Here is a 56,711-nt window from a genome sequence, read left to right as displayed (position 1 = left end):
AGAAGAATAATGTAATCAAACAAGGATACAGACCGCGGTCTGTATCCTTGTTTACGTTAACTGGATGATTTGTTCGCTTAACTGATGAATCTTTTTCCAATCCGGAGTGACGACGTCAGGGATCGAGAGCTGACCGTTTTCGACGTCGAGCTGCGTATCGAGCAAGTCAGTCTCGAAATAGGCGCTCGTTCCGGCCATGTCGGCCGGATAGGCGGCACCCGTCAACGAGGCGAATAAGAGCGTATGATAACGGCCGATCGATGATTCGTACATACCGCCGACCCAATACGGAGTACCGCTGTCACGGATTGCGAGCGCCTCGGTCAATCCCCCGACGCGGGCAGGTTTAATGTTGACGATGCGTCCGGCCTGAAGCCGATTCATCGTCTCGACGTCTTGCCGTGACGTGATGGACTCGTCAAGACAGATGGGCGTCTTGAGTTTTGATTGCAGGTCGGCCGAGTCGCCCCAGCAGTCGCTCGGATAAGGCTGTTCGATCATCAAGAGGCGATGGGCGTCGAGTTGTTCGAACCAGTCGAGCGGCTGCTCGTGCGCACTGCCGTTCAAGTCGATCATGAGCGGAGCGTCCGGGAAAAAAGTTCGTACTTCTGCGAGCGCCGTCAATAGCTCATGGGGCGATGCTTTCAACTTGATCCGTTCGAACCCGGAATCGAGCGCTTGTTCGATCGCGTTCAACGTTTCGGTGAGCAAGCCGATCCCAATCGTCCGCCCACAAGCGACGTGATGTCCGGCTTGCAAAAGTTGTTTTAGCGTCACGCCAGCACGGGCGGCCTCGATTTCCCAGAGTGCACTCTCCCACATCGCTTTTGCCATCGGATGTCCGATGATTGAACGGACATGGTCTGAAAATGTGGTCGCGCTGACCGTCTGTCCGTTCAGCAATCGATAGATCAGTTCAGACGTGTCGACGGTCGAGCGGACCGTCTCCGACGTATACCACGGCGTCTCAAAGGCGACACCTTCACCGTATCCGACTGCTCCATCGGTCGTTTCCAGACGGAGAATGACCGTCCGTCTCGTCGTCAAAACGGCATGGGCTGTTACAAGTGGATGTTTGAACGTAAGTGGAACGATGTAAAGATCAGCTCGTTGAATCATAATCGGTCTCCTTTAAGCGGTGCCTCATCAATTTTCCGTTGGCGTTTCGTGGGAGCTGAGTGACCGTGATCAATGCCTTTGGGTGCTTATACTTAGCAAGGTGGTCGTTTAAAATTTGCGTAAGTTCGTGAGGGTCGTACGTCCCGACGATATAGGCGATCGGGACGGCGCCCCATGTCGGGTCAGGCTTCCCGGTGACACCTGCGTCCTCGATACCGGGGCATCGCAACAGGACGCTCTCGATCTCCGCGGGATAGATGTTTTCTCCGCCCGAGATGATCAAGTCGCTCCGGCGATCCAAAACATATAAATAGCCGTCTTGGATCGTTCCGAGGTCGCCGGTTCGCCAGTACCTGTCCTCGGTCCAAGCGTTCGCTTCCGATTCGTTATAATAGCCGGGCGTGACGGTCGGGCCATTGACTTCAATCTCACCATCGCGACTGATACGGATGCGGGTCGGTGCGATCGCTTGACCGCTTGAACCGATGTGGTCAAGCGCTTCAGACGGTAACAGCGTCGCGACTTGAGAGCAAGTCTCCGTCATCCCGTACGTCTGCGCGATCGGCAAGTGGCGGCGGTCTGCTTCTTCGAGCAACGGCCGTGGCACCGGGCCGCCTCCGACGAGGATGACGCGGAGGTGGTGGCTCGTTAATCCGGCGTCGAGCAGTCGTCCGAGCATGACGGCGACGAGGGAAAGGTGAGTGATCTGTTCGGACGCGATCAATTGGATCGTACGCAAGACGTCAAACTTCGGTTCGACGTATAATGTCGAGCCGAACAAGGCGCAGCGGTACACTTGGGCGAGCCCGCTCATGTGGAACAGCGGTGTGACGACGAGCATGCGGTCGGTCGGCTCGTATCCGAGATGTTTTTTTGCGGCCTCGGCGCTCGCACAATGATTTCCGTACGTCTGTTTCACCGCTTTGGCGCGTCCGGTCGTGCCAGACGTAAACATGAGCGACATCACCTCGTCACGGCCCCAACGATGATGTCGGCGTAACGGCTCTTTATCGCGCACACTCACGTCAATTTGAGGGACGTTGAGGTCGATTTCCTGATCGACGAGTAAGATGTCGATGTGGGCCTTGTCGAGTTGAATCGCGAGTTCGCTTGTGGTCAAACGTGTATTCAATGGCACGAGTACTTTTCCGAGCAAATGGACGGCGTGGACTGCGATGATATAGTCTTTACTATTTGACGCATACAGTCCGATGTGACGAGCGTCCGGAACGGTCCGGCCTAAAAAGTGTGCCAAGCGCGAGCTCTCATCGATCAATTCGCCCCACGTCAGACGTTCCGTTGCGGTGACGAGGGCGATTGTGTCGACAGGATGTTGCTTCAAATCATAATCCATCACAATTACCTCCAAAAAGAGAGTAGCGAATTCGCTACTCTCTTACGATTTACGGGAAACGCGGGAATTGACCGAAGTCAGGGTCACGTTTTTCTTTGAAGGCGTCACGGCCTTCTTTTGCTTCATCTGTCGTGTAGTAAAGGAGCGTCGCATCACCGGCGAGCTGTTGGATCCCGGCCAAGCCGTCCGTATCAGCGTTCATCGCAGCTTTCAAGAAGCGGAGTGCTGTCGGCGAGTGTTGCAAGATCTCTTGGCACCATTGGACCGTCTCGGCTTCAAGCTGTTCGAGCGGGACGACCGTGTTGATGAGCCCCATGTCGAGCGCTTGTTGTGCGTCGTATTGACGGCACAAGTACCAAATCTCACGAGCCTTCTTATGTCCGACGATGCGGGCCAAGTAGCCTGAACCGTAACCGGCGTCGAACGATCCGACTTTCGGTCCAGTTTGACCGAAACGAGCGTTGTCGGCCGCAATCGTCAAGTCACAGACGAGGTGCAAGACGTGTCCGCCACCGATGGCGTATCCAGCGACCATGGCGATGACCGGTTTCGGGATGACTCGGATCAAGCGCTGAAGATCAAGGACGTTCAAGCGCGGGATATCATCGTCACCGACGTAGCCGCCGTGACCGCGAACTTTTTGGTCGCCACCTGAGCAGAAGGCTTGATCGCCTTCACCTGTCAAGATGATGACGCCGACTTCTTTATCGTCACGGGCGCGCGCGAACGCGTCAATCAATTCGTTGACCGTGAGCGGGCGGAACGCGTTCCGAACTTCCGGGCGGTTGATCGTGATTTTTGCGATCCCGTTCCACTTCTCATATTTAATGTCTTCATACGTCCGGACCGATGTCCAGTTTGCTACTGATTCCATTTAAATTCCCCCTAAAATCAATTTCTCTATCATTGTACCAAATTGTTGGGCGTTCTCGATATGGGGAGCATGGCCCGCATTCGAAATTTCGTGTATCCGAATGTCTGGACGACGTTCACGCATAGCGCGAGCAATCGTTTGAAACTTCACATCGTGGGCGCCGACGATCAAATCGGTTCGAGGCAGGCGGTCAAGATCCGTCCATAACGACGGCATACTGCCGGTCCCAATGGCGCGCAAACTGTTCGCGAGCGCCGACGAATCTTGAGCGAGCCGCTCATGTCGAAGTGATGCCCGCATCTCGTCCGTTTGGCGCCAAAGCGGGAGCATCTCCCATGCGGCGACGAACGCTTCGATTCCGTCCGTCTCGATCCGTCGCGCGAGCCGTTCATCGGCGTCGCGTCGCGCTCGTCGTTCTGAAGCGATAAGACCGGGCGTCGTACTAATCCCGATGAAGTGGTCCACGCGCTCGTCACAGGCTGCGAGTGTCATGCCGATGCGGCCGCCGAGCGAATAGCCGATGACCGTCCACGGTCTTTCGTCTGTGTCGAGCAGCGTCGATAAATCCTTCACTTGTTGGCTCATCTTCGCGCGGGCGACCGAGCAACTGCCGGTCTGTCCATGTTGAAGCAGGGACGGGGCGACGAGGCGCACCGGCAAGTCAGGGAAATGTGAGAGCCATCCTGCGTTGCTCGTGAAGCCGTGCAACAAGAGGACTGGTCTTCCGGACCCGTGCTCGAGCACTTCATACGACACGTCACGGACAGTGCGTCTCACGTCCCATTCTCCAAAGTGAGACGCGTGCAGATCGATTCCGTCCAGTTCCGGTGGGATAAGACGTTGTCGGCACGGTCGGACGGGAACTCAATCAACTGAATCCCGGCCTCGATCGCTGCAGTCACGTCTTCTGGACGTTCGAGCAGTTGATAGCTAAGCCCGTACGTGTCGGCGAAGCCACGGATGTTCAAGTCGAGCGGTGTACCGAACAAGTCTTCGAACATCTGTGGCTCGATTGATGCTTGCGGTAAGAAGGAGAAGATGCCGCCACCGTTGTTGTTGGCGACGATGATCGAGAACGAGCCAGGATGCGTTTTTAGTAACTGCAGGGCGTTGCTGTCGTGATAGAACGCCAAGTCACCGATCAGTAACGCGGCTCGTTCTGTGTCGTGGCAAGCACCGAGCGCGCTCGAGATGATTCCGTCGATCCCGTTCGCGCCTCGGTTGGCGAAGACGGATACGGCTTGTCCGGCGCCGAGCGTCGTGTCGACGTCACGGATCGGCATGCTGTTGCTGACGAACAAGCGGTCGATCTGAGCGTTCAAGACGTGGCGGGTCAAGGCGCTCTCACCGCTCAGACTTGGTTTGGCCGATTCGGCGACTTGTTCGAATAAGGAAAAGCGAGCCGAGTAGACGTCGTCAAACGGGACGTCGATGACCTCCAAATAATCATTCGCGTCGCCGTAGACGACAGTCGCACGACTCGATGGGTCGCGAAACGAGCCAGGCTGTTCAATCAAGATTTGGTGGGTCTGTTTGAGCCATTCATTCAACCGTTTCGATACAGGAGCCGCACCGAAGCGAACGACCGCATTCGGCGTCCATTCTGGGCTATGCTCACTTGCGAGCCACGTGTCATAATTCGTCAAAACGCCGTCAAAGCAACGCATGCCACTGAGCGGATCGGCGAACACCGGAATTCGGTGAGTGTTTGCTACGTTGGAGATGGTTTCGAGCCAAGACGTCGGCGTGCCAGGTCCGACGACGAAAGCGAGCCGTTCGACGGCCGTCTCTTGTTTGAAGCGAACCAAGTCGTCGGTGACGGGACGAATGTACGAGGTCTCGCTCCGTCTCGAAGTGGCGGTCAATTGTGACTTCAGACGTTCGATATCGGGCAGTAACGGTTCTCGGAACGGAATGTTAATATGGACCGGTCCGAGCGGGGCCTGCGCACTCAAGCGTACGAGACGTCCGACGGCTTGTTCCATATAGCGCAGACTCTCTGGCTCGGGCACCGGTAGATCGAGGCTCGTCTTCACATGTTCACCGTAGAGACGGACTTGATCGATTGCTTGCGGGGCCCCGACGTTACGCAACTCATGCGGCCGATCTGTCGTCAAGACGACGAGCGGGAGCTGGGAAATCGTTGCCTCGGCGATAGCTGAAAAATAGTTGGTAGCGGCTGTGCCGCTCGTACAAATTAATGCGACCGGCCGAACGTCTTCGCCAGCGCGGGTTAGTCCGAGCGCGAAGAAAGCGGCTGAACGCTCATCGACGACGACGTGATGGCGTATATTCGGGTGCAAATACGCGGCCATCGCCAGCGGTGTCGAACGCGAACCGGGACTGATGACGACGTCATAAATCCCAGTTTCGACGAGTCGATTCATCATATGGGATACCCAATTCGTTAACATATCGTTCATTCGTGATTGCCTCCTGAAATGACTTGGTCTAACCCGAGCGCTTGCTTGATCGGGCTCAATTTGACTTCTGTCTCGGCTAGCTCTGATTCGAGTTCAGACTCTTGGACGATTCCACAGCCTGCGTATAATGCCACGAACTGATGCTGGACAAGGGCCGAACGGATGGAGACGACAAATTCACCTTCTCCGTCGGTGTTCAACCAGCCGAACGGTGAGCCGTACCAGCCGCGATCGAACCGTTCGATGTCGCGCAGCAAGCGGACGGCCGTCCGCTTCGGAGAACCGCCGAGTGCGGGTGTCGGGTGCAACGACTCAATGATGGAGAGGAGAGACGCGTTCGTGTCCAAAGTCGCTTTGATCGGTGTGTGTAAATGAAATACCGAGCGGTTCTCTAAAATCGTCGGGGACGGTGCGACATGAATGGTCGCTGCATAAGGCGTGAGAGCGTTTTGAATGTCTTTGACGACGATTTGGTGCTCCTCTAAATTTTTACGGTCATGCAACAACTGCTGTTTCGCCGTCTCGGTTTCCGCGTCCGTATCCGGGCGTTTGATCGTGCCGGCGATGGCCGCGGTCTCGATATGCGGTCCTTGTTTACGGACGAGCCGCTCCGGTGTGGCCCCGAAAAATCCGATTTCCCGTTTCGGTTGATATAAGAACACGTAACTACCTTCTTGATGTTCAGACAAGTGCCGTAGCGTCTTCGCGAACGGGAACGCTTCATCTGACGTCTGGTAAATCTCTTCCCGGGCGATGACGAGTTTCTCGACTTTTTCTTCGGCGATATATCCTTTCGCCTGTTGAAAACTTGATTTAAAGTGATCGACGCCGTCTTTTACTTTCGAATACGTCGGTGTCGACTCATCGGGCGCGTGCAGGGCGTTGAACTGGGCCAATTGGTCGGCTAGTTGAATTAAATATTGTTCAACGGTCTGGTTTGAAGAAACAAGGGTCGACACCGTCAACGTGTGCTTGTCACCGGAACGACGGTATAAAAATTTAGGGACGACTAAAGCCGCCTCGCCGAATGAGTCCCACATGTTTTTTTGAGGTCGGACGAACGTATCGAACGAAAATCCTGAGAACGCATAGATGACGGCATCGACATCTCGGCGATGCAGGCTCCAGTCGTATTGCAGACGTTGGAACCGTTCGGGTCCGGACGCCGTCAAGACGAGCGCGTCGGCACAACCGAGCATTTCAAGTGAGCGATCGGGTGTCGAAAAATAATAGTGTGATGTTTCTGTATTTTGAATGATATGAAACGCGTCGAACGAAGGGATCTCCCACGTGTATGAGGCAAGGACAGGTCGTTGCCATGCGCGTGCGCGTTTATGCGCTTGTTCGATTCGTTGTTTAATGTGTGTTTGAGTATCTGGCATATAAGAAAAGCCTCCTCAATCCGATAGAATATTCATCTTTTAGTGTATCATGACTTAACGGCTGTACTGCCCGTCAAATGCTCGAGAAACATGACTTCAGACGATTGAGGGGCGGGCATTGACAGATTTTTTTGTGGAGACGTAAACTAACGAAGGGAGGGAAGTAGATGAAGAAGAGAGAGAAAGGTGCTTATTGGCGCATGATTCGTCCGCACACACTGACGGCGAGCTTTATTCCGGTGCTGTTAGGAACGTTTATCGTCGTCGGTCAAACCGATTTGAAATGGGGTCTGTTCTTGGCGATGCTCATCGCCTCGGTCTTGATTCAAATCGCGACGAATTTATTTAATGAATACTATGACTACAAACGCGGGCTCGACCACGAGGGCTCGATTGGAATTGGCGGCTCGATCGTGCGAGACGGGTTCACGCCGGGTCAAGTGCTCGGCATCGCGCTCGGGATGTATGGCGTCGCGGGAGTTCTCGGTCTATACATTGCCGCTTCGACGAGCTGGCATTTGCTTTGGATCGGAGCGTTGTCGATGGTGGTCGGCTATCTGTATACGGGTGGCCCGCTTCCGATCGCGTATACGCCGTTCGGTGAACTCGTCGCCGGATTGTTCATGGGCTACGTCATCATCGGGATTTCAGGGTATATCCAAATCGGCACGGTGACGACTGAGTTGTTGCTCGTGTCGTTCCCGATGGCGCTCTTGATCGGGGCGATTTTACTGGCCAACAATATTCGAGACTTGGATAACGACAAGGTGAACGGACGACGCACGATCGCGTGTCTCGTCGGACATCGCCGGGCCGTGCTCGTTTTGGCCGGATTCTTTATCGTAGCGCTGATTGGTATCCTCGTCGCCGTATTCGTTTACGGGGTCACGCCTTGGGTATTGCTTTCGTTAATGACCGTTCCGATCATGATTCGTGCGGTGAAGCGGTTCTGGGTGAAACGTGAGCCGGCCGACCTGATGCCGGCGATGGCGATGACGGCGAAGGTCAACACGTTGTTCGGGGCCTGGATGGTCATCGGATTGATCGTCGCACGCGTTATCGCATAAACATAGAGGAGGGGAACGATATGTCAGTCGTCAAAGACATGCTTGCGTTCAATGAACGGTTCGTGACAGAGAAGCAGTATGAGCAGTACGTGTCAGATAAATTTCCTGATAAGAAAATTGTCATTTTAACTTGTATGGACACACGGTTGACGTCGTTATTGCCACATGCGCTCGGTTTGAAGAACGGCGACGCGAAAATCATCAAAAACGCGGGCGCGGTATTGTCGCATCCGTTCGGATCGGTCATGCGCTCGATTCTCGTCGCCTTATACGCTCTCGGTGCGGAAGAGGTGATCGTTGTTGGACATTACGATTGCGGCATGGCCGCTATCGACCCGAACGCGGTCATCGGCGAGATGGAGCGGCGCGGAATTGATCCGCAGACGTTACAGACGCTCAAAGCCTCAGGCATGAACTTGGAGAAGTGGTTGCATGGCTTTGACTCGGTCGAGGCGAACGTCGTCAACTCGGTCAGTCTGATCAAAAACCATCCGCTCCTGCCGCCGGGTACGGACGTCCACGGATTTGTCATCGATCCAGGAACGGGGCGACTCGATGTCGTAGAGGCATAATCATCCATGCAAAAAGGCGAACTCTCTCAACGGAGTTCGCCTTTTGTCATCCGTACGTGTTGACCGGAATATCTTTGTAGTCATCTTCGTCCGAGTCTTTCGACTTGGATTTTTTGTTTTTCTTATAGTTTTTCTCATACTCCTGCTCGCTCGGGGTTTTGAAGAAGCGTTGCCACGTGGCGTTGATCTCAGAGCCGATCAAGATGATCATGCCGGTCAACTGCAGCCAAAGCAACGTGACGATGATGCCTCCGAGTGATCCGTACGTCGAATCGTAGTTACCGAAGTTCGAGACGTATAGGCTAAAACCGAGTGAGACGAGCTGCCAAGCGATGACGCCGAAGATGGCGCCGGGGACGGTGCTTTTCCAAAACACGTGTTGTTGCGGTGCAATCTTATAAAAGATCGACAGCGTCAAGATTAAGATGACCGTCGTCAGCACGTAACGGAACACGTTGATCAAGACGACTTCGGCACCGGAAATCGGGAGGTAGTCTGAAATGAATTCGATGATTTGTGAACCGAACACGTTCGAGATGATGAGTAGCAAGACGCCGACGCCGAGGAGGAACGTCAAGCCGAGGGCGATGCCTTTACTGACGAAGAAGTTGCGTTCGTTGTCCTCACCGTACGCGTGGATTGCCATATTGATCAATCGTTCGACTCCTTTAGAGGCCGACCAAATCGCTAAAATCGCACCAATCGAGAGCAGTCCGCCTCGTGGCTCGCCGATCGCCTCAAAGATCCCTGATAAAAAATCGGTCGCCGCCGAACCTGGCGCTAGGTTATTTAGCTGTTCTTGAAACGACGCTTGCGTGATATCGAAGAACGAGAGCAACGCTAAAATAAAAATGATTCCTGGGAAAATCGATAAGAACCAAAAAAAAGCGAGCGTTGCGCCGTAATCTTGAACGTCATGCTCTTTAAAACGACGAAACAACTCTTTCCCGAAGGAGAGCCAATTCTTTTTTTCTTTCACTTCTGTAGTATCCATGCACATATCCTCCTGAACGTTATCGTTAGAAACTATCTTTCCCGATTTGTCAGCAGGTTACACATTGATTCAGTCTTCGGCTAACGTTTTGTCAAAGAATCGTTCTGGATTGGTGGTGAGCAGCTCGGCTAAAGAAGGGGGTCTGACCGGCAGGCGGCTCAATGCGCTCCGCTTCACCCAAATCGGGGTGTACGAGCCGTTCGTTTGTTCAGCTTGGAACTCTTCGCCTGTACCAGTTCCGAATTCGCCACTTGTGACGCGGGCCCAAAAATAAGGATTCAATTCACCGTTGAAGGCGACGTAGGCGGCGACTCCTTCAAGCTCGACGTTGACGCCGAGTTCTTCATAAGCTTCACGGACGGCAGTTTCTTCAGCCGTATGGCCAAACTCGACACCGCCGCCAGGGAAGACGTAATAGAGTGCGTTTTCTTTTTCGCGTCGAATGAGCGCGACCTCGTCGTGTTCGTTCGTGAGGATGATGGCGCTGCGTAATTTTGTTCTGACCAATGGGATCGTTCCTTTCGGTAGCTTATAGTGAACAAAACGCATCGACTCACCGTCGATGCGCTTTGTTAATCTGTCGTCGTTTGTTCTAGCGATTTGTACATATCAGAAGTCAAACCGTTCTCGTGAGAACTGATGACTTTTGCGGCGACGCGCATGGCGAGGCGGAGCGCGTCTTCGATCGAATGATGTTTCATCAATTCAGAGATGACGGCCGAAAAGAATGAATCACCGGCGCCTGTTGAATCGGCAACTTTGACTTTCGTCGTCGGGACGTGTCCTTGCTCGTTCGTCCGGAGATCGACGTAGACGGCACCGAGCTCGCTCATCGTGACGATTGTGAGCGGCGCACCTTTCATCGCGAGCACTTCGGCGACGCGCAATGCGTCATCGACGGTGACGATTGACATATCAGACAGGATTTCGGCTTCTTCACGGCTACAGATGAAGCCGGTGAAGCCTTGAAGCAAGTGGCGATTTCGCTCGATGACGGATAAATGACCGCACACCCCGTAAAGCGGGAGCTTCATCTCGCGACAAAGTTCAATCGTCTCATTTAAGACGTTGACCGACAGATCGAGGTCGATGGCGACGGCTTCGCTTTCGGCGAACACCGTATCGATTCGGCGGAGGATACATTGTTCCATCATCGCTTCATCTGGTTGTTTCGAGATCGAGGTCTGGAGGTCGCCGTTATTGTCCATGACGGCGAGCCACATGCCCATACCGTTATCTTCAAGCAGGTCGACATGATCGACGTTGACGTTTAAGTCGCGAAGCTCTTGAAGGACACCCATCCCGATTTGGTCGTTTGTGACGGTTGACACGAACCGGACGTCGTTACCGAGGATGCCTAAGTTTTGCGCGACGTTACGGCCGGTTCCGCCGTTCGAGAACGCGATGTCTCCGACGTTTTTCGCATCTTTATGAAGCGGGGCGAACGATGTTCCTTTAATATCGACAAACACTTTGCCGATCACTGCAATCGTATTCATATGCTGTACCACCTTTAGCCAATCATCTATCTGTTATCGGTCTGTTAGACACACTGTTTCCATTATAGCGAAACCGTCATTCGCTTTCAATGACGGTTTCAAACGTTGTCGAAATTTGTCAGTCCCATGAAGAACTGAGCAAGCGCAGCCCGTTCAAAATAACGAGAATCGTTGACCCTTCATGACCGACGACGGCGAACGGCATGACGAGCAACTCGAAGATGTTCGTCGCGATCAAAACGAGGATGACGCCGAGGGCGAACACGACGTTCTGTAAGACGATCCGGTTCAATTTACGAGATTGCTCGATTGCTGAACTTAAGCGGACGAGGTCGTTTTTCATGAGGACGACGTCAGCCGTCTCGAGTGCGGCGTCGGTTCCTTCGCCCATGGCGATCCCGACATCTGCTGTCGCGAGGGCCGGAGCGTCGTTGATGCCGTCGCCAATCATCCCAATCGTGCCGTACTCTTGTTTTAACAGCTTGATTTGTTCAACTTTCTCTTCTGGGAGGCATTCGGCGATGTAGCGGGTCAAGCCCGCTTCCGTCGCGATGGCGCGTGCCGTTGCTTCATTGTCGCCTGTGATCATGATCGTCGCGATTCCGAGATGGTTCAAGCGCTCAATCGCTTGTTTGGCTTCCGGGCGTAACGTGTCACGCAGTGCGAATGCACCGATCGTCTGCTTATCGTCACTGACGAAGACGAGTGTGTGTCCGGCGGCTTTTAACCGTTCGACATCTTCGCGGTAGAAGTCACCGCTCCGGTCGGCGAACTTTTGTTTACCGACCCGGTAGGAAGTGCCGTCAATCGTCGCCTCGATGCCTGAACCGGTGATGTCTTTAAAGTGATCCATGTCTCCCGTGTGTTTGCCCGTGAACTTGACGAGCGCCTCGGCGAGCGGGTGCATCGAATGTTCTTCGATCAAACTGACGACGCGGTAAACGTCTTCTGCTGCCATGTCAGGATGAACCAACGCCGTTTGGACGACCGGCTTACCGATTGTGAGCGTCCCAGTCTTATCGAATGCGATTGCTTTGAGACGTCCCATGTTTTCGATGTGGACACCGCCTTTGAACAAAATCCCGTGTTTAGCGGACGAGGCGATGGCGGCAAGCGCGGCTGGTGTGATCGCTGCGACGAGGGCACATGGTGAGGCGACGACGAGCAGGATCATCCCGCGGTATATGCTCGTCTCGAGCGACCACGAAGTGAGGACGGGACCGAGCAAGATGATGGCCGTGACCGAGATGAGCACGATCTGGACGTATCGTCCCTCATAGCGGTCGATGAACTGGGCCGACGGCGATTTTTCTTCTTGGGCTTGCTGCACCATTTGAATGATTTTTTGGAACAACGTCTCGGTGGCGAGTTTCGTCACAGATAACGTGAGCACCCCGTTCAAGTTAACACTTGAACCGAACACTTCGTCGCCGACGGTCCGATCAACCGGAATCGATTCCCCGGTGATGGCTGCTTCTTCGATAGAGGCGGTCCCGCTCAAAATGCGCCCATCGACCGGGATGCGTTCACCCGGCCGGACGTAAATCCGGTCGCCGACTTTTAAATCGTCGATGTGCACGACTTCGAGACCGCCGGCCGCATCAAAACGGGTCGCTTGTTCCGGTTGGAGTTCCATTAACGATTCGAGAGCACGTTCGTTTTTGTTCAGCGTGTACGTCTCGAGCGCGCCGGATAAGGCGAAGATGAAGATGAGGATCGCGCCCTCCATCCAATAGCCGATCGAGGCGGCGCCGATCGCCGCGATGATCATGAGTAGCTCGACGTTCAATGAACGGGTTTCCCACGTATCGGTCAATCCTTCTTTGGCTTTGGCATAACCGCCGATCAAGAAGGCGCTCAAGTAGAGCGTGACGTATATCCAAGGGGTTCCGCCTTGTCTTTCTGTGAAATATGCGAGTACAATCAATACACCGCTGATGAGCGCCATGATGAGCTCGATATGTTCGAACCAATTTGCCCGTTTGAAGACGTGGCTTTTTTCTTGTGCAGTAGTTGCGTGTACGTTCATAGTAGGCACCTCTTTCCAATTGAGAATATATATCAGTTAAATGATAATGACTGAGGATGATTATCATTATCTTTCTTTGTTTAAAGGGCTTATCATCCATTTTTAAAATTTCCTTATTTATAATGATTATCATGTAAGTCTATTTTAACACCATTTATAACAACTCACAAACTAAAAGATTAAGGAGATTTCGTGTCATGCAAAATATATTTCAACGCTCTTGGAGCGTCACGCTGTTGGCGTTGTTCAACACGTTTTTATGGGGGAGTGCTTTCCCGTTCATTAAATTAAGTTATGAGGCGTTAGACATCGGAGCAGGCGAGTACGGCCAACAACTGTTCTTTGCTGGCGAACGGTTTTTACTGGCCGGTATTCTGTTGCTTGTGATCAGCCGGCTCGTCTTCAAGCGGCCGATTCGATTAAATCGGGAAAAGTTGAAGGCATACGCACATTTAGGGGCGTTCTTGACGTTTTTGCAATATCTGTTCTTCTATATCGGATTGTCCATCTCGACCGGGGTGCAAGGGTCGATCATCGCTGGCTCGACTTCGTTCTTTCAAATGGCGCTTGCCCACTTCCGTTATGAAGATGATCGGTTGAACCGGTTGAAAGGCATCGCGCTCACTCTCGGTTTCTCAGGGATCGTCATCGCGAACTGGCCGACAGCAAGCTCGGAAATTGGTTTTGGAATCGGTGAAATTCTTCTCATCTTGGCGATGGTGTCTGGCGCGTTCGGAAACTTGGTCGCGAAAGATTACTCGCGACACCACGACGTCGCTCCGATGACCGCTTGGGCGATGGTGATCGGTTCGCTCGGCCTGTTGATCGTCGGATTTATCCTTGACCCGGGAGGCGTGTTCTTGCCTTACACGGTGAAGACGCTATTGTTCCTGTTATACCTCGCATTGTTATCAGCGATTGGTTTCACGTTGTGGAACACGCTCATGAAGCACAACCCGGTGAGCCGGGTGTCGCTCTATATGTTCTTTGTTCCCTTGTTCGGCGTCCTGTTATCGAGTTTACTGCTCGGTGAGACGATTCCTTGGAACGCGCTCGTCGGGTTGCTATTCGTCATCGCCGGCATCTACTTGTCAACGTATTTTCAAGGTCGTCGTCGGCCGGGCGGCTCTGCCGCGAAATGAGTTCGAGGTACAGTTGACGAAAGTTTATTCTCATGGCAAAATATATTAAAAATTCTGAAAATTTTCAGTTATGAATCGGTCCTCGTTGTAAAGACTTGCGTACGACAAGTTAACAGAAGGGAGGGTTTGTGCCATGACGAGAAATTTGATTGTCCGAAACATACTCGTGTCGCGCCAGCCGCGAGATGAGTACGTCAAGTACGTGATGAAGTGCGTGAGTCGCGGATTGAAAGAACATCACGACCAAGTCGATGTGCGCGCCGTCAGGCAAGGCGACGACATCCAGACGAAGTGGCAAATCAATGACCGCGTCATCGAGGTGACGCTCAAGTCCGACGTATTGGCATCACTCGATACGGAGCCGTTCGCTCTTGATGAGGTGTTCATCCGAGCGTTCGAACGAAACGATGTCAGAGTCGGGCCACCAAACGAATGACAAACGAAAAGGATGAATCTCCGCGGAGATTCATCCTTTTCTTATGCTTCGATTGGTTTAGCTTTTGACGTGTATAGGCTGATCGACAGGATGCCGAGTATTAAGGCGTACATGAGGAAATATACTTCTTTAGGCAACGCGACCCAAAACGCACCGATCATCGGACCGCTGATCGACCCTACACTGAACGAGATGCTGTACAGCATGTTGCCGGTCGGCAAGAGTGAGCGGGGCAACACTTCCGTCATATGGGCGAGGCCGAGCGAATACGTGGAACCGAGTCCGGCACCGGCCAAGGCGAACAAGACGAGCAGCCACGCATAGTTGTCGACGGCTAGGTTCGCGAGGGCGAACAAGAGCGTACCGAGCGTCAAGACGATTTGAAGGATACGTTTCTTCCCGAAGTGGTCGGCGAGCCGTCCGAGCGGCAACTGTACGATGATGGACGCGACGATGAACGTCGTGATGAGCGTGCTCGTCTGTGCGAGCCCGATGTCGTTACGGACCGTGAAGATCGGCAGGTTCGCATTCAAGCTTGCTTCAAGAAAACCGTATGTGAACGCCGGGAGCAGCGTATACCCGGCGCCGATTAAGACGAGACGGATGCGTCCGGTCGAGTCCGTCTTCACTTTCTCCGCTTCGGGGTACTCGTTGTCGACCTTGAAGATAAGGAAGAGTGATCCGAGACAGAAGAAGATCAAGATGAGAAACGGGAGCCAAAAGTGAATATCGACGAGCGGTGCGATCAACGGACCGACCGCGAACCCGAGACTGAACGACATCCCGTAATACGCCATCGCCCGTCCGAGACTCCGTTTCTCACTCACGGACGTGACCCACACTTGCGAGCCGTAGTGAAGCGCCGAGTCTCCGAATCCGATGACGAAGCGCATGACGGCCCACATGAGCAGTGACGGCCAGAGCGGTAAAAAGAACGTGGCGAGCGCCGTCAATACGATGCCGAGGACGATCGTCGGGCGGAATCCGTATTTGCGAACGAACCGTTCGAGTAGCGGCGCCGAGACGATGACGCCCAAATAGAGCATCGTCGCGTTCAAGCCGTTCAGCCAGGCCGGGTTGCCGTCACGTTCGATTAATGTGGATAGTAAAGGGATGAGCGCCCCTTGAATCAAGCCCGAAATAAAAACGACGAGCAATAAGATCGAAAAACGAAACCGTTCCATAGTTCACCTCATATACAAAAATAAAAAGCTGAGAGGTCTCAGCTTTTTGGTTCATCAATCGGTTGAGGGGTATGATTTATTTGCAATAACTCATCGTCCCAACTGCCTTGACTGAACACTTCATCATGGTCTACTTTGTCCGAAACGAATGCGGCTGTCAATAAGATGCTGAGCACGCCTCCGAAAATGATGATTCCCATGACGGTAACGATGAACACATAGATCGCTGTCATCATCGAACACCTCGATTCGTTTTATATACTAAATATTTCCCGAATCGAAATAATTAAAACGACTGGGCGACACGTTGTCTAAAGTCGACCGTCGGATAGTACGCTTGTTTGACGAGTGCGTTCGGTCCGAGGCATTTGACGGCGGGGCAATGGCACGACAGTGTGGCGTTCAATGCGCTGTTCGTCCATTGATCGTACGCGTCTTGGAACGACGTATCGTACAATGTGCCGAGTGTGCCGAGTTCGTCGCCGAAGTCGGTGACGATGATCTGACCGTCAAAAATGTTCGTGTTCAACCGGGAGCGTCCGTCCGGGTCGTTGCGGACCGTAACGTTTTTCGCGGTCGAGAGTCGCCGCAGTAAGGCGCGGTCGGCTTCTGAGTCCGAGCAGGCGTAAAACGGCAACGTTCCAAACAGCATCCATACGTTTTCGTCCCGAATGTCGAGTACGTCATGGATAGCTTGACGGATCTCGTCGAGAGAGGCCGACTCGAGCGCGCTAGCGAAGTCTGCGGGGTACATTGGGTGCAATTCGTGGCGTTGACAACCGAGCGAGACGATTTCCTCGTGAATTTCTTTTAAATGCGGGATTGTCCGCTTGTTGATCATCGTCTCGGCCGATACGATGACCCCTTCGGCCGTGAGGGCACGGGCATTGTCCTTCATCGTCTGAAGCATTTTGAGGCGAGCGGATTCGCTCGGCTTGCGGTCCATCATCGCGAAACCGCCCTCTAAGAAATCGGCGTCCGTTCCCCAGTTATGAGAAATGTGCAAAACGTCGAGGTAAGGGGTAATAAGATGATAGCGAGATAGCGGCAACGTCAAGTTCGAGTTGATCTGTGTGCGGGCACCGCGTTCCTTAGCGTAGCGTAGAAGCGGGACGACATAGTTTCGAACTGACTTCATCGACAGCATCGGTTCACCGCCCGTGATCGAGAAGGCGCGCAAGTGCTCGATCTCGTCGAGGCGCGAGATCAACAGCTCGAGCGGGACCTCGGGTTCTTCCGTTTGATCGAGCATATAGCCGACCGCACAATGCTCGCAGCGCATATTGCATAGTTTCGTCGTCGTCACTTCGACGTTCGAGAGGATGAGTCGACCGAACTCGGTTTGATCGAGATACGCTTCCCACGGATCGAACGTCGTCGAGATGTTTTGCATGTGGATTCCACCTTTTCATCAAGTTACACGAAATAGTATGCTATAATAACAACTCTTTGTCACTAAGCGAAGGAGCGATCATGAGATGGGTAAATCACGAACAGATACGGCAGGGAAAATGAACGTGTTAAAATCGAGAACGGAGTTACTGTGCTTATCAGTCAACACGTTAGACGAATTCACGACGCCAGAGGATTTGCATCGATTGTTAGCTGATATTGATTCCTTACGTGCGAAAGTCGTACGTTACGCCAAAGATTTAGAACAAGTATCTCGAAAGGATGAAACACATTGAAATTGATCGTAGGAGAACGTGCAAGCACGAAAGCAGAACGGTTAGGCATTAACGGGGAGGGCATCGCGATGATCAATCGGATGGTCATCTTTATCCCAAACCTGTTACCAGGGGAACGAGCCGACATTGAAATCACGCGCATCGAACGAAACTATGCCGAGGCGCGGGTCACGAAGCGACACAACGACTCGCCGGACCGGGTCAAGCCGCCTTGTCCGATTTATGACGAATGTGGCGGTTGCCAGATTCAACATATGAGTTCGCGTCTGCAGATGGACTATAAAGAAGACATCGTCCGCAATGCGTTCCGTCAGAAGACGAAGTTGAACGTCGATAAGTCCGATATCCGTCCGACGAAAGGGATGGAAAACCCTTGGTACTATCGTAATAAGTCTCAATTCCCGTTGTCAGTTCAGCGCGGCGAGATCGTTTCAGGCCTCTACAAGCCGAATTCGAACGACCTCGTGCCGATCGAGTACTGCATGGTGCAACAACGTGATACGACGAACGTCAACAACGCCATCGTCCGTATTTTGAACGAGCTCGACATCCCGGTCTATGACGCGAGACGTGACGTCGGTTTTGCCCGGACGATCGTCGTCCGTTCAGGTTACAAGACGAACGACGTTCAAGTCGTTCTCGTCGTCGGGAGTGAGGACGTACCGAACTTGGATACGCTCAGCGACCGCATCATGGAATTGCCGAACGTCGTCTCGTTCCATATCAACATCAACTCGAACCGGTCGGGCGTCATCTTCGGTTACCGAACGGTCCACATCGCCGGTCAAGACAAGATGGACGAGCAGCTAGACGACGTGCATTACCACTTGTCGCCACGTGCTTTCTTCCAACTCAATCCGGCCCAAACCGAAGTCATGTACCGTGAAGTCGTCGAGGCGGCCGGTCTGACTGGCGAAGAACGCGTCATCGATGCGTACGCCGGTGTCGGTTCAATCGGACTTTGGCTCGCACCGCACGCGAAAGAGATTCGCGGGATGGAAGTCGTACCTGAAGCGGTTGAAGACGCAAATGCTCACATGCGTGAGAACGGCTACAATCATGCGACATACGTCGAGGGGCGCGCTGAACATTGGATTCCACGCTGGGTGAAAGACGGGTGGATTCCGGACGTCATCGTCGTCGACCCGCCGCGAACAGGTGTGGACCATCAGCTCCTAAACGCGATGATTTCTTCGAAAGCGAAACGGATCGTCTACGTGTCATGTAACCCGCAGACGCTCGTGCGCGACGCGGATCAACTCATGAAAGCCGATTATAAGGTCAACTACGTCCAACCGTACGATATGTTCCCGCAAACGGCTCACGTCGAATCGATTGTCGTCTTCGAGAAAAAGAAGAAGAAAAAATATTGACGGGACCGTGAAAACGCTTGTCAAGAAAACGTTTTCACGTTATAGTTCAGATGTCAGACTTCTTTTTAAATTCAAGAAGCGGAGGAACATTCAATGATTCCACATGAAAAAGTTCAAGAGCTCGTTCATAAGGCGATTGACGCGCGGTCGCGCGCATATACACCTTACTCGAAGTTCAACGTCGGTGCCGTCGTCATCGATGAGACGGGTAAGGAAATCTTAGGTTGTAACGTCGAGAACGCGTCGTACGGTTTGTCGATGTGTGCCGAGCGGACTGCCATCTTCAAGGCGGTATCGGAAGGCAGCAAGTCGATCGACACGGTCGTCGTCGTCGGAGACACGGAAGGCCCGATCTCGCCATGTGGCGCTTGTCGTCAAGTCATCGCCGAGTTTGCGAGTGACGACTTCACGTTAATCTTGGCCAACATGGCCGGTGAGACGAAAGTGATGACAAAAGAAGAGATGCTACCATACGGCTTCTCGCCAAAAGACCTAACATGAAAATAAGGATGCGGACAACTTTGTCCGCATCCTTATTTGTTGCCGTCATATTTTTTCTCGCTGACCGAATCGTCTTTTGAGTGGCGCTTTCGTTTCTCGTCTTTCACTTTTTGATTCAGCTCTTCGACCGGGATCGGGTCGACCGTCTCCATGCCTTCTTGGTCAAAGATGCTCTCTTTGTCTGTATCGACGGCGTCCGGATTATCGAACGGCCGTTTTGACGTATGCTCCTGCTTTTTCATCTCCATCGCCTCCTTCTTTGAGTGTTATTCCACTTCCTGATTTTGTGTAAACGCTTTAGAAAAGTGTTTCAAGTTTCGGGAACAGTGGAATTATCTGTGCATAGTGACTAAGGAGGGGTATTGGATGGATAAGAAAGTATTGATGGGGATCGTGCTCGGTGTGGCCGGTGCTGCACTCGTCGCGCCGAAAGTCGCGGCGCTGTTGACGCAAGACCAGGAGGATAACACGTGGAGCAAGATGGACAAGATGGAAAGTGTCGATTCCGATAAAGACGAGGCGGAAGCAGGGTTGACGCAACTCGACTCGAATCATCGGGCCGAATGGCAAGCGAACGGGTTCCCGCAGACACACGCCGAACGCGAGCGGCTCATGAACGAATCAGATGATGCCTATAAAGGCAAAGATATTTAAAAAGAGGCAGCCGCGGCTGCCTCTTTTATATGTCTTCATCGTCTGGCAAGAGTGGCAAAGCAAGCGACACGGTCGTGCCGCTGCCGACTTCGGACGTGAAATGCATCGAGCCGCCATGGCGTTCCATGATGTGCTTGGCGATGGCGAGTCCGAGTCCGGTACCGCCGTCTTCACGCGTCCGCGATTTGTTGACGCGATAGAAACGTTTCGTCAATTGATCGAGGTCTTCTTTCGGGATGCCCCGGCCTTCATCGCGAATCTCGGTGATGGCATAGTTCTCTTCCGCGAACGTCCTCACATGGATCGACCTGCCGGCTTCCGTGTAACGAAGGGCGTTATCGAGTAAGTTTCCGACGACTTGTTCGAGGCGATCGTGATCCCCGAGAATGATAAGGTCGAAGTCGAAATCCGCTTCGATGGTGACACCTTTCGCGCGCGCGATCGGTTCAAACCGGTATAACACGTCTTCGAGCACTTGTGAGTACACGACCGGTTCTTTCGTCATCGGATAAGAATCGCGTTCGAGCTGGGCGAGGTCGAGCAGATCGTTGACGAGTCGTTGCAACCGCTCCGTCTCGTTCTCGATGATGTCGTAATACTGGGCTTGCGTCTTCTCGTCGAGCGTCGGGTCTTGCAGCATCTCGGTATACCCGCGAATGTAAGATAGCGGGGTCCGGAGCTCATGGCTGACGTTCGCCAAAAATTCTTTGCGCTGCTCCTCGACGAGTCCGAGCGACTCGGCCATCCGGTTGAGCGTCTCGGCCAAGTCACCAATCTCGTCATCGGAATCGATCGGGATGCGGTGCGTGAAGTCACCTTTGGCATATACTTGCGACGCTCGTTTCATTTGGATGAGCGGTTGAATGATCGTGTCGATGATTTGCGTCCCGAAAATGAGCAAGTTGACAATCATCAAGATGAGCAAGAACGTGATCATCAGCCGGATCGGTTGGAACGGCTCACTGATTTTGCTCAGCTCCATATAGAGGATGAGGGCATTATCGAGTTCGCCGTCACGGATGAGCGGGAACGCGGACATGAGAATGTCGACATCCTCGGTCGGGTGCTTGCGCGTGACCGAGATGGCGTAGCCGTCTTGCAAACGAGCGAGATCTTGTTCGCGTAAAAACGTCTTCCCGGAGCCGAGACTATCTTCCCGTACGGACGAGAGGAACACTTTCGTTTCGGTCAGTTCGTTCGTGTACGTCATGCTGTCGGCGAACGCGTCGGAGAAGCCGTCCGCCTTATAGATGGTGACGAGTTTCTCTCCGCGGTTGATCAGCAGTTCTTCTTGCGTCTGAATGTAAAACTTGTCGTACAAGTAAAACGTCATGATGATGAACACGAACGCAGAGAAGAGGCTGGCCGTCCAGATGGTGATCCAAATCCGCTTCCGGATCGTGTATTGCTTCATACGTTTGCCTCGAACTTGTAGCCGATCCCCCAGACGGTCTGGATGTAGCCACCGGCTTCGCCGAGCTTGAGACGGAGCGTCTTAATGTGCGTGTCGACCGTCCGGAGGTTGCCGTGGTATTCGGTACCCCAAATTTGGTCGAGGAGCTGTTCCCGAGAGAACACTTTGTCTTCGTTCGTGATGAACAAATAGAGGAGATCGAACTCCTTACGCGTCAAGTTGACAGTTTTGCCTTTCACGCTTACGGCGCGGCCTTCGATATCGATCGATAAGACACCGGCGTCGAACGTGGCTTCTTGTTCTTTTGAGAAGTTGTGCGTGCGCCGAAGTGTCGCTTCGATTCGAGCGAGCAGTTCGCGCGGGCTGAACGGTTTTGTGATGTAGTCGTCCGCGCCGATCTTCAATCCGTGAATCCGGTCGAGTTCTTCAGACCGGGCCGTCAGCATGATGATCGGGACGTTCGAGAACTCACGGATGCGCATGCAGGCGGTCAGACCGTCGAGCTCGGGCATCATGACGTCGAGCAAGACGAGGTGGAACGACTGTTCTTTTAACAAGTCGATCGCCTCAAGGCCGTTCGTGGCGGTGACCGTCTCATAGCCTTCTTTTTCTAAATTGGAAACGAGCAAATCGCGCATCTGTTCCTCATCGTCGGTCACTAAGATTCGAAATACTGGTTCTATCATCTGGCATTCTCCTTTACAAACCGGTTAACGAAGGATGTGATAATTCCCTCATACTTCTATCATACCTATCTCTTCGAATTAGAACAGAATTATTCATTGTCGTAAAGTTGTCCTCAACAAATCCACACAAAAATGCCACAAAAAAGCCAATTCTTTGTCAGAATTGGCTTATGCTTCGAGTTGGGCTTCGTACGAATGATCGAACTCAGGCGCATGAAGTGAATGCAAGTACAGCTGGAAGCTCGACTTCGACACTTCATACAAAACGTATTCGACGTCACCGCTATTAATTTCTGCTAACAAATCGGGCCGGATCTCGTCGGCGCAAAACGCATAAGGAAGTTTTGCCGCCGCCGCGATCGAACGCTCATTCGCTTTGCGAATCTTTAAAAATACACTCTCAATATCAAGGTCGAAGAACAGCTCTGAGAAGAACGTTTCTTTCGCGACTTGATTGTAACCTTTCCCATGGTACGGTTTGCCAAGCCACGTACCGAGGAAGCCGTAACCGGTTTCCACGTCGAACAAGCTGATCGTCCCGATCGGGGTACCGAACTCGTTCGTAATTGTACGTGAGATGATGTTTCCTTGCTCTTCTAGCTCGATGATTTGCTTCGTGCTAAATAAAAACTCGTCAAAGTGGACCGTCTTTTGACGGACATATGGAAAGACATCTGGGTGTTGCATCAGTTCGAACAACTCCGCGCAGTCGGTAAGCTCACGAAATTTGAGCACCTTTACATTCCTCCTCCTAGTTCAGACCGCTGAAGAATAGTTGTAACGAAAGCATACTTCTGGCTACGTTGTTCGAACTTGCCTTGGCTGCTCTCTTTTATGAGTTACAAGATTATTTTATAGACTTTTTTTGAAAAAGCAAGCAAATAAAATGTAACTTCACAAAAAAAATAAAAGAGCGCTTTCACGTCTGGGGTTACTCACATTTCATGATGGGTTTTCGAGCGATCCGTCGAGTAGACGATACGGCCGTCGACGATGGTCATGATCGGCTTCGACATGTAGTCGAGCGGGAAGTGACTCCACAAGACGAGGTCGGCGTCTTTGCCGACTTCGAGTGATCCGACGCGGTCATCAACCCCAAGTGACTGGGCCGGATGAATCGTGATGGCGCGCAGGGCGACGTCGACCGGAAGGCCTTCACGGGCGGCAAGGCCTGCGCATAGGTTCAAATATTGAACCGGGGTATATGGATGGTCGGTCGTGATCGAGACGATCATACCGTGTTCATGCAAGATGCGGTACGTCTCCCACGTTTTGTTTTGAAGTTCGATTTTAGATTTACGGGTGAATGTCGGTCCGACGGTGACATGTTTGACGCCGAGTTCACGTAACTTCTCCGCGACGAGATGACCTTCCGTACAATGCTCAATCCGGTAATCGAGATCGAACTCTTGAGCGAAACGGACGACCGAAAGAATGTCGTCGGCGCGGTGGGCGTGGACTCGGACCGGCATCTTCCGGTCGAGCGCGAGTTGGATCATCTGACTCCCGAACGTGCCGATCGTTTTCGTCGAATCGACGGTCCGGAACGCCTCGCGCAGTAGTCCCATGATGCCCATGCGGGTCAACTCACCGGATTTCCCCATACTGTGGACGCGCTTCGGGTTTTCGCCGAGAGCAAGTTTCAAGCCAGCATACCGGCGCAACACCATATCCTCGATGAAGCGGCCGTGCGTTTTAATGACACTCGTCACTCCGCCGATGACGTTCATGCTGCCCGGCATGACTTGGACCGCCGTGACACCGGCCATGAGCGCTTCACGAAAGCCTTCATCGAGCGGATAAACCCCGTCGATGGCCCGTGCGTGTGGTGTCATCGCTTCGACCGTCTCATTGGCATCATTCCCGACAGAACCGGTCCCTTCGTCATACAGTCCGAGATGGGTATGGGCATCGATGAAACCGGGGAACAGGAAGTTGCCTTCCGCCTCGATGACGGTCTCGCCGTCCGTTGGGTCTAACAAGTCCGACATTTCGACAATTTTTCCATCTTTTATGCGAATGTCCCCGTAAAAGTTTGGCGCGGTGATTGGGTAAATATGAGCGTTACGAATTAATAGATTACTCACGAGCTGTCTCCTTTCAAGTCAAATGCAGTAGTTGTTTTAGTGCGGGTTCTAACGTCTCATAGCGAAAACGGAAGCCGTGATTGAGTGCTTTTGTCGGAACGACTTTGGCACCTTCAAGTACGATCACGCTCTTTTCGCCGAGTGCGAGTTTGAGGATTGGGGAAGGAGCCGGGGCCCAGTGCGGTCGATGCATCACTTGTCCGAGCGTCTTTCCGAACTCGTCCATCGTCACTGGTGTCGGCGCCGTCCCGTTGACCGGTCCGTGTATCGAATCGGTCTCGATGATGTAGACGAATAAGCGGACGAGGTCGTCTATGTGGATCCAAGGGACCCACTGTTTTCCGGAACCGAGCCGTCCGCCGGCACCGAGCGTGTAGGGTAGCTTCATGAGCGGGAACGCGCCGCCGTCGTTCGACAAGACGACACCTGTTCGCATCGTGGCGAGACGAATGTCCATGTCGGCGACAGGCGCGATTTCTTTCTCCCATAAGACGCAGACGTTTCCTAAGAAGTTGGTCCGGTCCGGGAGCGGTGTCGATTCCGAGTAAGTGATCGACCGGTCTTCGCCGTAAATGCCGATTGCTGACCCGCTGATGACGACGTCCGGTTTCTGCTTCATGTTTTTGATGATGCGAACGACTTCTTTCGTCCCATCGATACGGCTTTGGAGGATGGCTTGTTTTTGTTTGTGCGTCCATCGTCCGTCGTTAATGGAGGCTCCTGCCAAGTGGATAAAGGCGTCGACATCTTGGAGTTCGGTCTCGGGATGGCTGTCTGGCGTCAACCATTCGACGAACGAGATGCCTCCTTGACGTGGGCGCGGATGGCGCGTCAAGACGACGACTTGATGACCGGCCTCGGCTAGCGCCCGAACGAGCGGCCGGCCGATCAATCCGGTACCACCGGTGATTGCAATTTTCATGTGAATCCCTCCATTATTCTTGAAGCGTTTTCAAATCGGGTATGATAACGGTAAATACAATAGCTAGTTAGTATAAATACCCTTTCTTTTAACTTATCAAAAATCCTTCTGAAAAGGGGAACGTGATATGTTAGAAGCAGGAAAAGGAGGGGTTTCATGAAAATCAGCAAGTTTACGGCTCAAAAGAAAAACAAGGACCGCTTGAACGTCTTCATCGAGAAAGATGGGCAAGAAGAGTTCGCGTTCGCCATCGATTTAGACGTCTTCATTAAATATGGATTGACGAAAGGGATGGAACTTGAAGACGATTTTGTCCGTGATGTCCTCCAAGCCGAAGAGGAGCAGAAAGCATACAAAGCAGCCGTCAATTATTTATCGTACCGAATGCGTGCCGTTTCAGAGGTCCGTGACTATCTCGTGAAGAAAGAGATAGACGAGGCAGCCATCAAGCGCGTGATTGACAGATTGATTGAACAACGCTACTTGAACGATGCTGAATTCGCCAAAGCCTACACCCAGACAAAGTTTAATACGAGTCCGAGCGGGCCGAGCAAAATCAAGCGGGAATTGGTCCAGCTTCGAATCACACCTGAAATCATCGAAGAGGTTATCGCTGCGATCTCGTACGAAGATCAGCTCGAGAAAGCCGGTAAATTCGTAAAAAGGAAACAAATGGAAACAAATCGCCGTTCCGCCACAGAAGTGCAACAAAGAATTCAACAAACCCTGGTGCAAAGAGGATTTTCGTTTGATATCATTTCAGAGGCGATCCTTACGTTTTGGGAAAACGAGGATGAGGACGTCGAGCTTTCGGCTTGCTTGAAGCAGGCTGAAAAACTGAGTCGGAAGTATAACGGATATGCCCCATATGAGCGGAAACAGCGCATGAAGATGCAGCTTCGGAGCAAAGGATTTCCGTATGAGGTGATTGACCGCACTTTAGAACGACTCGCTGAACAAGAGACATAACGGGAAATTCATTTACGGCAGGGGAAAAAATCTGAAAAGGTGGGTCTACATTGACGATTTTTGAATGGATTACAGCACTTGTGCCAATTTTGGCTGTGCTTGTATTATTGGTTATTATGCGTTTACCAGCATCGGTTGCGATGCCACTCTCGCTCCTATTGACGGCGCTACTTGCGTTCTTCGTCTGGGAACTTGATGCAACCCGCATTACAGCGGCTGTGTTGCAAGGAATCGTCATCGCGATCACGGCAGCATGGATCGTGTATGGCGCGATTGGGATGATGAATACGATGAAAGAGGGCGGCGGTATGAACGCCATCCGTTCCGGCTTTGTCACCATCACACCGGATCCGCGGATTCAAGTCCTCATCGTTGGCTGGTTGTTCGTTTCGTTCATTGAAGGTGCTTCAGGCTTTGGGACACCGGCGACGGTGGCGGCCCCGCTATTGATTGCACTAGGTTTCCCGCCGATCGCGGCTGTTGTCATCGCCTTGTCGGCCGACGTATCGGCCGTCACGTTCGGTGCAGTCGGGACACCGGCTTTGATCGGGATTGGTAACGGACTCTCGCTCGATGTGAGCAAACCGGAATCAATCGAATTTTTAACAAGTGTCGTCTTACAGACGGTATTGATCGATATGCTCGTTGGTCTTTTTATCCCGTTCATTTTGATTTTGATGCTGACTCGATTCTTTAGTAAAGCGAAGTCGGTCAAACCCGCATTCGAAGTATTGCCGATCGCCCTCGTGGCGGCTCTCGTCTACAGCGTTCCGGCTTACATTTGGACGCTCATCCTCGGATTTGAATTTGGGGGCATGCTCGGTGGCTTGACCGGTCTTGTGATTCTCGTCGCGATGGCACGAAAAGGTATTCTCATGCCAAAACGGGTTTGGACGTTTGACGGTTACGCCGACGAGCTCGACCAACCGGTTGAACAGCCGACGGTCGGGAAAGGGAAACGTGAACTTCCGCAGTGGAAAGCATGGGCCCCTTACTTGATTTTGACGATCTTCCTCATCTTGACACGGACGGTCCCGTTCTTGAACGAGTTGACGCGCAGTGTCCGGATCGACCTCCCGAACATTTTAGGGGTAGAAGGAATCTCGACGTCGTGGGAGCCGTTCTATTCACCAGGGTTCATGTTCATCTTGACGATGATTGCGACGTTCTTCTTGCACAATATGAGTTGGTCGCAAGTGACGTCGGTCTTTAAAGCGACGACACTCGGCATCGGCGGAACGTTAATTACGCTTGCGGCGTCAGTTCCAATGGTTCGAATCTTTATCCATTCAGAGAATGGCGGAGCTGGACTCGCATCGATGCCAGTCGAACTCGCGACGGCTGCAGCGGACACGTTTGGTGGCGTTTGGCCGCTTGTCGCGCCGTGGATCGGGGCGCTCGGAGCGTTCGTATCGGGATCGGCCACGTTCTCGAACATGATGTTCTCGAGCTTGACGACGAATGTCGCCGATTCGGTCGGGATGAGTGAGACGCTCGCCTTATCGATGCAGATGGCCGGCGCGAACGCTGGTAACATGATCTGTGTGCTGAACGTCGTCGCGGTCGCTTCGGTCGCGGGTCTGCTCGGTAAAGAAGGAACGATTATTCGCTACACGCTCATGCCGATGATTTATTACGTGACGGCAACAGGGATCGTCGGGATGATTCTCGCGACGTTCTTCTTAAACTGAAACAAGTTACAATATTTTTACAAAAAAATATTGACAATTTTCTGAACAGTCTGCTAAGGTTTTAGTAGATTTTCAAACTATGAAGAGAGAGGAGCCAGCATGATGAAGTACTTGACTACACTACAACGCACACACACAACATCATATGGCTACTCGTATTTGACTGCGTAACACGGCAGCTGGATAGGGGTAGTGTCCTTTCCCTGACCATGCAAATGACTGAAGACTTTCAAGCGTACTTCATCCGATTGGTTGCACAATCAGGTGGAGTGCGCTTTTTTGCGTGCTCGGAAAGGACGGAAGGGGGAATCAGTCGTGAAACTGATTAAACAATTGGATTGGTTTATTAAGAGGCAGAAACGAACGTATGTCATTGCGATCATTTTGCTCATCATTACCGGGGTCATCGATATGCTCCCGCCATGGATTATCGGGCAAGCAATCGATGCGATCCGCGAAGGAAGTTTGACGACGGAACGGCTCATCACAATCGTCGGCTCACTGCTAGGCATCATGGTGTTATCGTACGTTTTATCGTACTTGTGGATCGCGCGTCTATTCGGGACGGCGTTCCTGCTCGAGAAAAAACTGCGGGCCCGATTCTTCGGGTATTTGCTCAAACAGACGCCGCGGTTTTATCAACAGCACCGCACTGGGGACTTGATGGCGCTCGCGACGAATGATTTGAAAGCGGTTGAACGGACGGCCGGTTTCGGTGTCATGACGCTCGTCGATTCGTTCAACATGACGCTGATCGCATTGACGATCATGGGGGTGTTCATCGATTGGAAATTGACGCTCGCGGCACTGTTGCCGATGCCGTTACTTGCCTGGTCGATGAATAAGCTCGGCCGTCAAATTCACGCCCGCTTCACGGCGGCGCAAGATTCGTTCGGCGTCATGAACGATCAAGTCGTCGAATCGATTTCAGGACTTCGTGTCATCCGTTCATTCGTGCAAGAAGAAGCGGATACGAAGAAGTTCGATACGATCACCGACGACGTCATGGCGAAAAACATGCATGTCGCCAAAATCGACGTCTTGTTCGAACCGGTTATCAAACTGCTCGTCGGTTTGAGTTACTTGATCGGCTTGTCGTTCGGGACGTACCTCGTCTTTACGAATGACATCACGCTCGGTCAACTCGTCTCGTTCAACATTTATCTAGGGATGCTCATTTGGCCGATGTACGCATTCGGTGAGTTGATCAACGTCGTCCAACGCGGGACGGCGAGCTTAGAGCGGATTGAAGCGACGATGAACGAAGCGCCGGACGTCGTCTCGAACGGCACGGTGCAAGTCGACGTACCAGAGAAGATCACCTTCAAATCGTTGTCGTTCCGCTATCCGGGTGCGAGCCGCCCGTCGCTCGAAGACATCGTACTCCACGTATCACGCGGAGAAACGATCGGAATCGTCGGACCGACCGGCGCCGGCAAAACGACGCTCCTGCGTCAGCTGATCCGCGAATATCCGATCGATGATTCGTTGCTCGTCAACGGGATCCCGGTTCACAAAATTAAACTCGACACAGTACGAGGTTGGAGCGGTTACGTGTCACAAGAACATCTATTGTTCTCGAAGACGGTCCGCGACAACATCTTGTTCGGGGCCGATGACGCGACCGAAGCAGACCTCGAGACGGCGATTCGGCTTGCGGCGTTTGATACCGATATCGAGCATTTAGAGAACGGGCTCGATACGGTCGTCGGCGAGCAAGGGGTCATGCTGTCAGGCGGACAGAAACAACGTCTGTCGATTGCACGTGCGCTCTTGAAAGACCCAGAGATTTTATTGCTCGACGATTCGCTCTCGGCGGTCGATGCGAAAACGGAGGCCCGAATCATCGATTCGGTCCGGACGAGCCGTGCCGAACAGACGACATTCATCGTCGCGCACCGCTTGTCTGCCGTTTCCCACGCTGATCAAATCCTTGTCTTGCAAGACGGTCGCGTCACGGAACGTGGCACACATGACCAACTGATGAAACAGCACGGTTGGTATTTCGAACAGTTCAATCGACAAGGAGAGACGGAGTAATCCGTACGAAAGGGGGAATCTCTTATGATCGATCAACACGAATTAGATCCGGTCCGCAGGAAAAAGACGATTCGCTCACTCGTTGGCTATGCCAAACAAGTGAAGCGCTCGATTTTCCTCGGGTTGATCCTACTCTTTTTAGCGGTCGGCGCAGAACTTGCGGGACCGTATATCGCAAAAATTATCATCGATGACCATATCGTCGCCATCGAGCGCGACTGGGTTCAAGTCGAGGCCGGGGGCAGTGTCTCGTTTGACGGCAATAACTATGAGAAAGAGACGCGGTTGGACGGGCAAGACGTCGTCCGTCCCGTCTCGATCGTTCAGACGACCGAAGGCTACTATCTCGTACCGGACGCCGTCATGAGCGGTGGGGTCAGAGAAGTCGATAACGGAGTCTTGACCATCACGCGGAGTGAGGAGACAGCGACGTACGACAACATCGTGCCGTTGTCTTCGACCGACGTCTTCCAGTTTTATGAGACGGATCTTCGGGCCGTCCTCGTCTTATCTGCCATCTACGTCGTCCTGTTGCTCATCGCAGCAGGTCTCAACTGGGGGCAACAGATGCTCCTGCAACGCTCGGCGCATACAATCGTCAAGACGATGCGCCTTGACGTCATGCGGCATTTGCAGACGATTCCAGTCCGTTACTTTGACCAGACGCCGATCGGTAAAATCGTCAGCCGGGTCACAAACGATACGGAGACGATTCGTGATTTGTATTTGGGCGTTCTCGCCCGCGTCTTCCAAAGCGTCGTCATGATGATCGGTGTTTTGATCGCCATGTTCTTCCTAGACGTTCGCCTCGGACTCGTCTCGCTCATCATCATCCCGGTCGTCATCGTCTGGGTGAAGTTGTTCCAGCGTCTCTCGACCCGGAACAACTTTAAAGTCCGGGCGCTCGTCGCCGATATGAACGCACAATTGAACGAGAGCATCCAAACGATGCCGATCATTCAATCGTATGTGCGTGAAGACCTCGTCTATGATGAGTTCGATGTCAAGAACAGCGACAACTTCCAGACACGCCGGAAACTGTTGAAGCTCGACGCCCTTATGTCGCACAACTTGGTCAACTTCTTCCGCAACATGGCACTCGCGCTCCTCATTTGGGTCGTCGGTGCGCAAACGCTCGGAACGGGCAGTGTGCTCACGCTCGGGATACTTTACGCCTACATCGATTACGTGTCCCGTATTTTTGAGCCAGTGACGCAAATTATGAACCAGTTGTCACCGCTCCAACAAGCGCTCGTTTCGGCGGACCGAATGTTCCAACTGCTCGACGAGAAAGGCGAAAACGTCTCGTCTGAACGCATTCCGCGCTTTAATGGCGAAGTCGTGTTCGACAACGTGACGTTCAGCTATGAGGCTGGAAAGCCCGTGTTACAACAGATCGACATTCAAGCTGCACCTGGTGAAACGGTCGCACTCGTCGGCCACACCGGCAGCGGTAAGAGTTCGATCATGAACTTGCTCATGCGCTTTTATGATCCGTCGTCAGGAAAACTTTGCATCGACGGGGTGGACGTGACGACACTTCCGACGCAAGCCGTTCGGGACCATCTCGGCATCGTGTTGCAAGACCCGTTCTTGTTCACGGGCTCGATTCGGACGAACGTGACGCTCGGTGATGAGACCATTCCTGATGAACGGATTTGGCAAGCGTTGACGGCGGTCGGTGCCGACCGGTTCGTCAAGCAGTTGCCGCAAGGACTCGACGAGCCGGTCATTGAGCGCGGCGCTTCACTTTCGAGTGGAGAGCGACAATTGATCAGTTTCGCCCGGGCGCTCGTGTTTGACCCGGCCATCCTCGTCCTTGACGAGGCGACGGCTAGTGTCGACTCAGAGACAGAGGCGCTCATCCAAGACGCGCTGAAGACGCTCACATACGGACGCACGACGTTCGTCATCGCGCACCGATTGTCGACGATTCGTGAGGCCGATCAAATCCTCGTCCTCGACCACGGTCAAATCATCGAGCGCGGGAATCACCAGTCACTCATCGCTGACGGCGGCGTCTACGCCCGGATGCATGAGTTGCAAAGTAAACAGCAAGTGATCAGCTGAGAAAGGAGACGTTATGGAGATCATCGGCAAATATAATCAAGCTACAGTCTTCAATGAACGGATTGACGATATGACGCGTGCACAGATTCAAACGCTCGTCGACCAACCGTTCACGGAAGGGGCAGCGATTCGAATCATGCCGGATATGCATGCCGGCAAAGGCTCGGTCGTCGGGACGACGATGACGATTCACGACAAAATCGTACCGAACCTCGTCGGTGTCGATCTCGGGTGTGGCATGCTTTGCACCGAGATCAATGTGAAGCGGATCGACTTTCAAAAACTTGACGATATGATTCGTCAACTTGTTCCGAGTGGGATGAACATCCGGGAGTCGGCGCATTCATACGCGTCAAAGATTCCGCTAGAAGACGTTCGCGCCCCGTATAAGCTAGACCGGGCGTTACGCTCGGTCGGAACACTTGGCTCGGGCAATCATTTCATCGAGGTGAACCGTGATGATCATGGACGGACGTTTCTCGTCATCCATTCGGGTTCACGCCACCTCGGTGTCCAAATTGCAGAACACTATCAGCAGCGAGCGATCCGTCATATGATGGATACGACAGAAGTACAGAATGAGATCGAGCGTTTGAAAGAAACTGGACGCGAAAGTGATATTCACGCTTATCTCGAGTACGCGAAGGCGGCGAAACAAGGATTGCGAGACCTCGCTTATATCGAAGGTACAGATATGGACGACTACATGCATGACGTGCGTATCGCGCAACAGTATGCGGCAGAGAATCGTCGTACGATGACCGATGTCATCGTCGAAGCGATGAACTGGAACGTCGTCGATCAGTTCGATACAGTGCACAACTATATCGATCACGACGACATGATCCTCAGAAAAGGGGCGATTTCCGCAAAAGCCGGAGAGCGCGTCATCATCCCGATGAACATGCGTGACGGGTCGCTCATCTGTACCGGAAAAGGCAACCCGGACTGGAACTTCTCAGGTCCGCATGGCGCCGGGCGCATCATGTCGCGCTCAGCGGCACGAAAACGCGTCGACTTCAACGAATTTAAAAAATCGATGGAAGGCGTTTGGTCGAGCTCGGTTCGGAAGTCGACAATTGATGAATCACCGTTCGTCTATAAATCGATGAAAGAGATTGTGCGCTATATTGAACCGGCCGTCACGATTGATCAACTGATTAAACCGCTTTATAACTTCAAGGCGAACTGAACATTATTCAGTTTCGCCTTTTTCTTTTACTCGGAAAATCTGATACGCTACAAGTGAGGTGAACGAAATGGAAAAACGGTTGAGTGCATTATCAAAGTATGAGCTCGAGCAAGAAATTCGTGACTTGCATGAGCGGAAACGAAAAGCCGAACAGATGGGTATGGTGAGTGAGATTGAGGTCGTGCTGCGCCGCATCGCCATCGCGGAGAGTTATTTGATTGATCCGGCATCGTTCAAACCAGGTACGACGTATATCGTCACCTACAATAATCGTCCGTTCCGATTGAAGTTTGTCAACGGCGTCATGGGTTGGGGAACGTTTGAAGGAGAAGCGATGGAACATGCGATCCCGCTCTCTGAGCTATCGGAGGTGCGCGTATGAACCGGTCAGATCAATACAAGCGGTTGGCAGAAATCTTAAGAGACAAGAACGATTTGTTGAATGAAGACGAGGCGCTAACGTGGGTCGAGGTGTTGTGGGAAGATTTTGAGACGACACTCGCCCGCGCTGGTGAACCGTACCCAGGGGAGGCAAAGTCGTTCCAATATGTCGTTCAACAAATCGATGCGTACGGGGCACAATTACACTTATTTCAAACGAAAAATGAAAAATTCAAACACCTGATTTCGAAACGGGATCTCCACTAAAAAATCACGCGATTCTTGCGTGATTTTTTGCTTGCAAACGTGGTACAGTTGGTTATAATAAAAGTCGCTATTTGTTTGCTTTAGAGTTGAGTATTTATAAACTTTCTTTAGTAAGTATCATGTATCACTAAACTTTCCTTAGAAAGGGAAGGAGGAATACAGTTTGGAAGTCGGTCAAAACATTAAACGACTCCGCGTCAAAAAAGGGTTGACCCAAGAAGAGTTGGCGGAACGTACTGATTTGAGTAAAGGCTACATTTCCCAAATCGAGCGTGACTTGAGTTCCCCTTCGCTTGAGACGCTGTTCGACTTGTTAGAAGTGCTCGGGTGCTCGCCAAAAGAGTTCTTTGATGAGGAGATCAATCAAAAAGTCGTCTACACGGAGGACGACCGCACGATATATGTCGACGAGAATCGGCTATACCGGACGGAGTGGCTCATCCCAGAATCCAATGAGAAAGAGATGGAACCGATTCTTCTCACGTTCTCAAAACAAGGGGAGTTCAAACGGTACGAGCCGTCACGCGCGGAGACGTTCGTTTACGTACTGTCCGGCCGCGTCGCCCTCAAGCTCGGGAACCACACGTACTTCGCCAAACCGGGCGAGACGTTGTACTACGTCGCTTCAGACGCGCATCAGCTCGTCAACGATTTTGATGGCGCAAGCGAGTGTCTCGTCGTCGCCACACATTCGTATTTATAACAAGGGAGGAAACCAAATGAACCCAGAAACGATCATTCGTTTTGACAACGTGTCGAAGCGGTACGACGATACTGTCGTCTTAGAGAATATTAACTTTGAAATCGAGCGTGGAAAATTCTACACGCTACTCGGTCCTTCGGGATGCGGAAAGACAACGATTCTTCGGATCATCGCTGGATTCACCGATGCGACAGAAGGTGATATCGAGTTCAACGGGAAGCGAATCAACGACGTGCCGGCAAACAAACGTCAAGTCAACACGGTCTTTCAAGATTACGCCTTGTTCCCACATTTGAACGTATATGAGAACGTCGCTTTCGGTTTGCGCATCAAGAAGATGAAAGAAGCGGACGTCAAGACGAAAGTCGAACAAGCGCTCAAATTCGTCAACTTGAAAGGCTACGAGTCACGTGAAATCGACGAGATGTCAGGTGGACAACGCCAACGCGTCGCCATCGCCCGTGCCATCGTCAACGAACCGGAAGTCATCTTGCTCGATGAGCCGCTTTCAGCGCTCGACCTTAAACTTCGGACCGAGATGCAGTACGAGTTGCGCGAACTTCAACAGCGTCTCGGCATCACGTTCATCTTCGTTACCCACGACCAAGAAGAAGCGCTCGCCATGTCTGACGAAATTTTCGTCATGAACAATGGGGAGATCGTTCAAAGCGGGACACCGACAGACATTTATGACGAGCCGATCAACCGCTTCGTCGCTGATTTTATCGGGGAGTCGAACATTGTTCCTGGTGTTATGCCTGAAGATCACCTTGTCACGTTTGCCGGGAAAACGTTCGATTGTGTCGACCAAGGGTTTGACCGCAATGAAAAAGTCGAAGTCATCATCCGTCCAGAAGACTTGGAGATGACGTCGGTCGATGCGGCGAAACTCGTCGTCGATGTCGACTCACAACTGTTCCGTGGCGTCCATTACGAGATTTGCTGTTACGACCAAGAAGGCAACGAGTGGCTCGTCCATTCGACGAAGAAATCAGTCGTCGGGTCGAAAATCGGGCTCACGTTCGATGACGAAGCGGTTCATGTCATGCGTCTAGGCGAGACCGAAGAAGAGTTTGACCGTCGTCTCGAATCGTATGAGGAGGTCGCCCATGAATCAAACTAGTCAAACCGCCAAGACGGTCTATTTGACGACGTACTGGATATGGATTGCGCTGTTCGTCATCGCGCCGCTCCTCCTCGTCGTCTACTACTCATTTTTTGATATCGAAGGGAACTTGAGTTTAGAGAACTATCAGATGTTCTTCACATCGACTTACTTGACGATGACACTGTCTTCGTTCTGGTATGCGTTTCTCATCACGTCCTTCTCGCTTCTCATCGGGTATCCGACCGCGTATTTATTGACGAGAACGAAACATAAGCAGCTCTGGCTGTTGCTCATCATTTTGCCATCATGGATCAACTTATTACTGAAAGCATACGCGTTCCTTGGTATCTTTGGAACGTACGGCATCACGAACCAATTTTTAGAGGCGATCGGCATCGGGACGAAACAGATTTTGTTCACGGACTTCAGTTTCGTGTTCGTTTCGGTTTATATCTTCATCCCGTTCATGATTTTGCCGATCTACAACGCCATCGAGAAGCTGCCGCCGTCGCTCGTCTACGCGTCGCGTGACCTCGGTGCCTCGAACTGGACGACGTTCCGTCGCGTCATCTTTCCATTGACGCTCGACGGGGTGAAGTCAGGGATTCAAATCGTCTTCATTCCGGCGTTGTCGCTCTTCATGATTACGCGCCTCATTGCCGGAAACCGTGTCATCACGCTCGGGACGGCGATCGAACAACAATTTCTCGTCACGCAAAACTGGGGCATGGGGTCAACAATCGCTGTGTTCTTGATTTTGGCGATGGTACTCGTCATGGTCATCACACGTGACTGGGGCGCGAAAGGAGCGGTGCGTCGATGAAGAAGAAAAAATTCAAGTTAGCGAATCTGTATTTGATTGCGGTGTTCTTTATTCTGTACGCACCAATCCTCTATTTAGTGTTTTACTCGTTTAACAGTGGAGGAACGATGAGTAACTTTGAAGGGTTCACCCTCGAGTGGTATAAATCGTTGTTCACAGATACCCGTTTGCTCGTCATCGTCTTGAATACGATCGTCATTGCACTCTTGTCGGCGACCATCTCGACTGTGCTCGGTGTCATCGGGGCGCTTGCCATTTATACGGCACGGCAACGGTTCACGAAGACGTCGCTCTTATCGCTCAACAACGTCTTGATCGTCAGCCCGGACGTCATCATCGGAGCGTCGTTCCTCATTTTGTTCACGATGCTCGGCATTCAACTCGGTTTCTATTCGGTGCTCTTGGCGCACATCGCGTTCTCGGTTCCGATCGTGGTCATTTTAGTGTTACCGAAGCTTCAAGAGATGAGCCCGACACTGATCGATGCGTCGCGTGACCTTGGAGCGAGCTCGTGGGACGTGCTCACGAAAGTCATCTTGCCGTATATCACGCCAGGTATCTTCGCAGGGTTCTTCACGGCGCTGACGTATTCACTCGATGACTTTGCGGTGACGTTCTTCGTCACAGGTAACGGCTTCACGACGCTTGCCGTCGAGGTCTACTCACGGGCACGCCAAGGGATCTCACTTGAGATCAACGCCTTGTCGACGCTCTTGTTCGTGTTCACGCTCATACTCGTCCTCGGTTATTACGTACTCGCACAACGGAGTGCGAAGGAGGTAAGACGATGAAAAAACTAGTCATCATGTTGACGGTGCCGCTCCTCGTCAGTTTTGGTTTGTTGGTTTGGGTGTATCAAATCAACATGGCCCAAGGGTTTGGCGGCGATAACACACTCGTCGTCTACAACTGGGGTGATTATATCGATGAAGATTTGATCGGCGAATTCGAAGAAGAGACCGGACTCAAAGTCATCTACCAAACGTTCGACTCGAACGAGGCGATGCTGACAAAGATTCAGCAAGGCGGTACCGCGTTTGATATCGCCGTCCCGTCCGATTATGCGATCAGTAAGATGATCGAAGACGATCTGCTCTTGCCGATCGATTACGACAAACTCGAAAATTTCGATAACATCGACCCACGCTTCCTCGACAAGTCGTTCGACCCAGGCAACACGTACTCGGTCCCTTACTTCTGGGGGACGGTCGGGATCGTCTACAATCCTGAACTCGTCGATGGTGAGATCACATCATGGAACGACTTGTGGGACATGCCGCTCGAGAATGATATCTTGCTAGCGGACGGGACACGAGAAGTGATGGGCTTCGGTCTCAACTCGCTCGGCTATTCGCTCAACACGACGGATCGTGATGAACTGCTCGAGGCAGAAGCGAAGCTCGAAACGCTGTGGCCGAACATTAAAGCGATTGTCGGCGATGAAATCAAAATGCTCATGGCCAATCGTGAAGCAGCCGCAGCCGTCGTCTGGTCGGGTGATGCTTCTGAGATCATGTACGAGAACGAAGAGTTGACGTACGTCATCCCGGAAGAAGGGACAAATCTTTGGTTCGACAACCTCGTCATCCCGAGCACGTCTAAAAACATTGAAGGGGCACATCAATTCATCGACTTCATGCTCGATGCGGAAATCGCGGCACGGAATACCGATTACGTCGGGTATTCGACGCCGAACGAAGCAGCGCTTGAATTTTTAGATGAAGAAGTCACATCGGACGAACGGTTCTATCCGTCTAAAGACGTGACAGATGAGCTTGAAGTGTACGAAAACTTAGGCAAACGCATGAACGCGTATTACAACGAGTTGTACTTGCGCTTTAAAATGCAGAGTAAATAAAGTAAGTCCCGCTCAAGCGTTTGAGCGGGACTTTTTAGGCTGATTCTTATATTAACCGAGCGGAGATTTTGTCTGCCTGATGGCGTCGATGTGCGCTTCCTTGACCTCGATGCTCGCGTTCATATACGGAAGGAGTCGTTCATACACTTCAATCCGTTCAGCCGCCGTCAATCGAGGTTCACGAGAGGCCATCATTTGCTTCGCCCATATTTTTCGATTCAACACAGGAACGCTAGACGACTCAATCCGCTTCAACGTAGAGCGGTCACTGAAGACAATCCAGGAGTGTAAATAGCTTCGATCGAGATGTAGTAGCTGTTCGATTGCCCGCATATGGAGTTCATTTTGCTTAATCGGATTGTAGAATTTAAACTTCTTTCGATTGGATAAAGCCTGTGTCCACTGTCGATCTTGTTCCCGTCCGAAGATCCAACCGCTATAATTTTTGGACTCGATGACGTGAACACCGCTCTCATCGATGAACACCACATCGACTTCTGTCGTCCGGTCACGTTTTGTTGGATGAGGCAAATACAGGTTCGTCAAGATGAGCGGGGCGAGCCGGCGCGCCTCAAGTTCAGCAACACAGCGGTACTCTCCATATAATCCGATATCTTGCACGACTTTGATGTAGCGATGACCGGTCTGAGCAAAATATTGACTTTGTTTATACCTTTTTACTTTTGTGTACACGATTGTCCCGCAAATCAAAAAAAGCGGGACGGCAAAACTGAGTAATGCGACGAATACACTTCCAAGTACTTCGTTCAATAATTGGCTCATCATCATTCTCCCTTCTTATCTACGTTCACTATACAAGATGACGAGAAACGATTGAGTGATTTTTGGGGATTATTGGAAATGAGAAACTGGAAAGTATATGGTGAATCACAAAAAAGACCAGCCATCTGTTAAGATGACTGGTCAAAAAAACAATCAAGACTGTTGCAACTCGGCACGCTCCTCGTCTGTGAATACGCGGGAACGGCTCAAAAACCGTTTCCCTTCGACGCCTTCGACCGAGAACATGCCGCCCCGGCCGTCGACGACGTCGATGATGAGCTGGGTGTGCTTCCAATACTCATACTGCTTCTCGTGGATATAGAACGGACAGCCGCCGATCTCTCCGAGCAGGACGTCGTGATCACCAATCAGAAATTCGCCTTGGGGGAAGCACATCGGTGAGCTCCCGTCACAGCAACCGCCCGACTGGTGGAACAGGAGCGGACCGTGTTTCGCAGTCAACTGCTCGAGGAGCGCGAGCGTGGCGGGGGTGGCCTCGACGCGACGCACCATCTTAAAAGAACCCGAGTTTTTGTTCGCTGTAGCTGACGAGCATATTTTTCGTACGTTGGTAATGGTTGAGCATCATCTTATGATTTTCCCGTCCGATCCCAGACATTTTGTAACCGCCGAACGCAGCATGGGCCGGATACTGATGGTAACAGTTGATCCAAACACGACCCGCTTGAATCTCACGGCCGAACCGATAAGCCCGGTTCATATCGCGTGTCCAGACGCCGGCGCCGAGACCATAGAGCGTATCGTTCGCGATGGCGAGCGCGTCCGCGTCGTCCTTGAACGTCGTCACCGACAAGACTGGACCAAAGATCTCTTCTTGGAAGATGCGCATCTTGTTGTGACCTTTAAAGATGGTCGGTTGAACGTAATAGCCGTCGGCGAGGTCACCGTCCATCATGTTGCGCTCACCGCCGATCAAACATTCGGCTCCTTCGGCTTTTCCGATCTCAAGATACGATAAAACCTTCTCCAGCTGTTCGTTCGATGCTTGAGCACCCATCATAACGTCAGGGTCGAGCGGGTTGCCGAGCTTGATCGCTTTGACGCGCTCGAGGACGCGTGCCATAAACGGCTCATAAATCGACTCGTGGATGAGGGCGCGCGATGGACACGTGCACACTTCGCCTTGGTTTAACGCGAACATGACGAGCCCTTCGGTCGCTTTGTCAAAGAAATCATCGTCCGCGTCCATAATGTCGGCGAAGAAGATATTTGGTGACTTGCCCCCGAGTTCGAGCGTCACTGGGATGATGTTTTGCGACGCGTATTGCATGATCAATCGGCCCGTCGTCGTTTCGCCAGTGAACGCGACTTTGTCGACACGGTTACTTGAGGCGAGCGGCTTCCCGGCCTCGAGTCCGAAGCCATTGACGATGTTGAGCACGCCTGGCGGCAGCAAGTCTTCAATCAGCTCCATCAGTACCATAATCGAGGCCGGTGTCTGTTCGGCCGGTTTTAAGACGATGCAGTTGCCGGCGGCGAGTGCCGGTGCGACTTTCCAGATTGCCATCAAAATCGGGAAGTTCCATGGGATGATTTGAGCGACGACGCCGAGCGGTTCCGCGAAGTGATAGGCGACTGTGTCGTTGTCGAGCTCGCTGATGCCGCCTTCTTGCGAGCGGATGACACCGGCGAAATAGCGGAAGTGATCGATCGCGAGCGGCAGGTCGGCGTTCAACGTCTCACGGACGGCTTTTCCATTCTCCCACGTCTCCGCGTAAGCGAGCATCTCAAGGTTTTCTTCCATTCGGTCGGCAATCTTGTTTAAAATGACCGAGCGTTCGGTGACCGATGTTTTGCCCCAGGCGCCTTTGGCGGCATGGGCCGCGTCCAGTGCCAGCTCGATATCTTCTTTCGTCGACCGAGCGACCTCGCATAACACTTTACCATTTACCGGAGAGGTGTTCTCAAAATAGTCTCCCCCTGAAGGTGCTGTCCACTTTCCGTTGATGTAGTTCTCATAGCGGTCCTTGAACTGGACTTTCGTGCCTGCAGAGTTCGGTACTTCATAAATCATGATCGTTCCTCCCTTTTCCGTAAAGTATAGGGGCTCTATGTATGCGCTTACATTTTATAGTAAGCCAATAGCTCCCTTTTTCATCCTAACGGGTTGCAGTGATAAAAGTCAAAATTTTTTGACAATAATTTGACACAATTATTTCGAGATGTTTTGAAGTCAAGATTTGTGGTAAAAACAGTATTGTGGAATCAATTTCAAATCGAAGGAGTGGACGTATTCATGGCAAAAACTTATCAAGTCGACCCAGCACACAGCTCAATCACGTTTACGGTGAAGCATATGATGATCTCGAAAGTGAAAGGCGAACTTAAAGAGTTTGCGGTTGATGCGAACGGACAGCCTGACGATTTAGCGAATGCACGGGTAAGCGTGACGATCAAAGCGGCCTCGATTGACACGAACAACGGTGACCGTGACGCACACTTACGGTCGGGCGACTTTTTCGACGCCGATCAACATCCGGACATCGTCTTCGAGTCGACATCATTCCAAGCGAAAGGTGGTAACGAGTTCGCTTTGACCGGTAACTTGACGATTCGTGGAACGACGCGCGAGGAGACGTTTGAAGTCGAGTATGAAGGCAGTGCGAAAGACCCGTGGGGCAATATGAAGCACGCCTTTACCGGAGACGGGACGATCAACCGGGAAGATTACGGCTTGACGTGGAACCAGGCGCTTGAAGCCGGCGGTGTCCTCGTCGATAAAAAAGTGAAATTTGAATTTGAGCTCCAATTCACGGAGTCTGAGGCATAAGAAAAAGTCGCTCGTGAGAGCGACTTTTTACTGTTCATAGACAAGTTTCTTTTGTAAGCTTTCTTCGCTGAACACCCAACCGGTGAACGAAGACAAGACTTCGTTCGACTCTTCGTCGACGATGACGACAGCAACGAACGGGTAGATGTCTTTCGAGAAGTAGCGCAAGTTTGTGAATCGGTACTCGATCATGCCGTTATGACGTGTGACCGTGTACGTGTGAATTTTTGAAAATGCCAAGAACGACTGCAAGTCTGCATTTTTACGAGCTTCGACGAAATGCAGGTCGTCTTCGCCAGGCATCGCCTTGTCACGGAAGCGGCCACATTCGATGACTTCACCTTTTTTCACTTTGACCGCACCGAGTCCGTTGCGGAAACGAACGGCGACGTGCCAGTCGTCCCAACCAATACCTGGTGAGATAAAGAGCTCATGGGCACCGGCGAAGTGACGGGCGACCGTTGCGAGCGCACGGTTACGTAGTTTGAACTGAATCGCATAGTAACTGATGACGAGCGCAATGAGCAGTGCAAAAATCGGGACAGTTGCCCCTGTGATAAGCCATAATACATATGCTCCGTAATAAGCAGAGAACAAGTAGGGGTCAAACGTTCCGATGACGCCCCAGCCAATCCATTTCTTCGAGAAAGGTTGCAGGGCTTGCGTCCCGTAAGCGTTGAACAAGTCGACGGTGACGTGTAACAATACCGCGATTTGTGCCATGACCCATAATGAAGCAGGGTTGACGCCAAGTACCATACCGATGATGGCACTGACGATGATCGGCCAAGCAAGAAGTGCGGTGATTCCGTGTGAAAGACCGCGGTGCTGGCGTAAATACGTGCTGTTTCCTTTAAGTTTGAAGACGGTGTCAAAGTCTGGCGCATGCGAACCGACAAGAGCGGTAGCCGTCATAGCCAAGAACATTTGCGAATCATTTGCTACTTCCGGGCTAAGTGTCGCAAGGGCGCTTAAACCAAGGCCCATTCCAATGTGTGTCGCAGTATCCAATGTGCTTCAGCACCTCCGTTAATAAAGAAACGACGTTCAATGATCGCTACCATCATACAATATTTTTAAAACGAGGGGAAACAAAATGCTCGATATTGATAAATTGTTCACAAATTATACTATTCGTCAGTTCAATGAAAATTTACTCACTTGGTTCAATCGTGAAAAACGCGATTTGCCGTGGCGACACGGGAAAAATCCGTACCGGGTGTGGGTGAGCGAAGTCATGCTCCAACAGACGCGCGTCGATACCGTCATCCCTTATTACAACCGATTCATGGACCGCTTCCCGACGATCGAGGACTTAGCAGAGGCTCATCCCGACGAGGTCGTCAAATATTGGGAAGGGCTTGGATATTACTCACGCGTCCGTAACCTCCATCAAGCGGTAAAAGAAGTCGTCTCTACGTATGACGGCGTCGTACCGGAGGAAAAAGAACTGTTTGAAAAATTGAAAGGGGTCGGTCCGTATACGACCGGAGCCGTGCTCTCGATCGCCTACAATCAGCCCGAGCCTGCCGTCGACGGGAACGTCATGCGCGTCATGGCCCGCCAGTTTGGCATCTATGAAGATATCGCCGTACCAAAAACACGGAAGATTTTTGATCAAGTCATTCGGCGCCTGATGGACCCGGAGCACGCCTCCGATTTTAATGAAGCTGTCATGGAGCTCGGTGCGACCGTCTGTACCCCGAAAAATCCGATGTGCTCGCTCTGTCCGGTCCAAGACGAATGTTACGCCTATGCACATCATGTCCAAGATGAGCTTCCGGTCAAGACGAAAAAAGGCGCGGCCCGGATCGAGATGTTCGATGCCCTCTACTGTAAACGTGACGGTCGCATCGCCTACGTTCAGCGGCCCGATACAGGTCTGCTCGCGGGAATGTGGCAATACCCGCTTACAGATCGTGGAACGGGGGAACAGTTAAACGGAACCTATATTGGACAAGTGAAACACGTGTTTTCACACATCATCTGGTACGTCGACTTATATGAGGTCGAAACGTTGCCGGACGAGGAGTGGATTTGGCTCGCCGGGGACGAGCGGGATGTGTTGACCGTGTCGGTTGCCCAACAAAAACTAGAACGATTGGTAGGGGATAGAAATGAGACAGTTTGACGTCGAAACGCCGTTCGATACTTCCGTCGAGGCATTGTGGAAATTGTTGCAAGACGCGTCGCTTTTATCTGAACTGACGACGTTTCCAGAAGTGACGCTCGTCGGAGATGGCGCGTCCGTAGAAGGTAATCGAATCCATCTCCGTGTTGGTATCGGACCGGTCACGCTGCCGTGGATCAGTGCGATCACGTTAGCGGGGCGGCACGCATTTTGTGACCAAGGTGTGACTTTGCCGTTCCCGTTCAAACGGTTTTGTCACGTTCACAGTGTGAAAGAAGTCGATGGGAAGGCCGTCATGGTCGATGAAGTGACGTTCGATAGTTACTTACCCGAAGCGATTGTCGAGCAGTTTATTCTTCGCCCGATGTTCGCAGGACGAGCCGTTGCCTTCCAAAAAGCACTAAATTCGTGAAAATAAGAGATTTCCTTTTTCATTGGTTCTGAAAGTCGCTATAATTAAAAATGAGAATGTACAGCATCATAGCGGAAAGGAGGAGCTTATGAGCTTATTTCCCAAAGCAGGTAGCAAGATCGAGATACAGAGCTACAAGCACAACGGGACTTTGCATCGCGTTTGGGAAGAAACGCTCGTCCTTCAATCGTCAAAAACGGATATGATTGGGTTCAACGACCGCATTATGGTCAGTGAATCAGACGGCCGGCAATGGAGAACGAGAGAGCCGGCAATTTGCTACTTTTCATCTGAGTTTTGGTTTAATGTCATCTGTATGATTCGCGAAGACGGGATTTACTACTACTGTAATCTAGGTTCGCCGACAACGTTCGATGGGGCAGAACGAGCCATCAAGTACATTGACTACGATTTAGATATTAAAGTGTTCCCGGATATGTCGTACACGATTTTAGATGAGGATGAATATGAGCGGCATCGTCGCGAAATGAATTATCCGAAAGCGATTGATCGAATCTTGAAACAGAACGTTCAAGAACTTATCAACTGGATTCGAGGACGGAAAGGGCCGTTCAACCCAACATTCGTCGATGAATGGTATCGCGAATACGAAGCACGTTACCGGAGATGAGTACTCATCTCCGCTTTTTTTCTTGAAGGAGGACTCCATGGGCAGTATTAGACGGTATTTACAGTTCGTAAAACCATATAAAAAACAAATTGCATTGACGATTTTCGTCGGAATCTTAAAATTTTCAATCCCGCTCGGATTGCCGCTACTTTATCGATATGTGATTGACAACTATTTGACGGACCTGGACCCGGCGGCGGATTACACTGAGCTCGTTTGGTTGTTCAGCATCGTCTTCTTCATCTTCCTCGTCTTGAAGCCGCCGATCGAGTATTTGCGGCAATATTTAGCGCAATGGGCCGCGACGCGGATTTTGTTCGACGTTCGGAACCGATTGTTCGACCACGTGCAAAAGCTATCGCTTCGTTACTATTCGAACAATAAGACCGGGCAAATCATCTCGCGTATCATTAACGATGTCGAGCAGACGAAAGACTTTGTCATCACGGGACTCATGAACATTTGGCTCGATATGGTCACGATTTTGATCGCGATCGCCATCATGTATACGATCGACCCGCAATTGACGCTGATTGCCGTCTTGCCGCTCCCGTTTTATGCGATCGCCGTCCGCTACTTCTATGGACGCTTGCGCCGCCTCACACGAGAACGCTCGGCCGCGCTCGCTGATCTTCAAGGCCATTTGACCGAACGTGTCAACGGTATGGCCGTCATCCGCAGCTTCGCGCTCGAGCCGTATGAGAACAAGGCGTTTGAAGAACAGAACGGTGGCTTCTTGAGAGCCGCGCTTCGCCATACAGGTTGGAATGCGAAGACGTACGTCGTCGTTTCGACAATCACGGACATCGCGCCGATCTTAATCTTTACGTCGGCTTCTTGGCTCGTGTTACAAGAACAGGTCTCTCTAGGCACACTCGTCGCCTTCATCGCTTATATCGATCGCCTGTACGCACCGCTCGGCCGTCTCGTCAACTCGGCGACGACGCTCACGCAGTCGGTCGCGTCGATGGACCGTGTCTTTGAATTTCTCGATGAGCCGTATGATATCGAACAGAAACGCGATGCGTTCGTGCCGGTGCAGACGGCCGGGGACATCGAACTCGACGGTGTCGGCTTTGCCTATGAGAAAGAAGGGACGCGTGCTTTGCATGACGTCAGCCTGCACATCCGGTCCGGGGAACGCGTCGCCTTCGTCGGCATGTCCGGCGGTGGGAAATCGACGCTCGTCAGTCTGATTCCGCGTTTTTACGACGTGACGGACGGCAGTATTAAAATCGACGGCGTCGATGTCCGTGACTTTAAACTCCGGGCCCTTCGCGACCAAATCGGCATGGTCATGCAAGATTCGGTTCTCTTCAGTGAGTCGGTCGCCATGAACATCCGGATGGGGAATCCGGAAGCGACGGACGATGCCGTCATCGCCGCTGCGAAAGCGGCCAACGCCCACGAGTTCATCATGAACTTGCAGGACGGTTACAACACGCCGGTCGGAGAAAAAGGCGTGAAGCTGTCGGGTGGACAGAAGCAACGTCTTGCCATCGCCCGCGTCTTCCTCAAACATCCGCCGATCATCATTCTCGATGAGGCGACGAGTGCGCTCGACCTCGAGAGTGAGTCGATGATCCAAGATTCGCTCGCAAGATTGACGAAAGGACGGACGACGCTCATCGTCGCCCACCGCCTATCAACGATCACCGACGCCGATAAAATTGTCGTCGTCGACAACGGTAGAATCATGGAAGCGGGAACGCATGAAGAATTGATGCGTCGCCGTGGCGCTTACTATGATCTGTATATGATCCAAGACTTAGCTGTCGTGGAGTGAGGCTTCGAGTTCAACTCGAAGTCTTTTTTTGTTTTCCGTATCTAGTAGACGGGAATGAAGAAACGACATGCCAAAAGGGGGATGACACGATGATGAATGGGGAAGGATTGATCAATGTCCGTCCGCTCAACGACGGGTTAGAGTTAACATGGTCGTTTGATGGGAAAGTGCGCGTGACACGCAACGGGAAGTACGTGTATGAGGGGACGGATCAGCATTATGTCGACCGGGAGACGAGCGTTGGGGAACAAGTCGCTTACCGCATCTCGGACGAGTTTGGCGAAGTTGCAAAACTGTATACTGCGGCCGTTAATCCAAACGACGACTTGTATTGGAATCGTCATCTGACGTCGGCGGTCGTGGCACCGAGCGGAACATATTTACAGTGGGATCCGATCGCGGACGTCGACACGTATGCGGTATATCGTGAAGGACGCCGTATCGCGGAAATCGTCGGGAGCGGATACATCGATGAGACACCGCTCGAACAACCTACGCTCTATGAAGTTCGGGCTTTGCGTCCGGTCAAGCGAGATGATAAACCGGGGACCCGTATCGTGCATATGGTCGGAAAAGTGATGTCGCTCGCGAAAGAGATGAAGTCGGATACGAGACGTGACAAGGAGCTCTACACGATGTATTTCCTCGTCAGTCCGACACGTCCGGACGTGGCCACGGTCGACGGGATTAACCTTCGTGTCCAGACGTTCATTCGTCCGCCGATGATTAAAAACCCGAACCTGATGTCACCGCACCCGTATTTTGAAGGGGACGGACGTCCTTATAACGTCCATGCGACCGAATACCGGACCCGGACGGAAGTGAAAGTCGAGGGGTTGACCGATATTCCGATTATCTCGTTAAAAAAAGATGCGAACGTTACCCGCGGGTATACGAAGCATCATCGATTGACGGGCGAAGACGTCGCTTCGGTCGACCGCGTGTATGTAGAAGATGTCGACATCGAGCGGGGGAAAGCTGCATTTCGTTTGCAACATTCGGTAGGCAATCCGCTCGTCGTTGCGCCTGATATTAAATACACCATCGTCACGGCACTTAAAAACAGTGCGACGTTCAAACTGTCCGGAAGTCACACCCAGTCGCCGCATCATGAAGTCTACGTCCAAGTCGGCGATGCGCCGTGGATGACGATCCACCGAGCGGACGACCTTGGGGTCAGCTTTATGGGCAATCCGATGCCGGAGTGCCACTGGACGTACTTGACATGCATGGACTAAAAAACCAGCCGGCTCATTGATGAGTCGGCTGGTTTGGTGTTTGGTCGATAAAGCGACTCCGTTCTTCTGGGGTCGGTAGTTTGCACGTCTCTTTTTGACCGAACCAGCGATAGCGGTTGTTCGCGATAATGTCGTAACCAAAATCACGAAGCGGTTTAGGGACGAGTCGGATGAAGCGAAGCATCCGCCAGTTCCCGTCCAACCCCTCGGCGATTCGGGTCGCCGCGTCCGATTTCAAATAAGGGACGCCGTCTTTGATCAAAACGATGCTATCGACCGTATCCGGGATACGATGACGTTTTCGGATTGCTTGTCCGGCCTCGCCTTGGAGTGAGGCGAAATGGAAGTTTCCTGTTGAATCACGATTTAAGATGAACTGCACACTGGCGTCACAAAAGTTGCAGTCTCCGTCAAATAACACAATGGCTGGCATAGGGAGCGCCTCCTTCTCTCCTGACTTTATCCGTTCGGACGAATGCTCAAACGTCAAGCGGCGAGCTGACGGGCAGGCTCCATCTTGTAGAGCGAGACGTAATAGAGGTAACCTCCAAGGGCGCCGAATAAGAACATGTAGCCGCTCATGAATACCGGCCCGATGAACGCGCCGACGACGATGCCGGCTGCGGCGACAAGTTTCGCCCCGTGGAACGTCAAGCCTCCGAAGGCGAGGTATGAGGCTCGTCGAGTCGGGTCGATCAAGTCGATTTGTTTCACTTGTCGAATCGGCGAATAGAGCAACTCACCAATGGTGAAGACGATGGCGAGGACGGCAAGCGTGATGAACGAGTTCATTGACGTAATCGCGGCATAGGCCGTCACGTATAAGGATAAGCCGATGAAGAAGATATACTTTTCCCGGTAGCGTTTCACGAAAGCGGTGACCGCGAACGTGATGGCGACGACGAGCAACGTGTTTTCAAGCTGCATGAACGCCATCATGCGGACACCGTCGAACGGGACGCCGACGATCGACCGTTCTGTGAACGATTCGGCCAAATGGACACCGATATAGTTTGCCATATGGAACTCGGTCGAGAAGACGAGCATACTACCGAGGACGAACAGCATCCAACGACGGTCGCTGAGTGCGATTCGATAGTTTTGATACACGCCGACGAGCGGGTTAGCAGACGTCGAACGGTTTCCTTTATAGCTATCAACGAGAAAACGTTGCAAGACGAGCGTCGTGATCGTCAACACGAGCGTCATTCCGACGAATAGTCCGAAACGATAATCTCGATAAAAAGCACCTCCGAGCATGACGCCCCCAGCAATCGCCAAATTGACGAACCAGTAGTCATATACGTAAATCGCTTTACGGTTCGACTCTTCCATCGAATCGATGACGATGGCTTCGAGAGCCGGGTAGTTCAAACCGTTCGCGACGGCGTGACCGAAGTAAAGCACGGCGACGGCAAACGCCCAGTTATTTGACGGATGAATGGCGACCGTCATCCCCAGAAAACAAAGGATTTGGACGATCTGACCGATTTGAAGCACGTGCTTGCGGTTGAAGCGGTCTGAAAAGTACCCGCCAAACAAGCCGGTGACGTAGCCGACGACAACAAACGACGTCATGATGATTCCGGCAGCGATTTTGCCGAGTTCTTCGGAAAAATATAAAGCCATGAATGGAAAGATAGCCGAGCCGACGATGCGGATGAAAAAGCCGCAGACGAGCCGGAGTCGAACGTTTAAAGGGAAATCTTTGAATTTCATGCGAGCACCTCCTTGTTACTAGTCTAATCGTGGACTACACTTGGTAAAAAGAGACAAATGATTTTTGAATGTCCACTTTTAGGGGGAACGACATGAATGCGAAGCTGGTGGCGATTTATCGTCGTGCGTTGGAACAGAACAAAGTGGAACTGACACTACGGGAAGCGGTCGATACGGTCGGCTATAGCGAGAAACAAGTGAAACGGGATATGAAGATGTGGGAAACGTTCGGGTGGGTGGAGTATCGGCCGGGGAAAGGACGAGGCCATGAATCGGTGCTCCGCTTTCAGCCGGAGTTTGACCGGACCCTGAGAGCTTGGATTGATGAGTCTTTCGTTCAGGCCTCGATGGCCGATGCGGCTAAGTGGTTGGAGTGGGACTGGCCACCTGCCTTGCGAGAAGTGATTCAAGCACTTATTTGGAGCCGTTTTGGCTTTGAGCAGACTGAAGAAGACCGGTTCATTTTTCCGCGGACGAGGGCGCTCGAATCGCTCGATCCGCTCGATATCCACATCGCGATGGAGGCGTCTTTGTCACGGCACGTCTTCGACCGCCTGTTCGAATGGGACGGGACGACTGTCCAGTCCTCGCTCGCACATTATATAGAGGAAACACCGTTCGGATTTCGTTGCTATATCCGCAAAGGGGTAACGTTTCATAACGGGGTGACGCTTTCGGCCAAGGACGTCGTCTATTCGTTGAATCGGTTATTGGATCATGGCAAACAAGTATGGTTGTTCGCACCGATCGAACGAGTCGAGTCCCCGGCGCCGTACGTCATTGATTTACATACGAAAGCACACCTGGCCTATATTGAACGACTTCTCGCCCAAACCCCGGCCTCGATAACGTATCAAGGGGCCGAAGGGGTCGTGGGGACGGGACCGTTCAAGCTGGAGCAGACGTCGGAGGAAGTCGTACGTTTAAGAGCGTTCGAGCGTGGGCTCCGGCCGAGACCGTCTTTGGATGTGGTTGAATTCGTCACGTTTTCCGAAACGGATTATGCGAAATGGAGCACCCGTGACGACCATAGCCTCGTGAAGTGGATCGCCGAGGCGGGAGCACGCTATCTCGTGTTCAACATGAGGCAATCTTGGTTGAAGGACGATGCGCCGGCGCGCCATGCGATTCAACGAGCGATTCAAAAAGAGGCGTTCGTGGAGATGGGAGGAGAGCGTCACCAAGTGGCGCATGGATTTTTTCCGGAGATGAGTCGTCCCGTTCACGTGCCCGGGGAGGGGACAATCTGTCAGCGTCCGCTCCGGCTGTTGCACTTGCCGTTTGAAGTGGCGGCGCAAGACGCGGCGCTCGTGGCTACACAGTTACGGACGGCCGGGTTTACCGTCGAGACTGAGACGTATACGATTGGGTCTTTGTTACAAGATGAGACACTTTGCCGTGCCGATTTGATTTTATGCGGAGAGATGATGAGTGAAGATCTTGATTTGGCGTTCCTAGCCTTTTTGACGAGTGAACTGTCGCTTGTCGGCAAATTGCTCGCGAATGAAGAAAAACTCCGGGAGATGATGGACCACTATCAACAAACTGACATGAGCGCTTGGTCGATGCTGCATCGCGAAGTCGAACGCTATTTGACTGAGGAGGCCCTCGTCATCCCGCTGTATCATGTCGCTCGTGAGCGCCGCTTTCCGAGTTTCTTTGGAGATGTGCCGCTCGATGTGTTCGGTCACCCGCGATATGATCAATTGTGGATTCGTCCGTCCGTATGAACATAAAAGGAGATGCCGCGGCATCTCCTTGTTTTATAGCTGTGCGAACGCGCGATTTACTGCGGCAATCGTCTCATCGATATCTTGTTCCGTATGTTCCGTCGTCAAGAACCACGCCTCATATTTAGAAGGGGCCAAGTTGACGCCGTTCTCAAGCATCAATTTGAAGAAGCGACCGAATACTTCGCCGTCCGACTTCTCGGCTCCTTCGTAGTCCGTGACAATCTCGTCCGTGAAGTAGACGGTGAGCGCGCCTTTTAGGCGGTTAAGCGTGATCGTGACGCCGTGAGTTTTCGCGGCTTCACGGATCCCTGCTTCGAGACGTGCGCCTAACGAATCTAATGTTTCATAGACGCCTGGTTGCTCGAGCACTTCGAGACAAGCGAGTCCGGTCGCCATCGAAGCGGGGTTTCCGGCCATCGTCCCGGCTTGGTAAGCGGGTCCGAGTGGAGCGACCGTTTCCATGATTTCTGCTTTCCCGCCGTATGCTCCGATTGGAAGTCCACCACCGATGATTTTACCGAGCGCCGTCATGTCTGGCTCGATGTTGTACACTTGTTGGGCGCTTCCGTACGTGAACCGGAACGCTGTGATGACTTCGTCGTAAATGACGAGCGCGCCGTGTTCATGGGTGATCTCGTTGATGGCTTGCAAGAAGCCGGGTTTTGGCTCAACGATCCCGAAGTTTCCGACGATCGGTTCGACGAGAACGCAGGCGACTTGATCGCCCCATTCGTTCATCATCGCCCGGTACGACTCGACGTCGTTGAACGGGACGGTGATAACTTCTTTCGCCGTGGCGCGGGTCACGCCGGCTGAGTCGGGTGAGCCGAGCGTCGCCGGTCCGCTTCCCGCCGCAATCAGCATCAAGTCGGAATGGCCATGGTAGCAGCCGCTGAACTTGACGACGAGTTCGCGTCCAGTATAGGCACGGGCGACGCGGATCGTCGTCATGACGGCCTCGGTCCCGGAATTGGTGAAGCGGACTTTGTCCATCGACGGGATCGCCGCTTTTAGTTTCTTGGCGAAGTCGACCTCAAGCGCGTGAGGCGTCCCGTAAAGAAGCCCTTTTGAGGACGCTTCGATGAGGGCGTTGTGGATATGGGGATGGGCATGGCCGGTAACGATTGGTCCATATGCGGCCAAGTAATCGATATAGCGGTTGCCGTCCACATCATAAAAATAAGCACCTTCGCCGCGCTCCATATAAACCGGGGCACCGCCGCCGACCGCTTTGAACGAACGTGAGGGACTGTTGACACCCCCGACGATATGCGTCAATGCGTCTTCATATAGTACGTCTGAAATTTTACGATTTGATGATGTTGTCATATGTATTGCCTCCTTTTACAAATTCGCAATTATTGTATCACAGCCGTCAACCGCATAAGCTCAACGTTTGACGAAGGGTTTAGAAATCAGTACACTATTTATAAAGATTACTATGTAAGAAATAGGTTAATTCTAAACAGACACTTCGCATAAATTCTAATAGAAGAAATGAGGGATTGACGTGGGAAGCGAAATGCTTGACCATGCTGTTCAGTCGCTCCGAGAACATGGAGTCAGAATGACGCCTCAGCGACAGGCGATTTTGGAGTACCTCGTCACGGAGCACAGTCACCCGACAGCGGATGACATTTATAAGGCACTTTCGGATAGGTTCCCGAACATGAGTGTCGCCACCGTCTATAACAACTTACGTGTCTTTAAAGATATCGGACTTGTTCAAGAGATGAATTATGGTGACGCTTCGAGCCGTTTCGATTTTGTGACATCACGTCACTATCACATTATCTGTGATGCGTGCGGGAAAGTCGTCGACTTTAACTATCCTGTCCTTGACGAGATTGAAGCCGTCGCTTCTCAATTGACAGGGTTCAAAGTGGATCGCCACCGCCTCGAAGTATATGGAACGTGCCCGGCTTGCCAAACTGAACAAGCGCATAAACATTAAAAACATCCTCAGGCTGAGGATGTTTTTTTAGTCGTTCTGGTGTGATTGACGTTTGTTATACTTCTCATCGAAGTCTTTGCCTTCGAGCGATTGATCGATCGTCAACGGTTCATCGCAATGCATACATAGATCGACACGTCCGAGCATCTTTGTTTCTTTCTCACAGTTCGGACAAGTGACGATGATTGCTTTCGTCGACGCCATGCCGACGATGAAGTAAAGCGCCGAGCTCGACAATACCATCACGAAACCGAGCAACATGAAAATGATCATCAGCCACGCGATGCTTTTAGCGAGGAGTCCGAGATACATGACCCCAATCCCAGCGAACACGAGCAGCAAAGCTAGGTTTCTGGCGCGGTTGATTTTATTCCCCCGTTTTTTCATACATAATCCCTCCATGTCTGTCTTTACTATAGCTCATCTGCTCGAAGCTGAGAAGTTCGTACAATCGGTGGCAGGAGAATTTTAAAAGAAGGCGAATCATTTTTGTATCAGATTAGATAATCGTGTGAACCGATTGACGTTTACTAATTAGAAAGAAGGTATCAAGGTGACGATGGAATATGCGACTCGAACGATTTATTCAGAATATGCAGCCTTGAAAACAACACTTGGCATCATTGAAGTGAAGAAGAAACGGCCGCGCGATCCACTGACAGATCAATCGGATCGATTGTTGATCGTGATTGAAGCGAAGGACGAACCGTTTTGGACGGTGAAGCACTATCAAGTCGGACAAGAAAAAATCGTTCTTCATATAGTCAGTGATTCGATGATGGATCGTTGGATTCTAATGAACGAGAACCGGCGTGCCATCCATTGGATCGAAGACGGCATGGTGCTGTTCGAACGAAATGAGTTTTTGCTAGAGCTCAGGCAGCGGTTGCGCAATTTCTCGAACGAGGAGCAACGACTGCAACTCTCGCTCGCGTTCGCCAAACTGCTTAGACGTTTCGAAGATGGGCGCGGACTGTTCTTACAGGGGGAGCATCAAGATGCGTTCACCCAAATCCACCATGCGCTCACGCATTTGGCGCGGCTCTCCATCCTGGAGGCGGGAATCCACCCGGAGATTGTATTATGGAAGCAAGTTCGTAAACTCGACCTAGAAGTGTATAAGCTTCACGACGAGCTCGTGAACGGGCATGAATCACTCGAACAACGTATTCACCTGGTCATCATCGGCATGGAGCATTTAATCCAATCTAAAGTCTTGCCGGGTACGTTGTTACTTTTGCAGGCGATGCAACAACGTGACGAACCATGGTCGTTCTCGGAGTTGATGGAGCACCCGAACTTACAAGAGTTAAAAGTCGACCTCGGCAGCATCGTCGGCTTCTTAGTCCGGAAAGGTTACGTCCGGGCAGTGACACGTCCGACAAAAGGAGTAGGTGTCGAAGCGGTCGCTTATGAAATTGCTTAACTAGTATAGAAGAGAATGGGGAAACTGAATCGAATGAAGGTTACTAAATTTTTGTTTGGCAGTGTGTTTATTATAGTTGCGGCTGGATTCTTATCAATTGTGACAGGGTTGTTCGCGATGGGCGATCCTCTCGGGAGTGGGCGACCGATCATTTGGACGATCTGGTACGTGGTCGTTCTCTTGATTGTTATTATGGCGCTATATGACTTTTCGTCGTTATCGAAAGGACAACTCAAACGTATCGCTTTAATTGGAACGGTTGTCGGGATTGTTTTCTTTAGTTCCGTGAAAGGATATTACGTGTATACGGCGGGATTACGAATTGAAGAACGTGGCGTCTCGCTGCGTGACTATCAACCGTTCAAGCCTAAGTCGGATTTGGCTAAACTCGATAAGCCTTCAACGTTTGAAATCGGAAAAAACATTCCCCGACTAGACGGCGCGACGGCGCTATATCCGATGTATGCTTCATTCGTCGAGGCGGTTTATCCTGAAGCGGATTATAACCCCGATAGCCCTGGAGTCAGCTCGGTCGTCTCGACGACGACAGGTACAGCGTATGAGCGATTGGTTAAAGGGGAAACGGATATCATCTTTGTAGCCGGACCGTCCGATCAACAGTTGGCAGTAGCTGAGCGACAAGGAGTAGAGTTTCAGATGACACCGATCGGCCGTGAGGCATTTGTCTTTTTCGTACATGAAGACAACCCGGTCGACTCGCTTGAATTGGAGCAAATTCAAAACATTTATGCAGGGGACATTACGAGTTGGAATGAGGTCGGTGGTAAAAAAGATTCGATTCGAGCGTTCCAACGGCCAGAAGACAGCGGGAGCCAAACGGCTTTACAGCGTTTGATGGGTGATAAAAAGCTTATGGATGCCCCGATCGAGGATGTCCCAGAAGGAATGGGTGGCATCATCGAACAGACAGCTTCATATCAAAATTATAAAAATGCTATCGGATTCTCGTTCCGATTTTATGCAACGGAGATGGTAGATGAACATGCGATTAAATTACTGCGGGTCAATGATGTCGCGCCTACGGTCGAGACGATTGGGGACGGAACGTACCCGATCACATCCGAGTTTTATGCGGTCACGACGACTGATAAGTACGAGCAATATAAGCCGTTCATCGAATGGATGACGTCTGAAGAAGGACAGTCACTTGTTGAACAGACAGGATACGTGCCATTGGCTACAAATTGATTGGGATTGGGTCTCTAAATACAGAGATCCAATCTTTTTTTATTTTTTTGTTATTTTTTATTGACGCGGTGGTAAATAGGCATTATAGTTATAAACGTTGTCACAGCAAATGATTATTCTAGAAAAACAATTTTCGAAAAAGTTGTTGACTTCTAATCAGGAAACGTGATAAATTAATTGAGTCGCCAAGCGCGACAGACGAACTTTGAAAACTGAACGATGAGGCAAAAAAAGTTTTACAAGTTTTGATTGAAGCGCAAGCTTCGTCATTTTCAAGAGCTATATCAAATTCTTTGGAGAGTTTGATCCTGGCTCAGGACGAACGCTGGCGGCGTGCCTAATACATGCAAGTCGAGCGCAGGAAATCGACGGAACCCTTCGGGGGGAAGTCGACGG

General features: G+C 51.8%; 58 protein-coding genes and 1 rRNA gene (1 of these 59 running past the window's edge). 32 read left to right on the top strand and 27 right to left on the bottom strand.

Annotation, left to right across the window (positions count from 1 at the left end; all coding sequences use genetic code 11):
* Positions 1–10, top strand: partial view of a type I methionyl aminopeptidase gene (map, locus tag EVJ24_RS09380; protein ID WP_131441107.1) — the final stretch only. Its footprint begins 746 nt before the window's first position; the window shows 10 of its 756 coding nt (coding positions 747–756); its start codon lies off the left edge, out of view; its stop codon occupies positions 8–10.
* 41 nt (positions 11–51) lie between these two features.
* Here map and menC read toward each other — a convergent pair whose 3' ends face one another.
* The 6 genes from menC to EVJ24_RS09350 are packed head-to-tail and all read right to left on the bottom strand — an operon-like array spanning position 52 to position 7,152.
* A complete protein-coding gene (menC, locus tag EVJ24_RS09375) occupies positions 52–1,119 on the bottom strand; it encodes an o-succinylbenzoate synthase (RefSeq protein ID WP_131441106.1) in 1,068 nt (355 codons plus the stop codon).
* A complete protein-coding gene (gene menE, locus EVJ24_RS09370) occupies positions 1,103–2,473 on the bottom strand; it encodes an o-succinylbenzoate--CoA ligase (protein ID WP_131441105.1) in 1,371 nt (456 codons plus the stop codon). The genes menC and menE overlap by 17 nt, the downstream gene beginning before the upstream one ends.
* A 49-nt stretch (positions 2,474–2,522) precedes the next feature.
* The gene (menB, locus tag EVJ24_RS09365) at positions 2,523–3,347 is read right to left on the bottom strand and encodes a 1,4-dihydroxy-2-naphthoyl-CoA synthase (protein ID WP_070328925.1); all 825 of its coding nucleotides are present in this window, start codon (positions 3,345–3,347) and stop codon (positions 2,523–2,525) included.
* Positions 3,348–4,124 (bottom strand): alpha/beta fold hydrolase, encoded by a 777-nt coding sequence (locus EVJ24_RS09360; RefSeq protein WP_236637615.1) that lies wholly within the window; start codon positions 4,122–4,124, stop codon positions 3,348–3,350.
* On the bottom strand, positions 4,121–5,770 hold the full coding sequence (gene menD, locus EVJ24_RS09355) for a 2-succinyl-5-enolpyruvyl-6-hydroxy-3-cyclohexene-1-carboxylic-acid synthase (protein ID WP_131441104.1): 1,650 nt from the start codon (positions 5,768–5,770) through the stop codon (positions 4,121–4,123). The genes EVJ24_RS09360 and menD overlap by 4 nt, the downstream gene beginning before the upstream one ends.
* Complete coding sequence (locus EVJ24_RS09350) at positions 5,767–7,152, bottom strand: isochorismate synthase (protein ID WP_131441103.1); 1,386 nt, start codon at positions 7,150–7,152, stop codon at positions 5,767–5,769. The genes menD and EVJ24_RS09350 overlap by 4 nt, the downstream gene beginning before the upstream one ends.
* Before the next feature lie 167 nt (positions 7,153–7,319).
* Between EVJ24_RS09350 and EVJ24_RS09345 the strand changes: the two genes are divergently transcribed.
* Together EVJ24_RS09345 and EVJ24_RS09340 are read left to right on the top strand one after the other, a co-directional pair.
* A complete protein-coding gene (locus tag EVJ24_RS09345; RefSeq protein WP_131441102.1) occupies positions 7,320–8,219 on the top strand; it encodes a 1,4-dihydroxy-2-naphthoate polyprenyltransferase in 900 nt (299 codons plus the stop codon).
* Between the two features lie 20 nt (positions 8,220–8,239).
* Positions 8,240–8,791: a beta-class carbonic anhydrase gene (locus tag EVJ24_RS09340; RefSeq protein ID WP_070328930.1), complete on the top strand. Its 552-nt coding sequence runs from the start codon at positions 8,240–8,242 to the stop codon at positions 8,789–8,791.
* A gap of 46 nt (positions 8,792–8,837) precedes the next feature.
* On the opposite strand, the gene EVJ24_RS09335 is transcribed toward EVJ24_RS09340, so the two are convergent.
* From EVJ24_RS09335 to EVJ24_RS09320, 4 genes are all read right to left on the bottom strand, one after another.
* Entirely contained in the window at positions 8,838–9,785 is a 948-nt protein-coding gene (locus EVJ24_RS09335) for a YihY/virulence factor BrkB family protein (protein WP_131441101.1), read from the bottom strand.
* 69 nt (positions 9,786–9,854) lie between these two features.
* Positions 9,855–10,292 (bottom strand): NUDIX hydrolase, encoded by a 438-nt coding sequence (locus EVJ24_RS09330; protein WP_236637614.1) that lies wholly within the window; start codon positions 10,290–10,292, stop codon positions 9,855–9,857.
* Positions 10,293–10,357: 65 nt separating this feature from the next.
* The gene (locus tag EVJ24_RS09325; RefSeq protein WP_131441099.1) at positions 10,358–11,284 is read right to left on the bottom strand and encodes a carbohydrate kinase family protein; all 927 of its coding nucleotides are present in this window, start codon (positions 11,282–11,284) and stop codon (positions 10,358–10,360) included.
* Between the two features lie 118 nt (positions 11,285–11,402).
* On the bottom strand, positions 11,403–13,313 hold the full coding sequence (locus EVJ24_RS09320; RefSeq protein ID WP_131441098.1) for a heavy metal translocating P-type ATPase: 1,911 nt from the start codon (positions 13,311–13,313) through the stop codon (positions 11,403–11,405).
* 197 nt (positions 13,314–13,510) lie between these two features.
* Between EVJ24_RS09320 and EVJ24_RS09315 the strand changes: the two genes are divergently transcribed.
* Together EVJ24_RS09315 and EVJ24_RS09310 are read left to right on the top strand one after the other, a co-directional pair.
* A complete protein-coding gene (locus tag EVJ24_RS09315) occupies positions 13,511–14,455 on the top strand; it encodes a DMT family transporter (RefSeq protein ID WP_131441097.1) in 945 nt (314 codons plus the stop codon).
* A 133-nt stretch (positions 14,456–14,588) separates the two neighbouring features.
* Positions 14,589–14,891 (top strand): hypothetical protein, encoded by a 303-nt coding sequence (locus EVJ24_RS09310; RefSeq protein WP_016510464.1) that lies wholly within the window; start codon positions 14,589–14,591, stop codon positions 14,889–14,891.
* Positions 14,892–14,932: 41 nt separating this feature from the next.
* On the opposite strand, the gene EVJ24_RS09305 is transcribed toward EVJ24_RS09310, so the two are convergent.
* The 3 genes from EVJ24_RS09305 to yfkAB are packed head-to-tail and all read right to left on the bottom strand — an operon-like array spanning position 14,933 to position 17,468.
* On the bottom strand, positions 14,933–16,075 hold the full coding sequence (locus EVJ24_RS09305; protein WP_131441096.1) for an MFS transporter: 1,143 nt from the start codon (positions 16,073–16,075) through the stop codon (positions 14,933–14,935).
* Positions 16,076–16,113: 38 nt separating this feature from the next.
* Positions 16,114–16,311, bottom strand: a complete 198-nt coding sequence (locus EVJ24_RS09300; protein WP_070328936.1) for a hypothetical protein — start codon at positions 16,309–16,311, stop codon at positions 16,114–16,116.
* Positions 16,312–16,361: 50 nt separating this feature from the next.
* Positions 16,362–17,468: a radical SAM/CxCxxxxC motif protein YfkAB gene (gene yfkAB / locus EVJ24_RS09295; protein ID WP_131441095.1), complete on the bottom strand. Its 1,107-nt coding sequence runs from the start codon at positions 17,466–17,468 to the stop codon at positions 16,362–16,364.
* Between the two features lie 85 nt (positions 17,469–17,553).
* On the opposite strand from yfkAB, the gene EVJ24_RS09290 reads away from it, so the two are divergent.
* From EVJ24_RS09290 to cdd, 3 genes are all read left to right on the top strand, one after another.
* Positions 17,554–17,763, top strand: a complete 210-nt coding sequence (locus EVJ24_RS09290) for a hypothetical protein (RefSeq protein ID WP_016510454.1) — start codon at positions 17,554–17,556, stop codon at positions 17,761–17,763.
* A complete protein-coding gene (rlmD, locus tag EVJ24_RS09285; protein WP_131441094.1) occupies positions 17,760–19,136 on the top strand; it encodes a 23S rRNA (uracil(1939)-C(5))-methyltransferase RlmD in 1,377 nt (458 codons plus the stop codon). The genes EVJ24_RS09290 and rlmD overlap by 4 nt, the downstream gene beginning before the upstream one ends.
* Before the next feature lie 93 nt (positions 19,137–19,229).
* On the top strand, positions 19,230–19,637 hold the full coding sequence (gene cdd, locus EVJ24_RS09280) for a cytidine deaminase (protein WP_016510463.1): 408 nt from the start codon (positions 19,230–19,232) through the stop codon (positions 19,635–19,637).
* 32 nt (positions 19,638–19,669) lie between these two features.
* Here cdd and EVJ24_RS09275 read toward each other — a convergent pair whose 3' ends face one another.
* Positions 19,670–19,885, bottom strand: coding sequence for a hypothetical protein (locus EVJ24_RS09275; protein WP_131441093.1), 216 nt, complete (start codon positions 19,883–19,885; stop codon positions 19,670–19,672).
* A gap of 118 nt (positions 19,886–20,003) precedes the next feature.
* Between EVJ24_RS09275 and EVJ24_RS09270 the strand changes: the two genes are divergently transcribed.
* The gene (locus tag EVJ24_RS09270; RefSeq protein WP_070328940.1) at positions 20,004–20,291 is read left to right on the top strand and encodes a hypothetical protein; all 288 of its coding nucleotides are present in this window, start codon (positions 20,004–20,006) and stop codon (positions 20,289–20,291) included.
* A gap of 25 nt (positions 20,292–20,316) precedes the next feature.
* On the opposite strand, the gene EVJ24_RS09265 is transcribed toward EVJ24_RS09270, so the two are convergent.
* From EVJ24_RS09265 to EVJ24_RS09245, 5 genes are all read right to left on the bottom strand, one after another.
* Positions 20,317–21,705 carry a sensor histidine kinase gene (locus EVJ24_RS09265; protein WP_131441092.1) on the bottom strand — a complete coding sequence of 463 codons (1,389 nt, stop codon included), beginning with the start codon at positions 21,703–21,705 and terminating at the stop codon, positions 20,317–20,319.
* Positions 21,702–22,391, bottom strand: coding sequence for a response regulator transcription factor (locus EVJ24_RS09260; RefSeq protein ID WP_070328942.1), 690 nt, complete (start codon positions 22,389–22,391; stop codon positions 21,702–21,704). The genes EVJ24_RS09265 and EVJ24_RS09260 overlap by 4 nt, the downstream gene beginning before the upstream one ends.
* 168 nt (positions 22,392–22,559) lie before the next feature.
* On the bottom strand, positions 22,560–23,126 hold the full coding sequence (locus EVJ24_RS09255; protein ID WP_070328980.1) for a GNAT family N-acetyltransferase: 567 nt from the start codon (positions 23,124–23,126) through the stop codon (positions 22,560–22,562).
* Between the two features lie 200 nt (positions 23,127–23,326).
* Positions 23,327–24,478 carry an amidohydrolase gene (locus tag EVJ24_RS09250; RefSeq protein WP_131441091.1) on the bottom strand — a complete coding sequence of 384 codons (1,152 nt, stop codon included), beginning with the start codon at positions 24,476–24,478 and terminating at the stop codon, positions 23,327–23,329.
* Between the two features lie 13 nt (positions 24,479–24,491).
* A complete protein-coding gene (locus tag EVJ24_RS09245) occupies positions 24,492–25,400 on the bottom strand; it encodes a TIGR01777 family oxidoreductase (RefSeq protein ID WP_131441090.1) in 909 nt (302 codons plus the stop codon).
* Between the two features lie 156 nt (positions 25,401–25,556).
* On the opposite strand from EVJ24_RS09245, the gene recX reads away from it, so the two are divergent.
* From recX to EVJ24_RS09185, 12 genes are all read left to right on the top strand, one after another.
* Positions 25,557–26,369, top strand: coding sequence for a recombination regulator RecX (gene recX, locus EVJ24_RS09240; RefSeq protein WP_131441089.1), 813 nt, complete (start codon positions 25,557–25,559; stop codon positions 26,367–26,369).
* A 50-nt stretch (positions 26,370–26,419) separates the two neighbouring features.
* Positions 26,420–28,060, top strand: coding sequence for an L-lactate permease (locus tag EVJ24_RS09235; protein ID WP_051121478.1), 1,641 nt, complete (start codon positions 26,420–26,422; stop codon positions 28,058–28,060).
* Positions 28,061–28,375: 315 nt separating this feature from the next.
* On the top strand, positions 28,376–30,100 hold the full coding sequence (locus EVJ24_RS09230; protein WP_070328946.1) for an ABC transporter ATP-binding protein: 1,725 nt from the start codon (positions 28,376–28,378) through the stop codon (positions 30,098–30,100).
* Positions 30,101–30,124: 24 nt separating this feature from the next.
* Positions 30,125–32,170 (top strand): ABC transporter ATP-binding protein, encoded by a 2,046-nt coding sequence (locus EVJ24_RS09225; protein ID WP_070328947.1) that lies wholly within the window; start codon positions 30,125–30,127, stop codon positions 32,168–32,170.
* Positions 32,171–32,183: 13 nt separating this feature from the next.
* Positions 32,184–33,362 carry an RtcB family protein gene (locus EVJ24_RS09220; RefSeq protein WP_131441088.1) on the top strand — a complete coding sequence of 393 codons (1,179 nt, stop codon included), beginning with the start codon at positions 32,184–32,186 and terminating at the stop codon, positions 33,360–33,362.
* 67 nt (positions 33,363–33,429) lie between these two features.
* The gene (locus EVJ24_RS09215) at positions 33,430–33,744 is read left to right on the top strand and encodes a YfhH family protein (RefSeq protein ID WP_070328949.1); all 315 of its coding nucleotides are present in this window, start codon (positions 33,430–33,432) and stop codon (positions 33,742–33,744) included.
* Entirely contained in the window at positions 33,741–34,010 is a 270-nt protein-coding gene (locus EVJ24_RS09210) for a YfhJ family protein (RefSeq protein WP_070328950.1), read from the top strand. The genes EVJ24_RS09215 and EVJ24_RS09210 overlap by 4 nt, the downstream gene beginning before the upstream one ends.
* A gap of 163 nt (positions 34,011–34,173) precedes the next feature.
* On the top strand, positions 34,174–34,713 hold the full coding sequence (locus EVJ24_RS09205) for a helix-turn-helix domain-containing protein (RefSeq protein ID WP_131441087.1): 540 nt from the start codon (positions 34,174–34,176) through the stop codon (positions 34,711–34,713).
* Between the two features lie 16 nt (positions 34,714–34,729).
* Positions 34,730–35,836, top strand: a complete 1,107-nt coding sequence (locus EVJ24_RS09200) for an ABC transporter ATP-binding protein (RefSeq protein WP_131441086.1) — start codon at positions 34,730–34,732, stop codon at positions 35,834–35,836.
* Positions 35,823–36,644, top strand: a complete 822-nt coding sequence (locus tag EVJ24_RS09195) for an ABC transporter permease (protein WP_070328953.1) — start codon at positions 35,823–35,825, stop codon at positions 36,642–36,644. The genes EVJ24_RS09200 and EVJ24_RS09195 overlap by 14 nt, the downstream gene beginning before the upstream one ends.
* Positions 36,641–37,435 (top strand): ABC transporter permease, encoded by a 795-nt coding sequence (locus EVJ24_RS09190; protein ID WP_070328954.1) that lies wholly within the window; start codon positions 36,641–36,643, stop codon positions 37,433–37,435. Before EVJ24_RS09195 ends, EVJ24_RS09190 begins: the two co-directional genes overlap by 4 nt.
* Positions 37,432–38,502 (top strand): ABC transporter substrate-binding protein, encoded by a 1,071-nt coding sequence (locus EVJ24_RS09185; protein ID WP_131441085.1) that lies wholly within the window; start codon positions 37,432–37,434, stop codon positions 38,500–38,502. The genes EVJ24_RS09190 and EVJ24_RS09185 overlap by 4 nt, the downstream gene beginning before the upstream one ends.
* Positions 38,503–38,553: 51 nt before the next feature.
* On the opposite strand, the gene EVJ24_RS09180 is transcribed toward EVJ24_RS09185, so the two are convergent.
* The 3 genes from EVJ24_RS09180 to exaC form a co-directional block, all read right to left on the bottom strand.
* On the bottom strand, positions 38,554–39,285 hold the full coding sequence (locus EVJ24_RS09180; RefSeq protein WP_131441084.1) for a nuclease-related domain-containing protein: 732 nt from the start codon (positions 39,283–39,285) through the stop codon (positions 38,554–38,556).
* A gap of 153 nt (positions 39,286–39,438) precedes the next feature.
* Complete coding sequence (locus EVJ24_RS09175) at positions 39,439–39,798, bottom strand: DUF779 domain-containing protein (protein WP_131441083.1); 360 nt, start codon at positions 39,796–39,798, stop codon at positions 39,439–39,441.
* Position 39,799: 1 nt separating this feature from the next.
* Positions 39,800–41,320, bottom strand: coding sequence for an acetaldehyde dehydrogenase ExaC (exaC, locus tag EVJ24_RS09170; protein WP_131441082.1), 1,521 nt, complete (start codon positions 41,318–41,320; stop codon positions 39,800–39,802).
* A gap of 222 nt (positions 41,321–41,542) precedes the next feature.
* Between exaC and EVJ24_RS09165 the strand changes: the two genes are divergently transcribed.
* Entirely contained in the window at positions 41,543–42,076 is a 534-nt protein-coding gene (locus tag EVJ24_RS09165; protein WP_071399187.1) for a YceI family protein, read from the top strand.
* A 27-nt stretch (positions 42,077–42,103) separates the two neighbouring features.
* Here EVJ24_RS09165 and EVJ24_RS09160 read toward each other — a convergent pair whose 3' ends face one another.
* A complete protein-coding gene (locus tag EVJ24_RS09160; protein WP_071399188.1) occupies positions 42,104–43,087 on the bottom strand; it encodes a metal-dependent hydrolase in 984 nt (327 codons plus the stop codon).
* An 85-nt stretch (positions 43,088–43,172) separates the two neighbouring features.
* Here EVJ24_RS09160 and mutY point away from each other — a divergent pair, with 85 nt between their 5' ends.
* From mutY to EVJ24_RS09135, 5 genes are all read left to right on the top strand, one after another.
* Positions 43,173–44,207, top strand: coding sequence for an A/G-specific adenine glycosylase (gene mutY, locus EVJ24_RS09155; RefSeq protein ID WP_070328959.1), 1,035 nt, complete (start codon positions 43,173–43,175; stop codon positions 44,205–44,207).
* Entirely contained in the window at positions 44,194–44,619 is a 426-nt protein-coding gene (locus EVJ24_RS09150; protein ID WP_131441081.1) for a hypothetical protein, read from the top strand. The genes mutY and EVJ24_RS09150 overlap by 14 nt, the downstream gene beginning before the upstream one ends.
* An 88-nt stretch (positions 44,620–44,707) precedes the next feature.
* A complete protein-coding gene (gene ntdP / locus EVJ24_RS09145) occupies positions 44,708–45,250 on the top strand; it encodes a nucleoside tri-diphosphate phosphatase (RefSeq protein WP_021067741.1) in 543 nt (180 codons plus the stop codon).
* Positions 45,251–45,287: 37 nt separating this feature from the next.
* Positions 45,288–47,036: an ABC transporter ATP-binding protein gene (locus EVJ24_RS09140; protein ID WP_131441080.1), complete on the top strand. Its 1,749-nt coding sequence runs from the start codon at positions 45,288–45,290 to the stop codon at positions 47,034–47,036.
* 89 nt (positions 47,037–47,125) lie between these two features.
* Complete coding sequence (locus EVJ24_RS09135) at positions 47,126–48,274, top strand: DUF3238 domain-containing protein (RefSeq protein ID WP_131441079.1); 1,149 nt, start codon at positions 47,126–47,128, stop codon at positions 48,272–48,274.
* Between the two features lie 13 nt (positions 48,275–48,287).
* On the opposite strand, the gene EVJ24_RS09130 is transcribed toward EVJ24_RS09135, so the two are convergent.
* Both EVJ24_RS09130 and EVJ24_RS09125 read right to left on the bottom strand, forming a co-directional pair.
* Positions 48,288–48,707: a thiol-disulfide oxidoreductase DCC family protein gene (locus tag EVJ24_RS09130; RefSeq protein ID WP_071399194.1), complete on the bottom strand. Its 420-nt coding sequence runs from the start codon at positions 48,705–48,707 to the stop codon at positions 48,288–48,290.
* A 53-nt stretch (positions 48,708–48,760) separates the two neighbouring features.
* Entirely contained in the window at positions 48,761–49,993 is a 1,233-nt protein-coding gene (locus EVJ24_RS09125; protein WP_131441078.1) for an MFS transporter, read from the bottom strand.
* A gap of 92 nt (positions 49,994–50,085) precedes the next feature.
* On the opposite strand from EVJ24_RS09125, the gene EVJ24_RS09120 reads away from it, so the two are divergent.
* Positions 50,086–51,723 carry an ABC transporter substrate-binding protein gene (locus EVJ24_RS09120; protein ID WP_161568748.1) on the top strand — a complete coding sequence of 546 codons (1,638 nt, stop codon included), beginning with the start codon at positions 50,086–50,088 and terminating at the stop codon, positions 51,721–51,723.
* A gap of 33 nt (positions 51,724–51,756) precedes the next feature.
* On the opposite strand, the gene EVJ24_RS09115 is transcribed toward EVJ24_RS09120, so the two are convergent.
* A complete protein-coding gene (locus EVJ24_RS09115; RefSeq protein WP_131441076.1) occupies positions 51,757–53,055 on the bottom strand; it encodes a glutamate-1-semialdehyde 2,1-aminomutase in 1,299 nt (432 codons plus the stop codon).
* Positions 53,056–53,248: 193 nt separating this feature from the next.
* Between EVJ24_RS09115 and perR the strand changes: the two genes are divergently transcribed.
* Positions 53,249–53,680 carry a peroxide-responsive transcriptional repressor PerR gene (gene perR / locus EVJ24_RS09110; protein WP_131441208.1) on the top strand — a complete coding sequence of 144 codons (432 nt, stop codon included), beginning with the start codon at positions 53,249–53,251 and terminating at the stop codon, positions 53,678–53,680.
* Between the two features lie 27 nt (positions 53,681–53,707).
* Here perR and EVJ24_RS09105 read toward each other — a convergent pair whose 3' ends face one another.
* Entirely contained in the window at positions 53,708–54,067 is a 360-nt protein-coding gene (locus EVJ24_RS09105) for a YgzB family protein (RefSeq protein WP_070328968.1), read from the bottom strand.
* A 172-nt stretch (positions 54,068–54,239) separates the two neighbouring features.
* Between EVJ24_RS09105 and EVJ24_RS09100 the strand changes: the two genes are divergently transcribed.
* The 3 genes from EVJ24_RS09100 to EVJ24_RS09090 form a co-directional block, all read left to right on the top strand.
* A complete protein-coding gene (locus EVJ24_RS09100) occupies positions 54,240–55,106 on the top strand; it encodes a nucleotidyltransferase-like protein (RefSeq protein ID WP_131441207.1) in 867 nt (288 codons plus the stop codon).
* Between the two features lie 63 nt (positions 55,107–55,169).
* Positions 55,170–56,315 carry a PstS family phosphate ABC transporter substrate-binding protein gene (locus EVJ24_RS09095; protein ID WP_233589737.1) on the top strand — a complete coding sequence of 382 codons (1,146 nt, stop codon included), beginning with the start codon at positions 55,170–55,172 and terminating at the stop codon, positions 56,313–56,315.
* Positions 56,316–56,605: 290 nt separating this feature from the next.
* Positions 56,606–56,711: ribosomal RNA gene (locus EVJ24_RS09090) — 16S ribosomal RNA — on the top strand; the annotation flags it as partial.

Source organism: Exiguobacterium sp. SH1S21 (assembly GCF_004337175.1).
Classification (GTDB): domain Bacteria; phylum Bacillota; class Bacilli; order Exiguobacteriales; family Exiguobacteriaceae; genus Exiguobacterium; species Exiguobacterium aurantiacum_A.
Note: the sequence above shows the minus strand (reverse complement) of the source record. Positions and strands in the feature narration are given on the sequence as shown.

What these genes read in the sequence shown, in the direction of transcription:
- menC (WP_131441106.1), bottom strand. Translation starts at nt 1,119, where the DNA reads ATGATTCAACGAGCTGATCTTTACATCGTTCCACTTACGTTCAAACAT.
- menE (WP_131441105.1), bottom strand. Translation starts at nt 2,473, where the DNA reads ATGGATTATGATTTGAAGCAACATCCTGTCGACACAATCGCCCTCGTC.
- menB (WP_070328925.1), bottom strand. Translation starts at nt 3,347, where the DNA reads ATGGAATCAGTAGCAAACTGGACATCGGTCCGGACGTATGAAGACATT.
- menD (WP_131441104.1), bottom strand. Translation starts at nt 5,770, where the DNA reads ATGAACGATATGTTAACGAATTGGGTATCCCATATGATGAATCGACTC.
- EVJ24_RS09350 (WP_131441103.1), bottom strand. Translation starts at nt 7,152, where the DNA reads ATGCCAGATACTCAAACACACATTAAACAACGAATCGAACAAGCGCAT.
- EVJ24_RS09345 (WP_131441102.1), top strand. Translation starts at nt 7,320, where the DNA reads ATGAAGAAGAGAGAGAAAGGTGCTTATTGGCGCATGATTCGTCCGCAC.
- EVJ24_RS09340 (WP_070328930.1), top strand. Translation starts at nt 8,240, where the DNA reads ATGTCAGTCGTCAAAGACATGCTTGCGTTCAATGAACGGTTCGTGACA.
- EVJ24_RS09335 (WP_131441101.1), bottom strand. Translation starts at nt 9,785, where the DNA reads ATGGATACTACAGAAGTGAAAGAAAAAAAGAATTGGCTCTCCTTCGGG.
- EVJ24_RS09325 (WP_131441099.1), bottom strand. Translation starts at nt 11,284, where the DNA reads ATGAATACGATTGCAGTGATCGGCAAAGTGTTTGTCGATATTAAAGGA.
- EVJ24_RS09320 (WP_131441098.1), bottom strand. Translation starts at nt 13,313, where the DNA reads ATGAACGTACACGCAACTACTGCACAAGAAAAAAGCCACGTCTTCAAA.
- EVJ24_RS09315 (WP_131441097.1), top strand. Translation starts at nt 13,511, where the DNA reads ATGCAAAATATATTTCAACGCTCTTGGAGCGTCACGCTGTTGGCGTTG.
- EVJ24_RS09310 (WP_016510464.1), top strand. Translation starts at nt 14,589, where the DNA reads ATGACGAGAAATTTGATTGTCCGAAACATACTCGTGTCGCGCCAGCCG.
- EVJ24_RS09305 (WP_131441096.1), bottom strand. Translation starts at nt 16,075, where the DNA reads ATGGAACGGTTTCGTTTTTCGATCTTATTGCTCGTCGTTTTTATTTCG.
- EVJ24_RS09300 (WP_070328936.1), bottom strand. Translation starts at nt 16,311, where the DNA reads ATGATGACAGCGATCTATGTGTTCATCGTTACCGTCATGGGAATCATC.
- yfkAB (WP_131441095.1), bottom strand. Translation starts at nt 17,468, where the DNA reads ATGCAAAACATCTCGACGACGTTCGATCCGTGGGAAGCGTATCTCGAT.
- EVJ24_RS09290 (WP_016510454.1), top strand. Translation starts at nt 17,554, where the DNA reads ATGGGTAAATCACGAACAGATACGGCAGGGAAAATGAACGTGTTAAAA.
- cdd (WP_016510463.1), top strand. Translation starts at nt 19,230, where the DNA reads ATGATTCCACATGAAAAAGTTCAAGAGCTCGTTCATAAGGCGATTGAC.
- EVJ24_RS09275 (WP_131441093.1), bottom strand. Translation starts at nt 19,885, where the DNA reads ATGGAGATGAAAAAGCAGGAGCATACGTCAAAACGGCCGTTCGATAAT.
- EVJ24_RS09270 (WP_070328940.1), top strand. Translation starts at nt 20,004, where the DNA reads ATGGATAAGAAAGTATTGATGGGGATCGTGCTCGGTGTGGCCGGTGCT.
- EVJ24_RS09265 (WP_131441092.1), bottom strand. Translation starts at nt 21,705, where the DNA reads ATGAAGCAATACACGATCCGGAAGCGGATTTGGATCACCATCTGGACG.
- EVJ24_RS09260 (WP_070328942.1), bottom strand. Translation starts at nt 22,391, where the DNA reads ATGATAGAACCAGTATTTCGAATCTTAGTGACCGACGATGAGGAACAG.
- EVJ24_RS09245 (WP_131441090.1), bottom strand. Translation starts at nt 25,400, where the DNA reads ATGAAAATTGCAATCACCGGTGGTACCGGATTGATCGGCCGGCCGCTC.
- recX (WP_131441089.1), top strand. Translation starts at nt 25,557, where the DNA reads ATGAAAATCAGCAAGTTTACGGCTCAAAAGAAAAACAAGGACCGCTTG.
- EVJ24_RS09225 (WP_070328947.1), top strand. Translation starts at nt 30,125, where the DNA reads ATGATCGATCAACACGAATTAGATCCGGTCCGCAGGAAAAAGACGATT.
- EVJ24_RS09220 (WP_131441088.1), top strand. Translation starts at nt 32,184, where the DNA reads ATGGAGATCATCGGCAAATATAATCAAGCTACAGTCTTCAATGAACGG.
- EVJ24_RS09215 (WP_070328949.1), top strand. Translation starts at nt 33,430, where the DNA reads ATGGAAAAACGGTTGAGTGCATTATCAAAGTATGAGCTCGAGCAAGAA.
- EVJ24_RS09210 (WP_070328950.1), top strand. Translation starts at nt 33,741, where the DNA reads ATGAACCGGTCAGATCAATACAAGCGGTTGGCAGAAATCTTAAGAGAC.
- EVJ24_RS09200 (WP_131441086.1), top strand. Translation starts at nt 34,730, where the DNA reads ATGAACCCAGAAACGATCATTCGTTTTGACAACGTGTCGAAGCGGTAC.
- EVJ24_RS09195 (WP_070328953.1), top strand. Translation starts at nt 35,823, where the DNA reads ATGAATCAAACTAGTCAAACCGCCAAGACGGTCTATTTGACGACGTAC.
- EVJ24_RS09190 (WP_070328954.1), top strand. Translation starts at nt 36,641, where the DNA reads ATGAAGAAGAAAAAATTCAAGTTAGCGAATCTGTATTTGATTGCGGTG.
- EVJ24_RS09185 (WP_131441085.1), top strand. Translation starts at nt 37,432, where the DNA reads ATGAAAAAACTAGTCATCATGTTGACGGTGCCGCTCCTCGTCAGTTTT.
- EVJ24_RS09180 (WP_131441084.1), bottom strand. Translation starts at nt 39,285, where the DNA reads ATGAGCCAATTATTGAACGAAGTACTTGGAAGTGTATTCGTCGCATTA.
- EVJ24_RS09175 (WP_131441083.1), bottom strand. Translation starts at nt 39,798, where the DNA reads ATGGTGCGTCGCGTCGAGGCCACCCCCGCCACGCTCGCGCTCCTCGAG.
- exaC (WP_131441082.1), bottom strand. Translation starts at nt 41,320, where the DNA reads ATGATTTATGAAGTACCGAACTCTGCAGGCACGAAAGTCCAGTTCAAG.
- EVJ24_RS09165 (WP_071399187.1), top strand. Translation starts at nt 41,543, where the DNA reads ATGGCAAAAACTTATCAAGTCGACCCAGCACACAGCTCAATCACGTTT.
- mutY (WP_070328959.1), top strand. Translation starts at nt 43,173, where the DNA reads ATGCTCGATATTGATAAATTGTTCACAAATTATACTATTCGTCAGTTC.
- EVJ24_RS09150 (WP_131441081.1), top strand. Translation starts at nt 44,194, where the DNA reads ATGAGACAGTTTGACGTCGAAACGCCGTTCGATACTTCCGTCGAGGCA.
- ntdP (WP_021067741.1), top strand. Translation starts at nt 44,708, where the DNA reads ATGAGCTTATTTCCCAAAGCAGGTAGCAAGATCGAGATACAGAGCTAC.
- EVJ24_RS09140 (WP_131441080.1), top strand. Translation starts at nt 45,288, where the DNA reads ATGGGCAGTATTAGACGGTATTTACAGTTCGTAAAACCATATAAAAAA.
- EVJ24_RS09135 (WP_131441079.1), top strand. Translation starts at nt 47,126, where the DNA reads ATGATGAATGGGGAAGGATTGATCAATGTCCGTCCGCTCAACGACGGG.
- EVJ24_RS09130 (WP_071399194.1), bottom strand. Translation starts at nt 48,707, where the DNA reads ATGCCAGCCATTGTGTTATTTGACGGAGACTGCAACTTTTGTGACGCC.
- EVJ24_RS09125 (WP_131441078.1), bottom strand. Translation starts at nt 49,993, where the DNA reads ATGAAATTCAAAGATTTCCCTTTAAACGTTCGACTCCGGCTCGTCTGC.
- EVJ24_RS09120 (WP_161568748.1), top strand. Translation starts at nt 50,086, where the DNA reads ATGAATGCGAAGCTGGTGGCGATTTATCGTCGTGCGTTGGAACAGAAC.
- EVJ24_RS09115 (WP_131441076.1), bottom strand. Translation starts at nt 53,055, where the DNA reads ATGACAACATCATCAAATCGTAAAATTTCAGACGTACTATATGAAGAC.
- perR (WP_131441208.1), top strand. Translation starts at nt 53,249, where the DNA reads ATGCTTGACCATGCTGTTCAGTCGCTCCGAGAACATGGAGTCAGAATG.
- EVJ24_RS09105 (WP_070328968.1), bottom strand. Translation starts at nt 54,067, where the DNA reads ATGAAAAAACGGGGGAATAAAATCAACCGCGCCAGAAACCTAGCTTTG.
- EVJ24_RS09100 (WP_131441207.1), top strand. Translation starts at nt 54,240, where the DNA reads ATGGAATATGCGACTCGAACGATTTATTCAGAATATGCAGCCTTGAAA.